At 56.5% G+C, this 55,719-nt stretch carries 53 protein-coding genes, 2 tRNA genes and 2 pseudogenes (2 of these 57 only partly in view); 27 read left to right on the plus strand and 30 right to left on the minus strand.

What is annotated here, in order from left to right:
• The 3 genes from QRN36_RS17835 to QRN36_RS17845 form a co-directional block, all read left to right on the plus strand.
• Positions 1-274: the 3' portion of a type II toxin-antitoxin system RelB/DinJ family antitoxin gene (locus QRN36_RS17835; protein WP_285425318.1), read on the plus strand. 20 nt of this gene lie to the left of the window's left edge; only the last 274 of its 294 coding nucleotides appear in the window; its start codon lies beyond the left edge, outside the window; the stop codon is at positions 272-274.
• Complete coding sequence (locus tag QRN36_RS17840) at positions 264-530, plus strand: type II toxin-antitoxin system RelE/ParE family toxin (protein WP_285425264.1); 267 nt, start codon at positions 264-266, stop codon at positions 528-530. Before QRN36_RS17835 ends, QRN36_RS17840 begins: the two co-directional genes overlap by 11 nt.
• 359 nt (positions 531-889) lie before the next feature.
• Positions 890-1,879, plus strand: a complete 990-nt coding sequence (locus QRN36_RS17845) for a hypothetical protein (protein ID WP_285425265.1) — start codon at positions 890-892, stop codon at positions 1,877-1,879.
• 302 nt (positions 1,880-2,181) lie between these two features.
• Here QRN36_RS17845 and QRN36_RS17850 read toward each other — a convergent pair whose 3' ends face one another.
• The 13 genes and pseudogenes from QRN36_RS17850 to QRN36_RS17910 form a co-directional block, all read right to left on the minus strand.
• Complete coding sequence (locus QRN36_RS17850; RefSeq protein ID WP_285425266.1) at positions 2,182-2,544, minus strand: hypothetical protein; 363 nt, start codon at positions 2,542-2,544, stop codon at positions 2,182-2,184.
• A 2-nt stretch (positions 2,545-2,546) separates the two neighbouring features.
• Positions 2,547-3,491 carry a thymidylate synthase gene (locus tag QRN36_RS17855; protein WP_285425267.1) on the minus strand — a complete coding sequence of 315 codons (945 nt, stop codon included), beginning with the start codon at positions 3,489-3,491 and terminating at the stop codon, positions 2,547-2,549.
• A 2-nt stretch (positions 3,492-3,493) separates the two neighbouring features.
• Complete coding sequence (locus QRN36_RS17860; protein ID WP_285425268.1) at positions 3,494-3,835, minus strand: MazG nucleotide pyrophosphohydrolase domain-containing protein; 342 nt, start codon at positions 3,833-3,835, stop codon at positions 3,494-3,496.
• Positions 3,828-4,721 (minus strand): hypothetical protein, encoded by an 894-nt coding sequence (locus QRN36_RS17865; protein ID WP_285425269.1) that lies wholly within the window; start codon positions 4,719-4,721, stop codon positions 3,828-3,830. The genes QRN36_RS17860 and QRN36_RS17865 overlap by 8 nt, the downstream gene beginning before the upstream one ends.
• Complete coding sequence (gene tmk, locus QRN36_RS17870) at positions 4,711-5,358, minus strand: dTMP kinase (protein ID WP_285425270.1); 648 nt, start codon at positions 5,356-5,358, stop codon at positions 4,711-4,713. The genes QRN36_RS17865 and tmk overlap by 11 nt, the downstream gene beginning before the upstream one ends.
• Positions 5,358-6,158 carry a metallophosphoesterase gene (locus QRN36_RS17875; protein ID WP_285425271.1) on the minus strand — a complete coding sequence of 267 codons (801 nt, stop codon included), beginning with the start codon at positions 6,156-6,158 and terminating at the stop codon, positions 5,358-5,360. The genes tmk and QRN36_RS17875 overlap by 1 nt, the downstream gene beginning before the upstream one ends.
• A 1,164-nt stretch (positions 6,159-7,322) precedes the next feature.
• A pseudogene (locus tag QRN36_RS17880) lies at positions 7,323-8,645 on the minus strand (tyrosine-type recombinase/integrase); the annotation flags it as partial.
• A gap of 164 nt (positions 8,646-8,809) precedes the next feature.
• Positions 8,810-8,885, minus strand: a tRNA-Thr gene (locus QRN36_RS17885).
• Positions 8,886-9,180: 295 nt separating this feature from the next.
• The gene (locus QRN36_RS17890) at positions 9,181-10,386 is read right to left on the minus strand and encodes a methyltransferase (RefSeq protein ID WP_285425272.1); all 1,206 of its coding nucleotides are present in this window, start codon (positions 10,384-10,386) and stop codon (positions 9,181-9,183) included.
• Between the two features lie 99 nt (positions 10,387-10,485).
• Positions 10,486-11,175 carry an ABC transporter permease gene (locus tag QRN36_RS17895; protein ID WP_285425273.1) on the minus strand — a complete coding sequence of 230 codons (690 nt, stop codon included), beginning with the start codon at positions 11,173-11,175 and terminating at the stop codon, positions 10,486-10,488.
• Positions 11,172-11,867, minus strand: a complete 696-nt coding sequence (locus QRN36_RS17900) for an ABC transporter permease (RefSeq protein WP_285425274.1) — start codon at positions 11,865-11,867, stop codon at positions 11,172-11,174. Before QRN36_RS17900 ends, QRN36_RS17895 begins: the two co-directional genes overlap by 4 nt.
• A gap of 67 nt (positions 11,868-11,934) precedes the next feature.
• Positions 11,935-12,699, minus strand: a complete 765-nt coding sequence (locus QRN36_RS17905) for an ABC transporter substrate-binding protein (RefSeq protein ID WP_285425275.1) — start codon at positions 12,697-12,699, stop codon at positions 11,935-11,937.
• Between the two features lie 13 nt (positions 12,700-12,712).
• A complete protein-coding gene (locus QRN36_RS17910) occupies positions 12,713-13,486 on the minus strand; it encodes an ABC transporter ATP-binding protein (protein ID WP_285425276.1) in 774 nt (257 codons plus the stop codon).
• Between the two features lie 421 nt (positions 13,487-13,907).
• Here QRN36_RS17910 and gabP point away from each other — a divergent pair, with 421 nt between their 5' ends.
• On the plus strand, positions 13,908-15,299 hold the full coding sequence (gene gabP / locus QRN36_RS17915; protein WP_285425277.1) for a GABA permease: 1,392 nt from the start codon (positions 13,908-13,910) through the stop codon (positions 15,297-15,299).
• 127 nt (positions 15,300-15,426) lie between these two features.
• On the opposite strand, the gene QRN36_RS17920 is transcribed toward gabP, so the two are convergent.
• Entirely contained in the window at positions 15,427-15,969 is a 543-nt protein-coding gene (locus QRN36_RS17920) for a cytochrome b (RefSeq protein WP_285425319.1), read from the minus strand.
• A gap of 96 nt (positions 15,970-16,065) precedes the next feature.
• Positions 16,066-16,557 carry a hypothetical protein gene (locus QRN36_RS17925; protein ID WP_285425278.1) on the minus strand — a complete coding sequence of 164 codons (492 nt, stop codon included), beginning with the start codon at positions 16,555-16,557 and terminating at the stop codon, positions 16,066-16,068.
• 491 nt (positions 16,558-17,048) lie between these two features.
• On the opposite strand from QRN36_RS17925, the gene QRN36_RS17930 reads away from it, so the two are divergent.
• The 5 genes from QRN36_RS17930 to QRN36_RS17950 all read left to right on the plus strand — a co-directional run bounded on the left by QRN36_RS17930 (position 17,049) and on the right by QRN36_RS17950 (position 22,731).
• A complete protein-coding gene (locus QRN36_RS17930; protein WP_285425279.1) occupies positions 17,049-17,951 on the plus strand; it encodes a hypothetical protein in 903 nt (300 codons plus the stop codon).
• Between the two features lie 328 nt (positions 17,952-18,279).
• A complete protein-coding gene (locus QRN36_RS17935) occupies positions 18,280-18,810 on the plus strand; it encodes a hypothetical protein (protein ID WP_285425280.1) in 531 nt (176 codons plus the stop codon).
• Between the two features lie 481 nt (positions 18,811-19,291).
• On the plus strand, positions 19,292-19,867 hold the full coding sequence (locus QRN36_RS17940; RefSeq protein WP_285425281.1) for a Rha family transcriptional regulator: 576 nt from the start codon (positions 19,292-19,294) through the stop codon (positions 19,865-19,867).
• A 394-nt stretch (positions 19,868-20,261) separates the two neighbouring features.
• On the plus strand, positions 20,262-20,891 hold the full coding sequence (locus QRN36_RS17945) for a recombinase family protein (protein WP_285425282.1): 630 nt from the start codon (positions 20,262-20,264) through the stop codon (positions 20,889-20,891).
• A gap of 208 nt (positions 20,892-21,099) precedes the next feature.
• On the plus strand, positions 21,100-22,731 hold the full coding sequence (locus tag QRN36_RS17950) for an AAA family ATPase (RefSeq protein WP_285425283.1): 1,632 nt from the start codon (positions 21,100-21,102) through the stop codon (positions 22,729-22,731).
• Positions 22,732-22,765: 34 nt separating this feature from the next.
• Here QRN36_RS17950 and QRN36_RS17955 read toward each other — a convergent pair whose 3' ends face one another.
• From QRN36_RS17955 to QRN36_RS17975, 5 genes are all read right to left on the minus strand, one after another.
• Positions 22,766-24,484 (minus strand): site-specific integrase, encoded by a 1,719-nt coding sequence (locus QRN36_RS17955; RefSeq protein ID WP_285425284.1) that lies wholly within the window; start codon positions 24,482-24,484, stop codon positions 22,766-22,768.
• A 105-nt stretch (positions 24,485-24,589) separates the two neighbouring features.
• A tRNA-Phe gene (locus QRN36_RS17960) sits at positions 24,590-24,665 on the minus strand.
• A gap of 101 nt (positions 24,666-24,766) precedes the next feature.
• Positions 24,767-25,039, minus strand: coding sequence for an oxidative damage protection protein (locus tag QRN36_RS17965; protein ID WP_093465758.1), 273 nt, complete (start codon positions 25,037-25,039; stop codon positions 24,767-24,769).
• Positions 25,036-26,103, minus strand: coding sequence for an A/G-specific adenine glycosylase (gene mutY / locus QRN36_RS17970; protein WP_285425285.1), 1,068 nt, complete (start codon positions 26,101-26,103; stop codon positions 25,036-25,038). The genes QRN36_RS17965 and mutY overlap by 4 nt, the downstream gene beginning before the upstream one ends.
• A gap of 103 nt (positions 26,104-26,206) precedes the next feature.
• Complete coding sequence (locus tag QRN36_RS17975; RefSeq protein ID WP_285425286.1) at positions 26,207-28,435, minus strand: AsmA family protein; 2,229 nt, start codon at positions 28,433-28,435, stop codon at positions 26,207-26,209.
• A 489-nt stretch (positions 28,436-28,924) separates the two neighbouring features.
• On the opposite strand from QRN36_RS17975, the gene QRN36_RS17980 reads away from it, so the two are divergent.
• From QRN36_RS17980 to QRN36_RS18010, 7 genes are all read left to right on the plus strand, one after another.
• Positions 28,925-30,586, plus strand: a complete 1,662-nt coding sequence (locus QRN36_RS17980; protein WP_093465750.1) for an OFA family MFS transporter — start codon at positions 28,925-28,927, stop codon at positions 30,584-30,586.
• 292 nt (positions 30,587-30,878) lie between these two features.
• The gene (gene hisB, locus QRN36_RS17985; RefSeq protein ID WP_285425287.1) at positions 30,879-31,472 is read left to right on the plus strand and encodes an imidazoleglycerol-phosphate dehydratase HisB; all 594 of its coding nucleotides are present in this window, start codon (positions 30,879-30,881) and stop codon (positions 31,470-31,472) included.
• Complete coding sequence (hisH, locus tag QRN36_RS17990) at positions 31,472-32,110, plus strand: imidazole glycerol phosphate synthase subunit HisH (RefSeq protein WP_285425288.1); 639 nt, start codon at positions 31,472-31,474, stop codon at positions 32,108-32,110. Before hisB ends, hisH begins: the two co-directional genes overlap by 1 nt.
• A complete protein-coding gene (locus QRN36_RS17995) occupies positions 32,110-32,367 on the plus strand; it encodes a DUF2164 domain-containing protein (protein WP_285425289.1) in 258 nt (85 codons plus the stop codon). The genes hisH and QRN36_RS17995 overlap by 1 nt, the downstream gene beginning before the upstream one ends.
• A 96-nt stretch (positions 32,368-32,463) precedes the next feature.
• Positions 32,464-33,201 carry a 1-(5-phosphoribosyl)-5-[(5-phosphoribosylamino)methylideneamino]imidazole-4-carboxamide isomerase gene (gene hisA, locus QRN36_RS18000; protein WP_285425290.1) on the plus strand — a complete coding sequence of 246 codons (738 nt, stop codon included), beginning with the start codon at positions 32,464-32,466 and terminating at the stop codon, positions 33,199-33,201.
• A gap of 118 nt (positions 33,202-33,319) precedes the next feature.
• Positions 33,320-34,090 (plus strand): imidazole glycerol phosphate synthase subunit HisF, encoded by a 771-nt coding sequence (gene hisF / locus QRN36_RS18005; protein ID WP_285425291.1) that lies wholly within the window; start codon positions 33,320-33,322, stop codon positions 34,088-34,090.
• Positions 34,091-34,373: 283 nt separating this feature from the next.
• Entirely contained in the window at positions 34,374-35,129 is a 756-nt protein-coding gene (locus QRN36_RS18010) for an ABC transporter substrate-binding protein (RefSeq protein ID WP_285425292.1), read from the plus strand.
• A 49-nt stretch (positions 35,130-35,178) separates the two neighbouring features.
• On the opposite strand, the gene QRN36_RS18015 is transcribed toward QRN36_RS18010, so the two are convergent.
• From QRN36_RS18015 to gpmI, 5 genes are all read right to left on the minus strand, one after another.
• Positions 35,179-37,140: an acyltransferase family protein gene (locus QRN36_RS18015; RefSeq protein WP_285425293.1), complete on the minus strand. Its 1,962-nt coding sequence runs from the start codon at positions 37,138-37,140 to the stop codon at positions 35,179-35,181.
• Positions 37,141-37,456: 316 nt separating this feature from the next.
• Positions 37,457-38,257, minus strand: a complete 801-nt coding sequence (locus QRN36_RS18020; protein ID WP_285425294.1) for a divergent polysaccharide deacetylase family protein — start codon at positions 38,255-38,257, stop codon at positions 37,457-37,459.
• A 1-nt stretch (position 38,258) separates the two neighbouring features.
• A complete protein-coding gene (locus tag QRN36_RS18025; protein WP_285425295.1) occupies positions 38,259-39,590 on the minus strand; it encodes a S41 family peptidase in 1,332 nt (443 codons plus the stop codon).
• A 30-nt stretch (positions 39,591-39,620) separates the two neighbouring features.
• Entirely contained in the window at positions 39,621-40,931 is a 1,311-nt protein-coding gene (locus QRN36_RS18030) for a murein hydrolase activator EnvC (RefSeq protein ID WP_285425296.1), read from the minus strand.
• A gap of 162 nt (positions 40,932-41,093) precedes the next feature.
• Positions 41,094-42,629: a 2,3-bisphosphoglycerate-independent phosphoglycerate mutase gene (gpmI, locus tag QRN36_RS18035; RefSeq protein WP_285425297.1), complete on the minus strand. Its 1,536-nt coding sequence runs from the start codon at positions 42,627-42,629 to the stop codon at positions 41,094-41,096.
• A 145-nt stretch (positions 42,630-42,774) separates the two neighbouring features.
• Here gpmI and QRN36_RS18040 point away from each other — a divergent pair, with 145 nt between their 5' ends.
• From QRN36_RS18040 to secB, 3 genes are read left to right on the plus strand one after another with little or no spacing between them, the layout of a single operon-like run.
• The gene (locus QRN36_RS18040) at positions 42,775-43,188 is read left to right on the plus strand and encodes a rhodanese-like domain-containing protein (protein WP_093465726.1); all 414 of its coding nucleotides are present in this window, start codon (positions 42,775-42,777) and stop codon (positions 43,186-43,188) included.
• Position 43,189: 1 nt separating this feature from the next.
• The gene (gene grxC / locus QRN36_RS18045; protein WP_093465724.1) at positions 43,190-43,444 is read left to right on the plus strand and encodes a glutaredoxin 3; all 255 of its coding nucleotides are present in this window, start codon (positions 43,190-43,192) and stop codon (positions 43,442-43,444) included.
• A gap of 38 nt (positions 43,445-43,482) precedes the next feature.
• Positions 43,483-43,968 carry a protein-export chaperone SecB gene (secB, locus tag QRN36_RS18050; protein ID WP_093465722.1) on the plus strand — a complete coding sequence of 162 codons (486 nt, stop codon included), beginning with the start codon at positions 43,483-43,485 and terminating at the stop codon, positions 43,966-43,968.
• A gap of 224 nt (positions 43,969-44,192) precedes the next feature.
• Here secB and trmL read toward each other — a convergent pair whose 3' ends face one another.
• Positions 44,193-44,648 carry a tRNA (uridine(34)/cytosine(34)/5-carboxymethylaminomethyluridine(34)-2'-O)-methyltransferase TrmL gene (trmL, locus tag QRN36_RS18055; protein WP_285425298.1) on the minus strand — a complete coding sequence of 152 codons (456 nt, stop codon included), beginning with the start codon at positions 44,646-44,648 and terminating at the stop codon, positions 44,193-44,195.
• Here trmL and QRN36_RS18060 point away from each other — a divergent pair.
• Complete coding sequence (locus QRN36_RS18060; protein WP_285425299.1) at positions 44,647-45,087, plus strand: hypothetical protein; 441 nt, start codon at positions 44,647-44,649, stop codon at positions 45,085-45,087. The two genes, trmL and QRN36_RS18060, sit on opposite strands and share 2 nt — an antisense overlap.
• A gap of 318 nt (positions 45,088-45,405) precedes the next feature.
• Here the strand turns inward: QRN36_RS18060 and tauD are convergent, their stop codons facing one another.
• The 4 genes and pseudogenes from tauD to tauA all read right to left on the minus strand — a co-directional run bounded on the left by tauD (position 45,406) and on the right by tauA (position 48,980).
• Positions 45,406-46,239, minus strand: a complete 834-nt coding sequence (tauD, locus tag QRN36_RS18065; protein ID WP_285425300.1) for a taurine dioxygenase — start codon at positions 46,237-46,239, stop codon at positions 45,406-45,408.
• Between the two features lie 69 nt (positions 46,240-46,308).
• Positions 46,309-47,073 (minus strand): annotated as a pseudogene (gene tauC / locus QRN36_RS18070) (taurine ABC transporter permease TauC); the annotation flags it as partial.
• Between the two features lie 80 nt (positions 47,074-47,153).
• Entirely contained in the window at positions 47,154-47,945 is a 792-nt protein-coding gene (gene tauB, locus QRN36_RS18075; RefSeq protein WP_285425302.1) for a taurine ABC transporter ATP-binding subunit, read from the minus strand.
• 57 nt (positions 47,946-48,002) lie between these two features.
• Positions 48,003-48,980, minus strand: a complete 978-nt coding sequence (tauA, locus tag QRN36_RS18080; protein WP_285425303.1) for a taurine ABC transporter substrate-binding protein — start codon at positions 48,978-48,980, stop codon at positions 48,003-48,005.
• An 813-nt stretch (positions 48,981-49,793) separates the two neighbouring features.
• Between tauA and QRN36_RS18085 the strand changes: the two genes are divergently transcribed.
• The 7 genes from QRN36_RS18085 to QRN36_RS18115 all read left to right on the plus strand — a co-directional run.
• Positions 49,794-51,131: an OprD family porin gene (locus QRN36_RS18085; protein ID WP_285425304.1), complete on the plus strand. Its 1,338-nt coding sequence runs from the start codon at positions 49,794-49,796 to the stop codon at positions 51,129-51,131.
• 181 nt (positions 51,132-51,312) lie between these two features.
• On the plus strand, positions 51,313-51,951 hold the full coding sequence (locus tag QRN36_RS18090; protein ID WP_285425305.1) for a peroxiredoxin: 639 nt from the start codon (positions 51,313-51,315) through the stop codon (positions 51,949-51,951).
• A gap of 415 nt (positions 51,952-52,366) precedes the next feature.
• Positions 52,367-53,332, plus strand: coding sequence for a sulfonate ABC transporter substrate-binding protein (locus tag QRN36_RS18095; protein WP_285425306.1), 966 nt, complete (start codon positions 52,367-52,369; stop codon positions 53,330-53,332).
• A gap of 27 nt (positions 53,333-53,359) precedes the next feature.
• Positions 53,360-54,148, plus strand: coding sequence for an aliphatic sulfonate ABC transporter permease SsuC (ssuC, locus tag QRN36_RS18100; protein ID WP_285425307.1), 789 nt, complete (start codon positions 53,360-53,362; stop codon positions 54,146-54,148).
• A complete protein-coding gene (gene ssuB, locus QRN36_RS18105) occupies positions 54,145-54,954 on the plus strand; it encodes an aliphatic sulfonates ABC transporter ATP-binding protein (protein ID WP_093465700.1) in 810 nt (269 codons plus the stop codon). The genes ssuC and ssuB overlap by 4 nt, the downstream gene beginning before the upstream one ends.
• A gap of 51 nt (positions 54,955-55,005) precedes the next feature.
• Positions 55,006-55,221 carry a molybdopterin-binding protein gene (locus QRN36_RS18110; RefSeq protein ID WP_062379390.1) on the plus strand — a complete coding sequence of 72 codons (216 nt, stop codon included), beginning with the start codon at positions 55,006-55,008 and terminating at the stop codon, positions 55,219-55,221.
• Between the two features lie 265 nt (positions 55,222-55,486).
• Positions 55,487-55,719, plus strand: the 5' portion of a protein-coding gene (locus QRN36_RS18115; protein WP_285425308.1) for a hypothetical protein. 1,111 nt of this gene lie beyond the right edge of the window; only the first 233 of its 1,344 coding nucleotides appear in the window; its start codon is at positions 55,487-55,489; its stop codon lies off the right edge, out of view.

Below are 55,719 nucleotides of genomic sequence, written 5' to 3' on the forward strand. Positions count from 1 at the left end.
ACGAACGGTTTCTTGCTGTGAGGGCAGAGGATTCGCAGCATCCATCAACGTTCGTATCGGCGAAGATCTCAAAATCCGAGCCTATCGTGAGCTTGAGCGGTTAGGTGTCACACCCTCCGAGCTCCTGCGCCAAGCATTGCAATACGTCGCCGAGCGCGGGCAGCTGCCTTTCAAACCTGTTCTCATGACCGATGAGGATGAAGCGCTGCTAGCGACCGTTCGCGAGCGCCTTGCCGACCCTCAGCGATTGAAGATTTCTATGGATGATCTATAGCCTTAGGTTCAATGCGCGAGCGCTAAAGGAATGGCAGAAGCTGGAGGATACGATCCGGCAGCAACTCAAGAAAAAACTCGTCTCGGTTTTGCTGAATCCGGAGGTCGAGGTGAACCGGCTGCATAGCTTGCCGGACTGCTACAAGATGAAGCTGCGTAGTAGCGGGTACCGATTGGTCCACCAGGTGATCGATCATGAGGTTGTTGTTTATGTGGTAGCTGTGGAGAAGCGTGAGCGGGAACAGGTTTATCACTAGACGGCAGAACGGCTGGTAGGTAAAACGTCATAACGAAAAAAAACGCCAAAGTGCGGTTCTAGGGGCTTCCAAGTCATTCGATGGAACGCGATGGAGCTGGATATGGTGCTGCACCAGACGGACGGTTTCTTGCCACCCAGTGTCGCGCCTTCACCGCAACTTGTAAGCTGTTAAGGATCATCTGGCTATAAGGTACGTTATAGGATCAAAATTAGACCCTGCGTTTCGTTTCTGGGATTTTTCCCGGCTGAGCGATTGGGCAATAGAAATGTCTGCATTCGTCATTTTACAAACGTACCGATTAGGACGCTCACAAGCTCACGTCTACCGCGCGGGCGTTAGAACTCAAGGGAACCCACATGTCGGAACAGGACGCAATCGACGAGATTTTTGATCTCGAGGCGGCAGTTAAATCACTCTGCGGGGATTTTCAGCAGATTGAAGCTGTATATATCTTTGGCTCTCGTAGATACCAAACTCGAAGTACTCGCTCCGATATCGACATACTTCTTGAGTGTAATGATTTAATTAAAAAATCTAGTCTCAGGGACTTTGTTTTCAGGCACAGAACAGCGTTGGATCTTTTCGTAATGGAGAATGGAAGAGCTGAGAGCGTGGCAAATGAGAGCTTCATTACAGAGTCAAGTGATAAAGATTTAATCTCGCGTCTTGATGCCGTTGAATTGTACAGGCGAGGAAGTGGTTCCACCGATTTTTTCACTAAGTATAAAAAGCAAAATATTGACCGGCGTGTACAATTCAAAATGACAGTTCTCCCGGGTAATGCGAATGAAACATGTGAAGTGCAAGCTCTACAGAAGTTTTTTGCAACAGCAAGTGAGCACGGACTTCCCGGTCGCCCTTATATAGGGGTATCAACATACGAGGCGTGCGAGTTTATAATTTCGGTGATTCGGGCGATTCCTTCAGCAAATAAAGATGTCAGCAATCATGGTTCAGCTAAATCAGGCTGGACGATTAAACCTGTAAGTGAGTATGACTTCCAAAACATTTTTTGGATTACAGCTAAGCCTTGGCTACCAGGCTTGGGCCGTGAGGAAGTGGCCATTACCTATGACGGAAAAGAAAAAAGAGCTGATTTCAATTTGTTTGGGAATCAGCTTCTCATAGAATTCAAACATATAAAGGATGCAGGTGATGTCAGAGAGACAACAAAAACACTCGCCGGCCTCACTGACTTCTATCAGCGTCACCCTAACGTTCGCGTCGTTCTCTTCGCAATCTTGGTGGACCCCGCCGTTAAAATGGATGACCGTAAGATCGAATCAGACTACTCATTCGATAAGAAGACTCCACAGGTCGTAACAGTGGTCGTACGAAACAATTAACAGATAGGCCTATTAACGCCAAAGGAGATATATGAAGTTAAGTTACTAATAGTGCATGCTGAGCGAAATTACATCTGCAGTAAAGTAGTTGTGCGCTAACTTTGGAAGTTTCAGTGGAGGGGAGGGTTAGCAAATAAATTACTAGGCGGGAATAACTGTTCGTGACCCTGATGCAAGATGCTTCATTGAATCCTTTGAAAAAGTTGTTAAATATCTAACAGTTGGAGAATATTGTGGGCCTTGTTTTGATGGTGCATGTTTCCCATTTTTCTCACAAAACCCAGGGGGGAAAGCTTTAGCTATTATATCTTCGGGTCGTTTAATAGAGCTATAATATCTTCTTCTATCGACGTTACGAAGATTACCCCTTTATTCTTTAGTCCAATATTGGAGATAATGCGGTTGACTTTATCAGAGACAATAACTTTAAAGCTTGGGTTTTGATATGTTCCTGGGTCTAGCTGTCCATATGCTAAGCAAAGAAGAATGTATTGAATGAAAGTTTTGTTCTCTTCGATTGAGAAGTTTTCTTTGTTAGATATATTTGAGCTTGCAATAAGTTGCTTTAGGGTCGTAGCGCGCTCAATGTTCTCATCTGCAGTCTCACCTGACCACTGAATGAAATCATCAATAGTGCTGACTAAGATGTTAGGTACTTTAAGCATATCTACTTTGCCTTTTGATTGAATGACTCAGCCCATAGCTTAGCGCTTAAGCCGAACTGATCATACGGCAATGACTTAATTAAATCAATAGCGTTGCCTGTAGTTCTGTAGCTAAAATAGCTGTCAAAAATTTGTCTTGTATAAGAGCATTGTATGTTATCTATTTTTTCTTCGGCGATAAAGTCATATTCAAGTAGGATGCTGTTATAAATGTGACTTGATGAGGGGGGGGCTTTACTGACCGCTGTTTCACGTGGGCTGTTCGTTTGAATTATCTTTTTGACCTTGCTCAGATCTGATTCATATAAGTGTAGCGAGTCGGTGAAGTGACGTTGTATGCCTAGCTCGATATTGAGATTTCTGGCTATGTATTTTTGAATGCAATTGAATACAAAAACATTGTAAGGTATACCTTTGAATAAATCATTTGATCTATTTAATACAGTTAAGTCAAGTTTGTTATTTCTGATTTTTACGTAGATAGTTGTGTTGCAAGGTATGTCCAAAGACTGTGTTTCAACAAGGTCTTCGGGGGAGTAAAGTGTTATTACTGCTCTGCGGCTTGATGGGGTTTTTTTAAGAAGTTCAATTGCTCTAGACAGCTGATTGTATCCAAATTTTTGCTTCAGTCTAAAGCCATATGCACCATTCAATGTTTTGCCGTCATCGGAGTACTGAGAATAGTTTGAGATTATGTTTTGAAGGGGAGAGAGTGTATTTTTACCGCTTAGAACCCACGCAGCCTCTACGACGGCAAAATATGGGTTAAAGCCTCTGTTGCGTAATGTTAATATCTGATCTTTCGGATTGTTGAATTGAAAATATGCCGGTCCGAAATCGTAAACGGTGCCAACTCTGGATGAGGTTGACTGAGTAGTGTGATCTTCGGATAGCAGCAGTGAGTCAAAATAGACGTCGTTTAGATCATTTCCGATAAAAATATGCATGGTCACACCTCAGGAAACCTTAGCTTATTCTTTTCAATTTTCTTCACCGTCTCTGCTTCTATGTCAATGTTTAGCTGATTTGATATTTTTAATAGGTATATAAAGGTGTCAGCCAGTTCCTCGCTTAACTCGGCTTTAGCGGTTTGGAGAGTGAGGTCTCCGCGGGAAATTTTTTTCACAATATTGCAAAACTCTCCGAATTCTCCCGATAGACAAACCGCTAAGTGTTCTAGCTCTTGAATATTCGAGTCTCCTATGTCGACGTAGAAGCTCTTGCTTCCAATTTTATGCGTTTGGTCAAAATTTTTTTGTGCTGCCTTCAGTTCGTCTAGAGTCTTACGCATTATAGATCACCTTGGATAATTCAAGAGTTTTCTCGCTGAGGGTTTTGTTCATTTCCCCAAAATCTTCATGGTGAGAGTTAATTGATCGTTTTTCTTTTAAGTCTATAGCGATTTCTAGGATTGTCCTTGTCGTAGAGAGAGCGAGTTTTCTGTTGAAGGCTACCGCGCCGTCATCTAGCTCCTCTAGGCAGGATATGATTCGCTCCAAGGAAGTTGTCACTACTACAGTTGAATCTTTGCGCTTTTCCTTTAATAGATCAGAGATTTCTTTAGGGTTTTTCGATAGGGTTGAAAATATTTTTGCTTCACTGAGTCGGTCTATTATCGGGATTTTTAACGTGTTTATGTTTTTGTTCGAGTAGGCTCTAAAGGCAAAAATAGTCAACTTAATGTTTTTGAAGTTTTGAAGAGAGTCATGAATTGCGACTATCTTTAAGCGAATTTCTTCAAGGTTTACACGGAGGAAAGTTGTGACCTCTAATGCTCGAAAATATGCAGTGCAGTAAAGAGTGTCTTCATGTATGTTACATTGAAGGAGCATAAATGAGGGGATTGGATTGTCGCCGGAATTGGCTATCACTTTTTGATCTATCAAGGATATAAGAGCACGGTTGCTCGTTTTGTTGTTGCTAAGTTGTGATATCATCTGGTCTAACCCATCGCCGATGAACTCTCCGTGGTTTATATGGAGTTCTTCAGGTCGGTTTTTCATAGCCCACAAGCGAGCTTCATCTGTTACGTCTTTGAGTGGTTTTTCTTTTATGACCCCAATAGTTATGGAAAATGGCATGACATAGTTGATGCTCGACGTGCCATCTGGGATCTCATTAGAAGCAATATCAACGATGTGCTCTAATGTATCGATTTCGGCGTATTCAATTTTCAAGTAGGGCCTCTACTTCCGACATAATTTTTCTGTGAATGGATTCGATTGATTCTGTAGCATCTAGCTTTAAAGTTTTTCCCTTATATTGGTCGAAGATTTTTTCGTAATTTCGTTTTGCCAATGTAAGTTTTTCAGTGTTTTCGTACTCGTCTGTAAAGGCTCTTAGGTTAATTCGGTCTATCGATTTTTTTTCAGGATTGTCCAAATAGATTACTAAGTCTGGATCCGGGAATCTCGCATTCAATGTCTTAACCAATTCGAAGTCTTCTTGGTTGGAGCAGTGATATGCAAAGGAAGAGAAATAGTATCTTGTGCTTATGACTACTGCGCCATCAGATTTAAGCTTGTAAATGCCGTCTATATTGTTATAAAGATGGTCGTGGCGGTCGGCCGCAAACAGGTAAGCCATTTGCTCATCAAACAAATCACCACTCGTTATATTGGGGTTTGAGCCTTTGGCCACGGCAACTCGTCTTTTGAATATTTGGCGTATTAAATTCCCAATGGGGCCATCTGACGGCTCACAGGTCAGATGGCACTTTACACTTTTCGCAATAAGTGCTGCTCTCAATAGCTCTGACTGCGTAGAGGTCCCTGAGCCATCAATGCCCTCAAATACAATAAATTTGCTGTCCATCATAGTTCCTCGAAAACTAGCTTTGTTGGGTCTTTGTCAGGTGTACTTATGAAACGTTTGATTGTACCAGTTTCAATTTCAATTGTGTTGATTCCGTTGTGAAATCCAATGTCGGGGAAGTTCATAGAGCGTCCAGAGACTATTTTACTGGGGTGATCACCAACGCATAGATCCAAGGTCGAATGCTGGTGGCCATGGAGGATGTAGTCGAAGTTTAGCTTGTTAAGTGAGTAAAGCACTTGAAGTGCGTTTCTGATATTGGATGTATCAAGTTCCTGCTGGCTTATAAAGTGATGGTGTGTTATAAACACCTTGTTCTTGGATTGCATGATTTTCTCTTTTTCTGCATTTAACTTATTAATTGTTGATTCAGAGATATATCCGTAAGTGTGATTGAGATGAAATGCTGAGTTTGAAGTGATAAATATTGTATCGTCAATTTCAAAAATTGACTCGTTTTTATCGGAAGCACAAAAAACATCATCTCTCCGTAGAGCATAGATAAATTTATCGAACTCCCCAAACCGTGTTCCAGGTACAATGTCATGGTTTCCTGGGCAGGCAATAACATTTGACCTAGGTATGCCGCAATATTCGATAACTTTCAAGAAGAATTCAGTGGCCTCGGTATAGCCATGAGCCTGTCCTCTGAAAGTTATATCGCCACTAATTACAAGTATTTTATCGCCAGGGGCGCTATTTATGATTTCAATTAGCGCGTTACCTATTTTTTCGCGATTGTATGTCGGTGTCTCGTTTCCGAAATGAGGGTCGGTTAGATGTATGATATTTTTGCTCATTTAGTGCTCATTCATAGTTATGTTACTGTCTACTGATAAAGTATAGTAGCTGGTTGTGCGAAATTTTATTCTAATTAAACATTAAGTTTACAGCTGGTTTCTGGCTGTCGGAGTGCTGAGTAAATTTACTTCTTTCATTTGGGCGTTGAGATATTCCGCTAGCTACGTCATATATCTCACATCTCGCGCAATCGTATTTTAAGCGTGTCGCGGACACCAAGCCCGCCCATTGCTATATCCCTTCGGTCTCAACCCAACCATGTCTATGATTAAACTCTTCTTGTAACTGAACATCAAATTTCCCCACGTCATCCCGCCAAGAATGTTGAGTGTTATCAGGGATCAAGGCCTCTGCGACCTGTGGGGAATGTCCACTACGCGGGACTGGCGGCTCCTTACGACCGGGAGCAAGGGCATCTCATGATCTGGCCTCCTGAGCACCGATACCGGTGGGCGGGTGGAGGCTGCACTGGCTGACGAGACCGGTGCCGCGAGATCCTGAGTCGGGTGGAAGCAGTAATGCGTTGACCGGGGCATGCCTGACTGTCAGTCAGGTGCAGTCCATTCCGTGGTCTGCGGCATCATCATCTACATCGCTGTTGCTGGTGACATCGGCGTTGTCACACCGATTGTCACGAGGGGAATTGCCGCAAAGCCTTGTACGAGTTGGGCTGCAGCAGCGGTAGGAGCGCCCGTCTCTTTCCGGGAGAAAGAGACGGGCGCAGGTTGGCGCAAGGAAATGGCCAAGCGGATACGTTGCTGCAAGGCAGCTATGAAAGGGGGAAGTTGCCGCAGTGGGCACACTGGTAAAAGTAGGCATCCATCACATCGCTGTGAGCGTGCGAGCCGCCGGACGCTAATCGCACTTTGGGAGAACCACCACGGTGTAGCGTAGCCTTAAAGGTTCTGGCTACCCGGGTTGCTGTCAACGACAGCACTTGCCCGATCTTTTCTACGCCTGTGGATAATTTGGGTCAAGGCGCGCATTTTCGGGAATTCTGCGGCTGTGGATGAAATTATCCACCGGTGAAAATCAGCGGTTTTCCACAGATAGTTGCGTGGGCTTTAGATTTTTTAAGTGAGGACCATCCAAGCAGGGCGGCTTTGCAGCCCTGCTTGGATGGATCCGCGTGGAAGGGCGGGCTGCGGTGATCTCATTGGCTCACCCCGTTTGAATGCGCCACGGCTTTTTTGCAGGGCGGTGATGTTGTCGCCGACTGGATGAGCGAACTCGTGAGGCGTTACATGCCCGCTGCGGTTGGCATCAATGTAGTTGCTCCACCACGCCATGATCAGCCGACGCTGCTCCAGAAACTCAGCTTTGTGGATATACGCGGCACGCACACGGTTGCGTTCCTTGTGGCTCATTTGTCTTTCGATGGCTGCGTCGGTCCATAACCCGGACTCCAGCAGGGCGCTACAGGCCATGGTCCTGAAGCCGTGGCCGCACACGTCCTTGCTGGTGTCATAGCCGACGTTGCGGAGCATGGTGTTCACCGTGTTCTCGGACATGGGCTTCCAATACTTATGGTCGCCCGGTAGCACCAACTCTGAAAAGCGACTGAGGCTGCGCAGGCGCTCCAGTATATCGATGACCTGCGGCGATAGCGGAACCATTTGAATGTCGCCGTTCATCTTGGTCCTGCGTGTGGAGTTGCGTACCCCTTCAATCGATGCACGCGTATCGGGGATTTCCCACATGGCGCGTTGGAGGTCGAACTCACTCCATCGCGCGAAGCGCAGTTCGCTGGAGCGGACGAATACATGCAGCGTGAGTAGGACGGCAAGGCGTGTCAGCTCGCGGCCGTTGTAGTTGTCGATACGGTGTAGCAGTTCGGGTAGGCGCTTGAGGGATAGGGCCGGGCGATGGACTGTGCGCGGAGCGTGAATCGAGCCTGCCAGATCCAGTGCAGGATTCATGGTGATCTGCCCAGCCCTTTTGGCCCCGCGCATGATGTTGGACAAGTAGTTCTGTACCTTAACGCCACATCCATAGTGCCGCGTTCCTTGATGCGCTGGGTGATCTCTAGCAGGTCGTGAGTATCGAGTTCAGCGATGGGGCGTTGGCCGATCAGCGGGAAGACGCGGGTACGCAGTCGACTCATGACGGTCTTGGCGTGCCCCTCTGTCCAGCGCCGGGACATTTCGGCGTGCCACTCCAGGGCGACGGTTTCGAAATGCAGGGAAGCTCGTTGAGCAGCTAGCTTCGCTTCTTCTTTCTTCCATCGGGTCGAGGTTGTCGATCAACAGGGCCTTGGCTTCATCGCGCTTGGTCCTCGCGACGGCGAGCGAGATGATGGGGTAGTTACCGATGATCAGCGTGCCTTCCTTGCCGCTGGGCTTGAAGTAGCGCAATCGCCACGTTTTCACGCCGTTGGGTTTCACGAAGAGGTACATGCCGCCACCGTCGAATAGCTTGTAGGCACGTTCGCGAGGTTTTGCCGGACGGCATTTGAAGTCGCTGAGAGGACCGGCTAGGCGTGGCATAAGGCTACGTTCTCCATGCAGGCAAGACGCTGTACCCTAAAAATACCCCCGGGGATGGGGGATTTTATTGGATCCCGACAGAGGGTCCTGGAACGAAAAAACCCGCCAAAGGGCGGGTTCTCGGGGCTTCCAGAGCATTCGATGGAATGCAATGGAGCCTAATGTGGTGCCGGCACCAGGAGTCGAACCCGGGACCTACTGATTACAAGTCAGTTGCTCTACCAACTGAGCTATACCGGCGTGTGGGCGCTGATTATAGGGATTTGATCGATCGAGTAAAGCCTTAATTTCAGTTTTTTTGCGTTGCTTATGCGATGTCGTGCTGACCGTTATTCACAATGGGCCCGTGAGGCGGGCGCTCAGAACCGATTTTGTAAAATTTTGCCGATTCATTCGCAAGCTACTGTTTTTACAAAAATTTAACAGCTGTATAAAAAGTGAACAAATTGTTAAATCGGCTGCAAAGCGCATTTTATGTACGTTCGCCGGAATTTCTTCAACAGAGTTATCCACAAGGCAGGGCGCCTGAAGTGTTTCATTTTCGCTCGGCGAGGATGAGCAGGTTGCGCGGGGTGATCTGGCTTTCGCAGAAGGTGCCGATGCGTACGTGGTAATTGCGCTGCTGAAGATAAAGCGCGCGGTCGAGGATCAGCCAAAGCTCCAACGGCCGGCGAAAGAGGTTGCGCAGCAGTTCGAGGTTGCGCACTTCGGCCAGTCGCTGCCATCCGGCGGCTTCAAGGGCATCCCAATTCTGGTGAGCAGGCGGCGGCAGTTGTTTGAGTGCGGCGAGGTCGCGGCAGTAGCCGGCGAATGGTTTATCCAGCCAGGCGATCGGTAGAGAAGGGGTGGGCAGGTACTCGTCGGTGCCGCGCAGTTGCCTTTGCAGCAGGTCGAACGCCAGGCGTCGCGCCATTGAGTGGTCGCGCTGGCGTCGGACGCGTGCCCCAGCGGTGACAGTTTCGCTGAGTGGCAGGCCCAGGTCATCGATGGAGAGTTGCAGCGCGGAGGTCTGGCCCTCTGCAGAAAGCGGCTGATAGTGATCGCAGGCGATGCGGTTATAGCAGCAGGGGGCGATGGCGATGTTCTGGCAGCTGGCGTCGCTGGCGAGTTGCATGAGGCGCACGTGCAGGTCACCGCAGGCATGAAGCGCGACGGGCGTGTGCGCGGCTTGCAGCCGAGTCGCCGCTTGCGCAGCCATGACGTCCTGATGCACATGCAGGGCAGGCACGCCGAGTTTCTGGCTGAGCCGCTCGCCGGCGTCTACCAGCTTCGCGTCGTACTCTAGGCAGGTCAGCGCTTGGCCATCCTGAGCAAGGCGTCTGCCGAGATGGCCTTTGCCGGCGCACCAGTCGAGCCAGTGCGTGGGTGTGTTCCTGAAGCTGAGGCTGCTGGCGAACGCTTCGATCTGCTGCCATTTACGGCCGGGAACGTCGACGCTCATGCGCGATGACACGTTCTCCAGATCGATGCGAGGCAAGGCCTCGACTTCGCTCAGCGCTTTCGATTGTCGGGCGATCTGCGTAAACGGCTCTGGCGCGTCGAGTTGTTCCGGGTGGTTGTGCGCCGCTTCTGCCTGTTCCAGCGAGCGCTGCCGTAACCAGCTCGACAATTGCGGATGGTGCGCTTCCCATGGCAGATCGCGATGGGTGAAGGGTTTCGGACGCCAAAGGTGTTGGTGCGCGAGCAGGAAGGCGTCGAGCGCGTGGAAATGGGATTTCAGGTCGGCGGCTTGAAGAGGCATGGTTGGGCGGCGGTCTGGGCTTTGGGGGCAAGCTTACGGGCTTTGCTGCCTGGGCGGCAGCCTTCGTGCACAAGCTCACACTCTCAGGCCGGGGTCAGATCATCGCCCTTGGCTGGCATCCACGCGCAAGTACCGCTCCAGCAGCTTGAAGCCCTGCACCAGCACGAAGGACATCACCAGATAGATCATCCCGGCGATGAAGAATGTCTGTTCGGGCATGTAGGTCCGGGCGTTGATAGTGCGGGCCATGCCGGTGATGTCCAGCAGCGTGACGGTGCTCGCCAGTGCGCTGGCCTTGAGCATCAGAATGACCTCGTTGCTGTAGGCCGGCAGGCCGATACGCGCCGCGCGAGGCAGGACGATATAAAGCAGCGCCTTGCCTCTGGACATGCCCAAGGCCCGCGCTGCTTCGATTTCGCCCGGCGGAACGGCCTGAATCGCGCCGCGCAGGATTTCGGCGATATAAGCGGTGGTGTGCAGGGTCATGGTCAGCGCGGCGCAGAAAAACGGATCGCGCAGATAGGGCCACAGCGGGCCATGCCTCACGGCCTCGAACTGCGCCAGCCCGTAATAGACGAGGAACAGCTGAACGAGTAACGGCGTGCCGCGAAAGAAGAAGATGTAGGCATAAGGCAGCGCCCGCACATAGGCGTTGCGCGAGGCGCGCGCGATGCCCATCGGGATCGCAAGGATCAGGCCGGCAACGACGGCGATGGCCACCAGTTCCAGCGTCAGTGTGGCGCCCTGAAGCAATTTGGGCAGCCACTTGAGGACGAATTCCCAGTTCATGAAGCGCTCCTCGCGTAGCCGACCGATGCGCGCTTTTCCAGCCACGCGAGGCTGATCATCGACAGCGCAGTCATGCCCAGATACATGAACGCAGCGACCATATAGAAAGTAAAAGGCTGTTTGGTGGTGGTCACGGCGATCTGCGCATGGCGCATGACTTCTTCCAGGCCGATGACGGACACCAGCGCGGTGTCTTTCATCAGAATCATGAACAGGTTGCCCAGCCCCGGCAGAGCGATGCGCCACATCTGCGGCAAGACCAGTTTGATGAAAATCCGTGCTCGCGACATGCCCAGCGCCAGCCCGGCTTCGCGGTGCCCTTTGGGAATCGACAGCATCGCACCGCGAAACACTTCGGTGGCGTACGCGCCGAAGCACAGACCCAGCGCGATGACGCCTGCAGCGAAGGCGCTCAGCGACAGGTTGGGGATGCCGAACAAATGGCCGATGGCGCGCATGCTGCTGACCGTGCCGAAGTAAATCAGCAATACCCACAGCAGTTCAGGGATGCCGCGCACCAGTGTCGAATAAGCACCGCCCAGCCATTGCAGCGCCCGGTTAGACGAGGTTTTGGCCAGCGCGCCGAGCAGCCCCAGCACGAGGCCAAGGCACAGAGCGCAAAGGGCGAGTTGGAGGGTCATCAGCACACCAGCCGCGAGGGCAGGGCCGAATCCTTGTAAATCGAGGTTCATGGCTTTGCTTGGTCAGAGGACAGAAACCGCCGCGCTGATGGAGCCGCGACGGTATCGATCGGGCAGATCAGAGGATGCTGAAAGGGAAGTACTTGTCGTTGATCTTCTTGTAGGTGCCGTCTTCGATGATGCCCTTGAGGGCTTCGTTCAGCTTCTCGCGCAGAGGGTCACCCTTGCGCAGGGCGATGCCGATCTTGTCATCTTCAGACAACGGTTCACCTTTGAACTCGAAGTTCTGGCCTTCTTTGCTTTTCAGCCATTCGTAGCTGGCGTATTTGTCGCCAAGCAGCGCGTCGACACGACCGGAGGCCAGGTCCAGGAAGGCGTTCTCTTGAGAGTCATACGTCTGGACGGTCACGACGTCACCCCAGTTATCAGCCAGCCAGGTGCCCGACAGGGTTGCGCGCTGGGCGCCGATGGTCTTGCCAGCCAGTGCTTGCTTGATGGCGTTGACGTCACCGCTCAGATTCGTCGCCTTCGGTGCAATGAATTGCAGCTTGTTCGAGTAGTACGGGTTGGTGAAGTCGACCGCTTGCTTGCGCTCATCGGTGATGGACATCGAAGAGATCAGGAAGTCGAACTTCTGCGCGTTCAGGGCTGGAATGATGCCGTCCCAATCGGAGGTGACCACTTCGCAGGTGACCTTCATCTTGGCGCACAGCGCGTTGCCGATCTCGACGTCGAAGCCTACGACCTGTCCGCTGGCGTCCTTGTTGTTGAACGGCGGGTAGGCACCCTCGACACCCATTTTCAGGGTCTCGGCAGCAAAGGCGCTGGAGCCGACTGCCAAGGTGGCGGCAGCGGCCAACAGAAGATTTTTCAGGGTCTGCATCGGTGTTGCTCCGTTAGCGATTGCTGGACATGAATTGTTTGCAGCGCGCCGACTGCGGGTCATCGAAGACCTGCTGCGGCGATCCTTGTTCTTCTACCCGCCCTTGATGCAGGAACACCACTTCGCTGGAAACCTGCCGGGCGAAATTCATTTCATGAGTCACCATCAACATGGTCCGGCCTTCCTGCGCCAGACCACGAATCACATTAAGCACTTCCTGCACCATCTCCGGGTCGAGCGCCGAAGTCGGCTCATCGAACAGGATGACTTTAGGCTGCATCGCCAGCGTGCGGGCGATGGCGGCGCGCTGTTGCTGACCACCCGACAGTTGCGCCGGATACGCATGGCGTTTGTCGGCGATCCCGACCTTGGCCAGCAATGCTTCTGCCATTTCGATCGCTTCGGCCTTGCTTTGCCCCCGCACACGGCGCGGCGCCTCGATGATGTTATCGAGCACTGTCATGTGAGGCCATAGATTGAAGTTCTGGAAAACGAAACCGATCTCGCTGCGCAGGCGATTGATCTGACGGTTGTCGGTCGAGATCAGTTCACCCTTGCGCGAAGCTTTGAGTTTGAGCGCTTCCCCTGCCACCAGAATCTCGCCCTGATGCGGATTCTCCAGCAGGTTGATGCAGCGCAACAGCGTTGATTTCCCGGAGCCGGAGGAGCCCAGAATCGAAATCACGTCACCCTCGCGCGCGGTAAGCGATATGCCCTTGAGCACCTCGAGCTGACCGTAGCGTTTATGCAGATCGCGGATTTCCAGGGCGGGCGTGGCCTCAGCCATGTGCAGTCCTCTGATTTCAATAACGGGCTGGCGCACGGAACCGAGCTGCCCTTGCGCAAAAAGGGCGCGATGGTGCCAGCTTTAAACGCCGTGGGGAAGGGTATTTCGGCCAGCGGCGATATTGATGGACGGATAAATGCGCTTATTTGGTGCTAATCAGTCGCATGTGTGTATTTTCGGTGCGACAAAACGTCTCTATCCTGTTGCGCTTGGTAACAATTCCTACAGGAGTGGCTAAATGCTATTCCATTCAGGGACTTACCCGACGCCTCTGCAACAGGCATATCCACGCACGACGTCGCTTTTGAAATATTTTGGCGTAGTTTTTGCGTAAAAAATAAATAACAGGACTGTTGTCTTCTCTTTACGAACGGTCGCTTCACGTCCTGATCCGTATGAAAACTCCTCAAAGGTCGCTTCCATGAGCAGTACCCCAAATTCTTCAAACCTCGATCAGGGGCTCAAATCGCGGCATATCACAATGCTCTCGATTGCTGGCGTGATTGGCGCTGGGCTATTTGTCGGCTCCGGCCATGCCATCGCCGAAGCGGGCCCTGCCGTGCTGCTGGCATACGCCGCAGCGGGCACTCTGGTGGTTCTGGTAATGCGCATGCTCGCGGAGATGGCGGTCGCTTCGCCTGACACCGGTTCCTTTTCCACCTACGCCGACCGTGCGATCGGTCATTGGGCGGGTTTTACCATCGGCTGGCTGTACTGGTGGTTCTGGGTGTTGGTGATTCCGCTGGAAGCCAACGCCGCCGCCACGATCCTGCACGCATGGTTCCCTGACGTCGCAATCTGGGTCTTCACCCTCGTGATCACCCTGTTGCTGACGGCAACCAACCTGTTCAGCGTGAAGAACTACGGCGAGTTCGAGTTCTGGTTCGCGCTGATCAAGGTGCTGGCGATCATCGGCTTCGTCATCCTGGGCGTGGCTGCGGTCTTCGGCCTGCTGCCTGCCAGCCAGGTCAGCGGCGTCAGCCATCTCTACGACACTCAGGGCTTTTTGCCGAACGGCATGGGCGCTGTGCTGGCTGCCATGTTGACCACGATGTTCTCGTTCATGGGCACTGAGATCGTCACCATCGCGGCCGCCGAATCGAAGAACCCGGGCCAGCAAATCACCAAAGCCACCAACTCCGTGATCTGGCGGATCTGCCTGTTCTACCTGGTCTCGATCTTCCTGGTCGTGGCGTTGGTGCCTTGGAACGACAGCCGACTGGCCGAGGTGGGTTCTTACCAGACAGTCCTCGATCTGATGGGCATTCCGAACGCCAAGCTGATCGTCGACCTGGTGGTTCTGGTGGCGGTGACCAGTTGCCTGAACTCGGCGCTCTACACCGCTTCGCGCATGCTGTTCTCGCTCGGCAAGCGCGGCGACGCACCTGCCGTTTCCCAACGCACCAGCAAGGCCGGTACACCGTACTGGGCGGTGCTGCTGTCGACGGCGGCAGCCTTCGCGGCGGTGTTCGCCAACTACGTTGCGCCAGCTGCCGTGTTCGACTTCCTGCTGGCAAGCTCCGGCGCCATTGCGCTGCTGGTGTATCTGGTGATCGCCGTTTCTCAGCTGCGCATGCGCCGCAAGCGCGAAGCCGAAGGCCAGGCCATCGACTTCCGCATGTGGCTCTTTCCGGGGCTGACCTGGGCTGTGATCGTGTTCATCGTCGCCGTGCTAACGATCATGCTGTTCCAGGAAGGCCATCGCATGGAGATCATCGCGACCGGCTTGCTGAGCATCGTCGTCGTTGCGGCCGGCCTGATCGTGTCGAACCGCCGCAAGGCGGTGAAGGCGGGGAAAGTCGTGCTCAATTGAGACGTGAATGAGCCGGGTTCGCCGGCAAGATGAAAACGGCTGCCCTCAGAAATGAGGGTGGCCGTTTTTTTGTACGCACATTGGGTGATGATGCGGCTGCGATGAGGTGGGAGCCACTCGGCCGTGATTACCTTTGTGGGCGCATTCTTCCCAGCACCGATTTCCCCCGCACCTGATGCATCACCACTGCCGACAGATGCAGCGCCACCAATCCCGCCAAAACCGCGCACAGCACGTGATGCAGGTCATGCAGCCGCAACAGGGCTATCTTCGAGTGAATCAGCTGTGGCAGCGGTATGAGCGCCATCAGCGTGACTGGATGGCTCATCATCAGCACGCCGGTGATCAATACCCCAGACACCGCTGCGTAGATCAGCGTGTGCGCCGCACTGGCGAGCCATTCCTGCGGTTGGCGAGGGCGGTGAGGTCTGGCCCGGAGCGCCAGCCAGGTTCGCCAGGCAAAGAAGGGAATGAAGAGGCTCGTCAGCTGAGGATTGAAAGACTCCACCCACTGCCGAAACGGATGATCCGCATCGAGAAGCGCGACACCGAAGCCACTCAAGGTCGCCCAGAGGATTACAACAGCAGACAGCCAATGCAGAAGAATTCGGGACCTTGTGTAGCGGTGAACGTCAGGCGCAGTGGACGCTGAAAGGGAAGGATGGGGCATGGTCAAAACGGGAGCCTTGTTGAGAAGGAGTTGCATTCTCGTGGTGGCGCAAAGCTACCGTCTTGACCGGTGTCATGCAAATTAAAAAACGCAGTATCAGCGGCGGCCTGCGTCTCGCGCATTCTTGCGCTGCAGGATGTCAGACGCTTCGTTGTAGGCGTCCTGAAATTCGTCGCTGCCTAGCCACTCGACCGTTACGTCCTCTTCTTCATCGTGGAAGATGCCGCGATAGGTGATCAAAAGGGCCATCAGGAAATCTGTCGCCGGGTCTTCTTCTTCCTCGGCAATCACAAGCTCCAGCACCGGGTATTGCAGGAAAACGACGCACATCGCCAGCAGGCTGATGGCCTCGGCCTTCTGCATCGCCTGGAACAGGTCGTCGTAGTCGGCCGGCTCGAAGCCGTTTTCCATGATGTCCTCGAAATCGAATTTCGCCAGATCCAGGAAAACATCGTCGAAGGGCTCATTCACGAACGCGTGGTTGAGCACCGGGTGAACCGGGCTCGGCTTGCCCTTGCCGGAACGGTTCTGCTTGGCCTTGGCTTTGGCCCGCTGGGCGCGTTTCTGCTGTTTGTCTGGGGAGGCCATGCGTGTTCGGTCCTTATGCAGGCGAGGGTGGTGTCGCGAGGGGCTATTGAATCGCAGCTCTGGGTTTTTACCAAGCGCGACGGGACGAAACAGAGCTGAATAAATCGCGCCCAATAAAAAACCCCTGAATCTTTCGATGCAGGGGTTTTCCGGTATTTGGTGCCCAGAGACGGAATCGAACCGCCGACACGGGCATCAGTGCCGTAAACCCAGTAAAATCAAGGGCTTCAGGGCCCTGAGTTGATGCGAAGTGTACTCACCCTGTGTACCTTAAGCAAGGCAGATTGCCGCGCACTGGTGAGTTGATCTTCTGCATCGGTCAGGCTTTTTCAGCAGGTATTGCGCAACCTAATCTTCAAGACTCATCACATGGCTCCGAGCTCTATTTGCCCGGCATCGGAAGGATAATTTCAGACGGCCTCTGGATGTGATATCTACACCGTTGAGCGCCAGAGTGGATTTCCGTTGGACCATTTGTAAGGAGACAAAAAATGGCTATTGATTTCAAGGCTGCTGCGGCAAGAGCAAGTGCCCACTTTGAACGGTTTACAGATGCAGAGCGAGAAGAGTGGCAGGCGGAAGATGATCGGGGGCACCACGAGCAGCATGAACGCTTCAAGGCCGCATATGCACTCGACCAGTGTTACCTGTGCCAAAAAGACTTCAAAACGCTGAGTCGGGATGAGCCGTGCCTGCATTGGCTTCTAAGGCGGGGGAAATTCAAGAACAAGGACATCCTGTTGATAGCTTCAAAATACGGCTATCGGCAGATTTCCGCCTACCTTAGGTGGTGTGCGAATAGTGAAAGGGTGTTGGCCAATATCAACGATCTCGTAGAAGAGGCTCCCGAAGGCAAGGTGCTGAGTTCTACAATTCGTTGGAAAAATATTGAGTGGTCCTTTGATTGTTCAAAAAATGACTTTATAGGACACAATGGCGCACACACAAATTTCCCACACTATCACTTTCAGATGCGAATCGATGGGCGGCAGTTTATTAATTTCAATGATTACCATCTGCCGTTTAGTGACAGCGACCTGTTCTTTTTTGAGCTCGACAAGCAGCAGGGAATCAATATGGATTATGGGACTCATGGTGCTGGCATGCAGGCAGCGATGCAGTTCGATCCTAACGATTTGATAGACAGCCTTTCGCCCGCTGATGATGAGGAAGATGCTGCATTCGGGCTTTCAACAATGGTCATGGCTCATGATAAACCGATGAAAGGCGAGGACATCTACGCGGCCATACAGGAGGCCAAGGCCACTGGAAGGAGCATCGCCTCGATCCTGCACGAGAAATATGCAGGCACCGATGTAGCGGTCCAGACGATTATTTCTCCTTCGGACACGGTTCCACCGATAACGCCAAGGACCGAGCATACTCGAAGATGACCTCCCCACGGTCGTAGGAGATCGCCATAGAAGCTCTTGGTTATTCGATGAGCCTCGGGTTCATGGCCGAGCCTCTGTCAAAAACAGAGACCACTGAGGAGGTCTTACCCACGCATCCGTGAAAGCGGTCGTTACGACACCGAATAGTCCACCAATCCAATCGCACAAAGCGTCATGGATGAGCTGGAGGCGCTGCGCCAGGACGTTGCGGTCTGAAGTAAATCATCCAGAGCTGTGCCCTACAGCCCTTGTAAACCGTGGTCTCCAAAACCCCTCACTTTACCCGGAACGACACCCCGTCGGACCGAGAACAGATGAGGGCAATGAAATGATGAATCCCGATGGGTACTTGGACTACGAACGATGGGCCAACAAACGCCGTAATGACCCGACACTATTCTTTGATGCCTGCAAGGCCGCTCAGTGGACTCCACCGGAGCGTGAAGCAGAACCTGAAGCCGTACCGAGGGAGGCAGCAACGAAGAAACATGCCACAGCGAGCCCCCAGCGAGGCAGGCCAAAGAAGAACACAACAAACCCAGTCGCTCACCATATGAGCCTCTTGAGCTTTGAGAGACCTCATTGGCTGGACGGCATTATCTATGGGGCAACCGCGACAGCCGCTGGGGTGAGTGCCGGAAAGCTCAATGTGCGGCTTGGTTCAGTCATCGCAGCAATGCACCTCAAGAACATTTCAACGGCAGCTGTAAAGAACCCGATGATTTCTGAGCGTACAGCGCAAACGATCGCAAAAGCATCACGACACGCAATCCATGGAGTCGTCTGCTACTTGGATCGTCACCCAGCGACCAAATCAAAACTGGACCTTGAGCTGAGTTACGAGTTGGCTGCTGATTAAACGCAGGGAATAGAAAGGTAGAGCTCCAAGGACCGCTTGGCATCTGAAAGGTCAAGACCTCGATTCGTGAAGGTGATCGCTGGTGGACTTATGGGGCAGCTCACTGAGGGGGACGATAGTTCAGATTACAAAACCCCTTCACCAAGCCCCCCCTTTGAGAACCTTAGAGGGATCGTCAACCGGAATCCAAAAACACCCACTATAAGGACAGGGGGACTTAAAGTTCCCACTTGAAGACCCCCCTTGCTCTTAAGGTCTGCTCGCCGGTTTCTCTCTGGCGAGTATCGGCAATGACCACCAACCATTCTCTTCCCTCGGTTTGGCGCTGAGCCTTGCCGAAGCATACCCCCGTCGCTGGACCATCAAACTAATCACAGAGTCTTTCTGATTGCTCCTCGTGCCATGTGCCAAACCCTTGTCGTGGGTCTCTGTGCTGGCCTGTGGGAGCGAACTCGGGGGGCAATCAAAAGGAGATACGACAATGAACATAACAAACAGCACTGCCACCATGGACGCAACCACATCCGTCTTTGGAAGGATCGTCACCACTGGGTTAGTTGCTGCAACGACCCTTAATGGCCTCCCCGGCATGTCTTCTTTGGAGATCGCAGAGGTCACTGGCAAGCGTCATTCCCACGTACTTCGGGACATCCGGAAGATGCTCGATGAGCTGGGTCATGCTGGCGCTAACGGGTCCAGATTTGGGCCGGTTGATTTTGTTGAGTCTACTTACCGGGACTCCAAAGGTCAGGCGCGTCCCCTAACCGTCCTCGCGAAAGAACTGACGTTTACTCTGCTGTCTCGATATTCCTTCAAGCTCGCCAATCTGATTGTGAAGCGCTGGCTGGAGTTGGAAGGGGCAGGCTTTGAGCGGATGTCAGTGCAAGCAACTGTTATTCATCTGGTCGAGCGAGAAAAGGACAATCGACGGTTTGCCCTTAAGCAGATCAATAAAGGTAGGACTCCTCGCCAGGTCACAGAGCAAGAAAGGGTAATGCAGGGCCACTTGAGGGCTGCGCGGAAATTCGAGAGTAAGAATCCCATGAGCTTTCGTTAGGACCTGCTCGCACCTTATTCAGGTGAGCAGCAGAAATCAGCAGACCCCAGGTAGAACAAGTAACGAAAATCTGGAGCAAAATTCTGAGAGACCATCCTCATTCAAGTTCTGACCCGTGAGTCCCCCATGCTGGCCGTGGGTAGGGGGGGCTTGTCGTGCGCCCACGCGCCTCTGGATGAAAACTTGGTGGATGGATAAAGGGCTTCGTGGTCGCCGGTGGTCGGCCTCCTCCTCTGAGTGGGCAGGTTCGAAGGCCTCGTCGTGCGTGGTTATTGGGGTATGCCTCAGCGACTACGGCAGAGACCTGTATGACTGTGGTTGTTTAGCCGGTGTTGACTACTATAACGACCACGCATATAGTGACCACACCTAAACGACTACAGGGCGCTTCGCGATGTTCATCCGTGCTTACCTTCGGGCCTCCACCACTGATCAAGACGCCCACCGAGCTAAGGACCAGCTCTCAGCCTTCGCACAGAATCATGGGCAGCGGGTCGCGGCCTACTACATCGAGAATGAAAGTGGGGCGACTCTCAAGCGCCCTGAGCTGTTCCGCTTGCTGTCCGATGCGCATCCCGGTGATGTCCTCTTGGTCGAACAGGTAGACCGGCTTTCCCGCCTCACAGAAGCCGATTGGCAGAAGCTTCGAAGGATCATTAAGGACAAGGAGGTCCGGGTGGTATCGCTCGATTTGCCTACCTCGCACCAGTTCATGGCGCAGGGAAGTGGATCTTTGGACACATTCACCTCTCGGATGCTTGGGGCTATCAACGATATGCTCTTGGATATGCTCGCAGCGGTCGCCCGTAAGGACTACGAGGACCGTCGCCGTCGTCAGATGGATGGCATCAAGAAAGCGAAGGAACAGGGTGCTTACAAGGGTCGTGGGGTTGATCAAACTAAGCACCAGCGTATTCTGGAGTGCCTCGATAAGGGGATGGGGGTTCGGGAGACGTCAAGAGCCACAGGGGCCAGCACTGCCACAGTTCAGCGGGCCAAGAAATTGCAGTCTGTCAGTGGCTAACTGCCGTGCGGTCTTGGTAACACGCATTGCTGGGCGCGGTGCTAACCTGCAGTATGCGGCTTCTGATGCTCTTATCTGTAAGGGCTATTCATTCGATACTTAAGTCCTGCTGATACTCAGGGTTGAAAGATTTTTGGAGTTGTACTGTAGATTGAAGTGCTATGGGTGCCAGAGACTTCGTATTAATAGGATTTAAAGGGGCTTCAGAATGGCTTTGAGTCGAGTTTTCAATATCCCCACAAGTGAGGGGAGTCTGGAGCTAAAACTGGAGGCAGGGCGTCCAGTATTTATTCTTGGAAGGAATGGTACAGGGAAATCTGCGCTTATTTATAAATTGGCTCAAGGTAATGTTGAAAAGCTAATCTACATGCCTGGCTCTCGTCCGAATGTCTTCGGAGGGGAAGGTCTCTCTATGACTCCAGTGTCAAGAAGGGAGCTGACAACCAATCTCCGTTATTGGGATGTCGTACCTGAAGTTCGATGGAAAAATTTGTCCGGTACTGCGCGGAATGAAAGAGCCATCTACGATCTTCAAGCCTCTGAAGTTAGCTACAACGCCGAGGCGGTGAGGCAGATCAGAAACGAGGATGTCGGAGCAGCCGTGGCCTTGCTGCGTTCAGGTGCTTCGCCGCTCGAAAGGGTTAACGCAATACTGGCCCAAGCAAGTTTGCCGGTCCGGATCCTTGTGTTGAATGGAGAGCTTCAAGCGGAACGGGGAGATGCGGTATACAGCTTTGCTAAGATGTCCGATGGCGAGCGCTCGGCTCTTGTGTTCACAGCAGAGGTAGTCGCTGCGCCTGAAGATTCAATTTTCATCATAGATGAGCCAGAAGTTCATTTGCATCCTGCAATCGCAGTGCCTTTGCTTAGGGCTCTTATGACTGGACGGCCTGACTGCGGATTTATAGTTGCTACGCATGAGCTTTCTTTGCCGCAGGTTATAGACCCAGCAACTTTTATAATCGTGCGCGATTGTACTTGGGGCGGCGCCGACGTTCTCCATTGGGATATGGACCTCATTGAGGATACTGCCTGTATACCAGACTGGCTTCGAGCGGATATTTTAGGGTCTCGTAATAAAATTCTATTTGTAGAGGGGGACAGTACAAGTCTCGATCAGCCTCTTTACGCTCTGTTGTATCCAGATGTATCAGTTTGGCCGCGAGAAAACTGTCGAGAGGTCATGAGGGCTGTCGAGGGCCTAAAAGCAGTGGATGCCCTTCATCGCATAGCGGCTTATGGCTTGGTGGATCTTGACGGGATGGAAGAGGGCAAGGTGCTTGCTCTTGAGAGTAATGGCATATTTTCTCTGCCGTACTATTCCGTCGAAAGTTTGTATTATTGTCTTCCGGTGCGGACTGCCGTTGCTCGACGACATGCTGAATTGTTGGGTGGGGATTCGGACGCAATGCTTTTGGATGCGAAAGTTCGTGCGCTATCAGCTTTAGAAAGTAGAGGGACCATTGAGCATTTGGCGAGTCGGTTGGCGGAGCGGAGGATGCGAGATCTTGTAATGAATGCGATACCCAGCCGCGAGCAGATGCTTCAAGCCGTAGATGGTACGGTTAGGATTGATATCGAGTCCCCTTATCGCAGCGAGTTGGGGCTTCTCTCGTCCTTGCTGGAAGAGCGTGACATAGATGGTGTAATCGCTCGTTATCCAATCAGAGAATCTGGCGTTCTCAACTGTATCGCAAAAGCGCTTCGGTTTAACGGGCCTGCTGATTATGAAGGGGCAGCGCTCCGCGTCATTGGGGCAGATGAAAATCTCCGACTCGAGGTGAAGGCTATGCTCGGCGGGTTGTCTCGAGCCATTGAAAGTGACGTGGAGGCTCGCTGATAGATTGTTTTTTTTTTTGCGCAGCGGACATCTATTACATTAGACCTGCTGCGCGTGCGATAGAAGGTAATGTCTTTAAGAAGCGTAACTGGGAGCCCAAAAGATGGCGCTCTCCATACTGGCGACTTACTGATCCATTATCGTGTCCGGTTATTGCATCATGAATCTCCTCGGGGACGCCTGCTTCTCGACACATGGTCTTAAAGCTATGGCGGAAACCATGAGAAGGGCTGACAGGCGTCTCCAGCTCTGCGACCTCGCGAAGGTACACGCCCCAGCGCTTGCCGAAGTTGTGTCCATACCAGCCCGTAGGGTTGGGTTTGAGGGCCGGAAAGAGCTGTCCAGATGCAGGCAGGCCCTCGACGTACTCAATGAAGCCAAGGTCGATCAGGTCTTGATGGATGACAACCAAGCGATGGCTACCTTTGGTCTTCAATGTCCTATCGTCGTCTGCTCCTTCCCCAGACACGCCAAGGAGGTCCAGATGCCATATGCCGTCCTCGGACTTACGGACCTCGCTGGCTTTCATTTGAGCAATCTCCTCCCTTCGTGCGCCCGTGTAGCAGAGCAAGAGAGGTAACCACTTCCAAGCTTCTCCAAACGAGGCCCGAGGAGCGACCCATTCCCCCTTGAAGAACGGGCTTGAGAAGACCTGAATGAGCTCCGCTTGGGTGTAGCCTTTGCGGGTGGCTGTGCGAGATTGCTTAGCGCTCGCTTTGCGCAGGGACTTCGTGATACCCGAGGCGACCACTGGGTTCTCTGTGATGTATTCCATCTGCACTGCGTAGGCCAGGACCGAAGAAAGGCCCATCAGCTTGTTCTTGATCGTTGCGCTACTCAGCAGGGGCAAATCATGCTGCTTCGCTCGGGCAATCTGCTCGTGAGCGTTGAGCGCTTTGAGGCCCTCGCCCTTGGATGGCATCTGACGAAGCAGGTTGTAGAACTCTTCAATCGTCCTGCGCTTGATTTGTTTAACTGGAAGGTCGCCCAGCAGCTCTACGAATCGGACGATGGTGGTCTGATATTCCCCAGCGGTCTTCTCCACGTCGCGCTTCCCATCACCCATGTGACGATGATTCCGAGCCCAGTGCTCAAAGACCACGGAAAGGGTCTCGCTTGGGCCCTCTGTCTTCGCCTTGTCGATGCTCAAGGGAGCTTCGTGGGGTAGCTCAAAGACCGCAGAGTAGTCGCCATAGTGACGCTTGTAGGCAATCTCGGACAGCTCCAGATGCTGCGCCAAGAATGCTTCGTACAGGTACTTGTAGAAAGGCGTGCCGGGCAAGGGCATTGGCAGTGAAACCTTCGCCAGCTCATCGGCTACCGTTTGATCGAGGTGCTTTCGAGCCCGTGACTCCAGACCATCGGGGCCCAATAGTGCTCTCGGGCTTCTGACGCTGAAGTGATCTCGCAGGGTCTCGTGGCCTACATCTTCCGAGCCGATGAGATATCCCTCAAATCGTCCGGTGGATTCCATATGCTCAAGCTCAGCCTTCGCCCATCTCGCGGCGAGCTGAATAGCGTCTTGAAGGGTAGGGGTGTGAGTGCCGGAAAGCTGGAGACGCGTGTTCAGGAAGAACTGTTCTGATTGACCCCATGCAGCGGCGAAACGGGTCTTGGCCTCGCGAACATCTTTTGTGCCCAGCGTGCGCTTGTAGGTCTCACCTGCGTCAGGAAGGAGTGGCCTGATGTCCTTCGGGATACGACGGCGGATGTAGTAGGTCCCAGTGCGGGGATCTTTCCAAGGTTGAGCCATAAATGCCATCGTGTACCCGCCGTGTGTACTCATATGAGACGGGTTACAGCTACTCCAGATAGTAAAAACCCCCGAGACCTTTCGGAATCAGGGGTTTTCGGTATTTGGTGCCCAGAGACGGAATCGAACCGCCGACACGGGGATTTTCAATCCCCTGCTCTACCGACTGAGCTATCTGGGCAACGGGGCGCATTAGACGTGTTTTTCAGGAGGTCGTCAAGCGTGTTGTTGAAAAAATTTGAATTATTTCCTCCGCTTACGATGAACACTGTCTGCAAAGGGTTATTCGGACGGCGGAACGTAGCCTTCGGCCTTGGCGTATTCCTCGCCCGAGAGGTACTTGTCCATCTCGGTCTGCAGAAACTTGCGGTCTTCAGCGTTCATCATGTTCAGACGACGCTCATTGATCAGCAGCGTCTGGTGCTTCTGCCAGTCAGCCCAGGCTTTCTGCGAGACGTTGTTGTAGATGTCCTCGCCCTTGGCGCCCGGGTAGGGTGGGCGCTCCAGGCCTGGCAGTTCTTCTTTGTACTTGCGGCACATTACGGTACGGGTCATGACGACTCTCCTGCATTCAATACGTCGGCTGCATGTTTGAGCAGCTTCTTGACCGGGGCGGCGAGGCCCAGGCGCGGCGGGGTGGCGAGGTTATACCAGAGCCAGTCGTCCTCGGCCACGTGATGGGCGGACTCCTCGACCCGTACCAGCCAGGGTTCGATGGTCAGCTGGAAATGGCTGAAAGTGTGCACCAGCCCCGGTAACGCCTGGTGCTCGCCCATCGCCAGCACGTGCTGATCGGCCAGATGCTGCATGTCGTCGAAGTCTTCCAGTTCCGGCAAACTCCACAACCCGCCCCACAGGCCTGTCGAAGGGCGACGGTACAGCAGGATTTCGCCCTGATCGTTAGCGAATATCGGCATCAGGGTGCGCTTTTGCGGCACGGTCTTGCGCGGCTTGGGGATCGGGTAGCGTGTTTCCTGACCCAGCATGTGCGCCTCGCAGCCTCGCTCCAGTGGACACAGCAGGCAACTGGGCTTGCTGCGTGTGCAGAGCGTCGCGCCCAGGTCCATCATCGCTTGAGTGTAGTGATTGACGCGGCTGTGCGGTGTGAAGCGCTCCGCGGTGATCCACATCTGTTTTGCGACCTTGGGTTCGCCCGGGTAGCCCTCCTGAGCGGTGAAGCGCGCCAGCACGCGTTTGACGTTGCCGTCCAGGATCGGCGCCCGCAGGCCCATGCTGATGCTGGCGATCGCGCCGGCAGTCGACAGACCGATTCCGGGCAGTTCGGTGAGCTTTTCAACGTCGCGCGGGAATTCTCCGCCATGCTCGGCAACGACGATCTTCGCGGCCTTCTGCAGGTTGCGGGCGCGGGTGTAGTAGCCCAGCCCAGTCCACAGGTGCAGCACTTCGTCTTCGGGCGCGTCGGCCAGCGCCTGCACGGTCGGCAACGCCTCCATGAATCGGTCGAAGTAGTTGAGAACAGTGCTGACCTGGGTCTGTTGCAGCATGATTTCCGATACCCAGACGCGATAGGGCGTGATGTCGTGTTGCCAGGGAAGATCGTGGCGACCGTGCCTGTCGTACCAGTCGAGGACGGCGGTGGAGAACTGCTCGGGTTGCATCGTGGTTCCGGACTGAGAGAAATGGCGCATCCATGTGTAGGAACCCGGACTACTGCGGGAGCGAACTCATCCGCTCCTGCAGTATTTACGCGGGCTGACTATCTTACCGCTTGAACAGTCCCTTGATGGCGTCCTTGAGCTCGGGACTGACCTTGTCGCCGAGTTTTTCATCGATTTTGTCACCGATCCGGTCCGTCGCCAGCTTTGCAGCGACGCGGCCCAGGCCTTCGTTATCCAGTCGGCAGGCCTTGGCGCCCAACTCCAGCGGGCCTCGGCAGAGGATCGGCCATTCAATGCCGACAAAGCGTGGATTCACTTCGCACGCCGGGTCCGGCATGTCGCTCTTGTCGCCTTCGATGATCACGCCGACGCGGTAATTCATGCCCATCACGCGCAGGTCGATGTCACCGTCGCCGTTGACGGTCAACCCGGGTGTGCGGACTTTCAGGTCCGGATTGCTGGCCACGCCGTTGCGAAACACCAGACTGCCGTTGAGCTGCTGGAATGGCGTGTCCTTGCCACGAGGTTCGCCGCTCAGGGTTTTGCGATTGAGGGTCGAAATGCCTCGACACAGCTGCTGTTCCAGATTGGCATTAACCAGCACGCCATCGTTCAGGGCAAAGCTGGCCGTGCCGTTGAGGCTCTCCACCAGCGCCTTCTCGCTGTTGCCCTTGGCGGTGACGTCGCTGGTCAGGTTCATCAGGCCGCGCAACGGTGGTGCAGTGCCCTGGCTCTGAATGAAGTGCTCGACCGGCACTTTGACGATGCGGGTCTGCACGCTTGCAAGCGGAACCTCGGGGCGAACATCCAGATTGCCCTTCACCTCGAAATTGCCGTTGTAGAGATCGCCACGCAAGCTGTCGAGCCGGACGACACCGTCCAGCGCCGACGTTTTCAGGGCGGCATTCTGGATGGGCAGCTTCTCGACGGTCAGCTTGCCGAAGGTCAGATCTGCATCGACGTCGAGTTTGCGCATGCGCTCCAGTGGAAGCAGTCGTGCGTCGCTCCAGGCGACCTGCGTCGGCTGGTTTGGCAGCGGCGAAGTGCCCGACGCGGCCAAGGCCTCGGCTTCGCCGCTCTGGACCTCGGATTTGCGCGCCGCACCGGCATTCTTCGCCTGTTCGCTTTGGGGCGGACGATAGCGGTCGGCGTCGAGGGTGTCGGCGCGCAGCTGCAGTCGCAGCGACTGTCTGGCGAAATCGTCGACTGCCACGCGGCCGGTGACTGTGCTGTCATCCAGCCGCAGCGTCAGATCATCCAGCGACACACTGCTCGGCGTGGCGGCAATGCGGCTGACCATTTCGAACTTGCTCAGGCTGCCTTCACCTAGCGTCGGCACTGGCTGCCCGATGTTTTCGAGGAAGTCGCGCAGGTTGAACTGAGCGATAGAGATGCCGCCGCTTAACTGAGGCGTCTTGTCCAGATCCCGCACATGCAGCTCGCCGAGAGCGCGCAGCTGATTCGCGGACAGTTTCAGATTCGTCCATTCGGCGACGTTAGCGGTCATGTCCGCGAGCAGCTGACCCTGGGCCGAGAACGTAAGCGTCTTGCCCTGCAGCGGATCACCCGCCGCCTCGCCGCTGAAGCGCATGTCGTCGAGCTGGTAGCGCTTGAGCGCCCGGTCGAATCGCAGTTTGCCGGTCAGCTCGGTTTTGGTCCGCACCACCGGCTGGTTGGTGCTGAGAAAGGCCGTCAGCTTGACCGGGATGTCGGTGGCGTTATGAATCGGGCCGGTGCTCAGCTGAATGCTTTCGGCGGAGAATTGCCGGGCTTTGGGAATGTCGTTGAAATCGATGCGGGCGTTGTTCACGGTCAGGCTGTCGATGTCCAGCTTGAGCGGCTGCCAGGGCTTGTCGGGCTTGGCCGCTGCCGAATCGACGGTGGCCTCGGGCTTGCTTTGCGGCGCCGATGGAGCGTTGGTGCTGGCGGGGACCTTGCCGATGTCTTCCCAGTTGCCGTGGCCATTTTCATCGCGGGTCAGCGTCAGGTTCAGGCCTTCGACACGCACGTCGCTCATTTGCACTTCTTTGCGCAGCAGCGGCAGGACCCGAACGGAAAGCCCGAGCATCTGCAGGTCGGCGAACGGTTTGGTCGGCTCGCTCAAGGTGGCGACGCTGGCGTCATGCAACTCCAGACCCAGCCAGGGGAACAGGCTCCAGCCGATGTCGCCGTTGAGCGTGAGCTCGACGTGGGCGCGATCGCGGACCAGTTTGCGAATCTCGTCTTTGTAGTCGTTGGGATCAAACAGATGGGTCAAGGCAAAGCCGAGAGCCACGATGATCAGCAACAGCCCGAGAATGAAGAGTCCCAGGATTTTGCCGAACGCTTTCATGGGCGAGTCCTTGTATTCGAGTCGTTCAAAATTTAGCCCGCGAGTATAGCGTTCTCATGGGGACGTCGGTTTCTGCGGCGGCATTCGCGCGCAAGCGTAGCCAATGTGAACACAAAAAAGGCGTCAGCTGCGCAGCGCGTTCCGCGACTGACGAGAACGTCGTCGCAAGGCTTCGCACGCTGGGGCGCCTGATACTGCCGATGTGCTGGTTTCACGACTGCTTTACAACCGATGACGGGCAAGCGTTGCTCCCGACGTTCGATTGGACTGCTTGAGGATGACAGATGGCATAAAAAAGGTAGTAGCAGAATGCTTTCTGTCACGTCTCAAATGGTAATCTTTCGCCGTTCGCCAGTCTTGCTGCGTCGAATTGTCACGTAATGAGACTTTCTGCCGATAAAACCGCCAGTGCCTGCGTGCATAAGAGGGGTGGCAGAAAGATGTCGCTGTTCTTGCGGGACACCACTACAAAATTAGGGGCATTAATCAATGACTACAAGCACTGCTCTGGGCGGCACTGTCGCTCAGCCTGCGTTCTTGTCCAAAGAGCGCATCATCGCCAAGCGCGGTTTCAACCGCTGGCTGGTTCCGCCGGCGGCACTGGCCATTCACCTTTGCATCGGCATGGCCTACGGCTTCTCGGTGTTCTGGCTGCCGCTGTCCAAGGCCATCGGCATCAAGACCGCCGTCGCTTGCGCACCGGACATGGGCTTCTTCGAACAAGTGTTCTCGTCCAGCTGTGACTGGCCGATCTCGATGCTTGGCTGGATCTACACGCTGTTCTTCATCTTCCTGGGCTGCTCGGCGGCGATCTGGGGTGGATGGCTGGAACACGCCGGCCCACGCAAGGCGGGTGTGGTTTCCGCACTGTGCTGGTGTGGCGGTCTGCTGATTTCGGCGCTGGGTGTCTACACCCACCAGATCTGGCTGATGTGGATCGGTTCGGGCGTCATCGGCGGTATCGGCCTGGGCCTGGGTTACATCTCGCCGGTCTCGACGCTGATCAAGTGGTTCCCGGACAAACGCGGCATGGCGACCGGCATGGCCATCATGGGCTTCGGCGGTGGTGCAATGGTCGGCGCTCCACTGGCCACCGCGCTCATGAGCCATTTCGCCACGCCGGACAGCGTCGGTGTATGGCAGAGCTTCGTGGCCATGGCCGCGATCTACTTCGTCTTCATGATCGGTGGTGCGCTGGCGTACCGCGTTCCGCCAACCGGCTGGAAACCTGAGGGCTGGACCGCTCCGGCGAAGAAAACCAACAGCGCGATGATCACCAACCGTCACGTGCACGTGAGCGTTGCCTGGAAAACCCCGCAATTCCGTCTGGTCTGGCTGGTGCTGTGCCTGAACGTTTCGGCCGGTATCGGCATCCTCGGCATGGCCTCGCCGCTGCTGCAGGAAGTGTTCGGCGGCAAACTGCTGGGCAGCGATCAGGGCTTCGCGCAACTGGACGCCTCGCAACTGGCGGCCATCGCCGCTATCGCCGCAGGCTTCACCGGTCTGTTGAGCCTGTTCAACATCGGCGGTCGTTTCTTCTGGGCGTCGTTCTCCGACTACATCGGCCGTAAAGCCACCTACTTCGTGTTCTTCGCGCTGGGCTTCCTGCTCTATGCGGCCGTTCCGACGTTGGGTCATCTGGGCAGCGTTGCGCTGTTCGTGGCTGCGTTCTGTGTCGTGCTGTCGATGTACGGCGGCGGCTTCGCGACCGTTCCGGCTTACCTGGCCGACCTGTTCGGTACTCAGATGGTAGGCGCGATCCACGGTCGTCTGCTGACTGCATGGGCAGCGGCTGGCGTGCTGGGTCCGGTACTGGTGAACTACCTGCGTGAGTATCAGCTGAGCCACGGCGTTGCGCGCGCCGATGCTTACGACATCACGCTGTACATCCTTGCCGGCCTGCTGGTACTGGGCTTCATCTGCAACATGCTGGTGCGCCCGGTGGCCGACAAATACTTCATGACCGACGCTCAGCTGAAAGCCGAGCAGGCAATCGGTCACGATGCAGGCGCCGACCACACCACTTCCCTTGAGTGGAAAGCCGACGCAAGCACCAAGCCTCTGGCGATCCTGGCCTGGCTGGCAGTGGGCATTCCACTGGCATGGGGCGTGTGGATCACCCTGCAGAAGACTGCGGTGCTGTTTCACTAAGTTGCTGTTGGAATCGGCCTGAGCATCTTCAGGCCGACGCAAAATCTGTGGGAGCGAGCTTGCTCGCGAAAGCGGTCCGACAATCGACAGAGATGTTGAATGAGCGGGCCCATTCGCGAGCAAGCGCGCTCCCACATTTGTTTTGAGGTCGCTTGCATGTGCCTGTATGCACATGTCTAACGCTCGCGGCGCTGGATTCAGCCCGTCAGTGATCTCACCCTTCGTGTTTCTGTTTCCCCGCCACACGCCTATAATGTCCGCCTTTTCGCCCAATGATTTTGCGGAGCTGGTGATGGCCGAACGTAAGGCGTTCGTCGAGCGCGACACCCTGGAAACTCAGATCAAAGCCTCGATCAACCTGGATGGCACCGGAAAGGCCCGATTCGATATCGGCGTTCCTTTTCTTGAACACATGCTCGACCAGATCGCCCGTCACGGGCTGATCGATCTGGATATCGAGAGCAAGGGCGACCTGCACATCGACGACCACCACACCGTGGAAGACGTCGGTATCACCCTGGGTCAGGCCTTCAGCAAAGCCATCGGCGACAAAAAGGGCATCCGTCGTTACGGTCACGCCTACGTCCCGCTGGATGAAGCGCTGTCGCGCGTGGTCATCGACTTCTCCGGTCGTCCTGGCCTGCACATGCACGTGCCTTATACCCGTGCCACGGTCGGCGGCTTCGACGTGGACCTGTTCCAGGAATTCTTCCAGGGCTTCGTCAACCACGCCAACGTCACCCTGCACATCGACAACCTGCGCGGCCACAACACTCATCACCAGATCGAAACCGTCTTCAAGGCGTTCGGCCGCGCGTTGCGCATGGCGGTTGAACTGGACGACCGCATGGCTGGCCAGATGCCTTCGACCAAGGGCGTTTTGTAATGCAGACCGTTGCAGTAATCGACTACGGCATGGGCAATCTGCACTCCGTGGCCAAGGCGCTGGAGCACGTTGGCGCCGGAAGGGTGCTGATCACCAGCGATGCCGACGTCATCCGTGAGGCCGACCGCGTGGTGTTTCCCGGCGTTGGCGCGATCCGCGACTGCATGGCTGAGATCCGCCGTCTGGGGTTCGACGCGCTGGTGCGTGAAGTCAGCCAGGATCGTCCGTTTCTGGGCATCTGCGTCGGCATGCAGGCGCTGATGGATCGCAGTGAAGAAAACGACGGCGTGGACTGCATCGGCGTGTTTCCAGGTCAGGTGCGCTTCTTCGGCAAGGACCTTCACGAAGACGGCCAGCACCTGAAAGTCCCGCACATGGGCTGGAACGAAGTGACGCAGGCAGTGGATCACCCGCTGTGGCACAGCATTCCGGATCAGGCGCGATTCTATTTCGTGCACAGCTACTACATCGACTCGCCGAACCCGCGGCAGATCGTCGGGCGCGGTCATTACGGTCGTGATTTCGCTGCGGCGCTGGCCGATGGCTCGCGCTTCGCGGTGCAGTTCCACCCGGAGAAGAGCCACACCCATGGCCTGCAATTGCTGCAGAACTTCGCCGCGTGGGATGGCCGCTGGTAATGAGCAAGAAGAACAAGGCGCCGATCCTGACCCTCACTTCCGAGCAGGAGAGTGAGGCGTGCCACAAGATCAAGCGCTTCATGGAGGACCGCTTCGAACTGGACCTGGGTTCATTCGAAGCGGCTGAAATCCTGGAATTGTTCACTCGCGAAATTGCGCCGCATTACTACAACCGGGCGATTTTCGATGTGCAGGTGCATTTGAAAGAGCGCTTCGAAAGCATTGAAAGCGACGTCTGGGCGTTGGAAAAGAACTGAGAGCAGCTTCGACACGCAAGCTGCAACAATGATTGACGCGCGCCTGCTGGCAGCTTTCAGCTCGCAGCTCGCAGCTCTTTTGACGAAGGAAAAAGCATGCTGATTATCCCCGCTATCGACCTCAAAGACGGTGCCTGTGTGCGCCTTCGCCAAGGCCGCATGGAAGATTCCACGGTGTTTTCCGACGATCCGGTGAGCATGGCTGCCAAGTGGGTCGAAGGCGGTTGCCGCCGTCTGCATCTGGTCGACCTGAACGGCGCGTTCGAAGGTCAGCCGGTCAACGGTGATGTGGTTACCGCCATCGCCAAGCGCTACCCGACCCTGCCGATCCAGATCGGCGGCGGCATTCGCTCGCTGGAGACCATCGAGCACTACGTCAAGGCGGGCGTGAGCTACGTGATCATCGGCACCAAGGCGGTCAAAGAGCCTGAGTTCGTCGCCGAGGCGTGCCGCGCCTTCCCCGGCAAAGTGATCGTCGGTCTGGACGCTAAAGACGGCTTCGTCGCCACCGATGGCTGGGCGGAAGTCAGCTCGGTTCAGGTGATCGACCTGGCCAAACGTTTCGAAGCGGACGGCGTCTCGGCCATCGTTTATACCGACATCGCCAAAGACGGCATGATGCAGGGCTGCAACGTTCCGTTTACGGCCGCGCTGGCGGCGGCCACGAAGATCCCGGTCATTGCGTCCGGCGGGATTCACAACCTGGGCGACATCAAGGCGCTGCTCGACGCAAAGGCACCGGGCATCGTCGGCGCCATTACCGGTCGCGCGATCTACGAAGGCACGCTGGATGTGGCTGAAGCCCAGGCGTTCTGTGATCAGTACTCGATCTGATTTGTAGGACCGCGTTTGCCCGCGATGGCGTTGTATCAGTCGCACATCCGGGACTGACACGCCGCCATCGCGGGCAAGCGCGCTCCTGCAGGTGTCCAAACTTTCGGAGATTAGGCCCATGGCCCTCGCCAAGCGCATCATCCCTTGCCTCGACGTCGATAACGGCCGCGTGGTCAAGGGCGTGAAGTTCGAGAACATCCGCGACGCCGGTGATCCGGTGGAGATCGCCCGTCGTTATGACGAGCAGGGTGCCGATGAAATTACCTTTCTCGACATTACCGCCAGTGTCGATGGTCGTGACACCACGCTGCACACCGTCGAACGCATGGCCAGCCAGGTGTTCATCCCGCTGACCGTCGGTGGCGGCGTGCGTAGCGTTCAGGACATTCGCAACTTGCTCAACGCCGGTGCCGACAAGGTGTCGATCAACACCGCGGCGGTGTTCAATCCCGAGTTCGTCGGCGAGGCGGCTGCGCGCTTCGGTTCGCAGTGCATCGTCGTTGCCATCGATGCCAAGAAGGTGTCCGCGCCAGGCGAGGAGCCGCGCTGGGAAATCTTCACCCACGGCGGTCGCAAGCCGACCGGGCTGGATGCGGTCATGTGGGCGAAAAAGATGGAAGGCCTGGGTGCCGGTGAAATCCTGCTGACCAGCATGGATCAGGACGGCATGAAAAACGGCTTCGATCTGGGCGTCACGCGCGCCATCAGCGACGCGCTGGGCATTCCGGTGATCGCTTCGGGTGGTGTGGGCAGCCTGCAGCATCTGGCTGATGGCGTGATCGAGGGGCACGCGAGCGCCGTGCTGGCCGCGAGTATTTTCCACTTTGGCGAATACACCGTGCCGGAAGCGAAAGCGTTCATGGCCAGGCAAGGCATCGTGGTTCGCTGATAGCCGCGGGTTTGTGCCTGTCAGTGAATGATCGCTCCCACGCTCTGCGTGGGAGTGACTTACGTGACGTTCTGCGCCACAGGGACGCGGAGCGTGCTGCCCTGCATTCCCACGCGGAGCGCGAGCACGATCAACGAACGTGCGAACCATCAAAGCGCTGAAACCCCGCCCCAGACGCTTCGAGACACCTCTGTCCTGAAAGCGACCACACCCATTCCCGAACTGGACAACGCCCGAGGTTAACGGCACTCTCTTGCCGTCGTCAGGATCGGGTGCCAGGGATATGTTCAAAGGTGTTTTTCTTGCGCTGATCAGCGTGGCTGCATTGCTGTCAGGAACTGCCCGTGCAGACGATGCGCCGGGTTATTCAATGGTGCTTCTCACCGAAAACTTCCCGCCTTACAACATGGCGACCGACGGCAAGAATTTCGCCCAGGAAAGCAATATCAAGGGCATCGCCGTCGAGATCGTGCGCGAAACCTTCAAGCGGGCCGGCATCGGCTACAACATGACCCTGCGATTCCCGTGGGATCGAATCTACAAGCTCGCCCTGGAAAAGCCCGGTTACGGCGTGTTCGTGACGGCGCGTCTGCCTGAGCGCGAGAAACTCTTCAAATGGGTCGGCCCGATCGGCCCCGATGACTGGATCATGCTCGCGCGCGCGGACAGCCCGATCCAGCTGTCCTCGCTGGACGAGGCGCGGCAATACAAAATCGGCGCTTACAAAGGCGATGCCATCGCCGAAGAGCTGGACCGTCAGGGCATGAACCCGATTACGGTGCTCAGTGACAAGGACAACGCCAAAAAGCTGGTCGAGGGTCAGATCGATCTCTGGGCCACGGGTGATCCCGCAGGACGTTATCTGGCCCGTCAGGAAGGGGTGACCGGCCTGAAAACCGTGCTGCGTTTCAACAGCGCGGAATTGTTTCTTGCGCTCAACAAAGACACCCCCGATGACGTCGTCGCCAGGCTGCAGGCGGCACTCGATCAGCTGCGCAAAGAAGGCATGGTCGACAGCATTCTCGGCAAGTACCTCTGACGAGCGCTCCGTCAGCGGCGTCGATGCCAGCTGACGGCGCCTTGAGGCATCACTCGGCAATCGCCATCTTCAACGGCTCGCTCAACAGCTTCGCGCCCGAAGCGCTCAGGTGGTTGTCGTCCAGGTAATAGAAGCTCTTGTCCTTGCCGATCTCACAGCTGGTTGCGTTGCAGAAATACTGCTTGGTGCGGATGACCTGGAGCTGACCGTCGTTGGTTTCTTGATCGAGCATCGCCATTTCCCCCGCATCCCAAGCGTCGATAGCCGTTCTGGGCACGTTGTCGCCCAGCGCGCTGACCACCGCTTTGACGTGACCGAACATCTGGATATCGGGCACTTGCTCCAGAATGAACAGCTTGCTTTCGGGGGTAGTACGGGTGAAGAACTTCACCGTCGAATCGACGCCTCGGGCAACGACCTGTTGTGGTGTCAGGCCCTGCTCGCCTGTTTCAAGCTGCAGAAGGTGATGCTTCTTCTGCAGAACGTTTTTCTTCTGCCAGCCATGCATGTACAGCGTCCAGCGGCCGACCAGGATGATCTTCTCCGGCTGCAGATTGGCGACCTGTTCGGCATACCGCGCAAGCTGTCCCGGCTTGTCGCAGTTGGAGCTGTTGCCGATGCCGTCGTAGCGCTCAAGCCCAACCAGCGGCGGGCAGCCGGGAATCGAGACGAACATGTACGTCATGCCCGCGTCTTCGCTGAATGCATCCACCAGCGGCAGGACGTGCGAGTCGCCGAACAACACCACCAGCCGGCTGCCCGTGCCGATCTTCTTGCAGACCAGTTCCGACCCGCCCGAATCGTAGCCATCGCAGTCCTGCACATTTACGGCCGTGGGGTCGACCTGCGGTTTGAACACCGTGTTCAGCGTCCCGCCGATCGCCAGCAGCAGCACGATGCTGGCCACGGCCCACTTGAACACGCCAGCCTGGGAAATCCTGTTCTTGTAGCGAAACGGCGCTTCGATGTATTTCCAGCTGATCCACGCCAGCACGAACACAGCGATGATCAGCAGCGGGAAGATCGCCTCGTCGTAGTTCGAGAACTGCAGCGGCGACAGGCGATACAGCGCGAAAATCGGCTGGTGCCACAGATAGGCGCTGTACGAGAGCAGGCCGATCCAGACCATCGGCTTGAGCGACAGCACCTTGCCGGTGACGCATTGCGGCGAGGCGAACAGAATGATCAGGCAGGTGCCCAGCACGGGAATGACGGTGTAGAGACTGGGGAAGGGCGTAGTCTCTTCGAAGCCGAAGATCGAATACAGCACCATGGCAACACCGATGATTGCCAGCGCTGCCTTGTAAGGTTTGAACCCCGCTGCGGGTGCTGCGACGCCGGAGGTGCGGAACAGCACCATCGCCGTCAGCGAGCCTGCCAGCAACTCCCACGCACGGGTTGGCAGCAGGTAGAAATTGATCGCCGGATGGTATGTCGCGCCCCATTCGGCCAGCGCCAGCGACACGCAGGTGATGCACAGAATGAACAGCGTCAGGCCCGGCTTCTTGAGTTTCCAGGCCAGCAGCAGGAACAGCGGAAAGAAGATGTAGTACTGCTCCTCGACGGCCAGGCTCCACGTATGCAATAGCGGTTGTTCGCCCGCTGCGGGATCGAAGTAGTCGGTGTTGCGCCAGAAGAACAGATTGGACGCAAACACTGCCACCGACATGATGCTGCGTCCCAGGTTCTGAAGGTCGCTGTCGAGCATCCAGGCCAGTGCGAACGGCAGCGTGGCGATGATCACGAAGAACAGCGCAGGTAAAATCCGCCGTGCCCGTCGCTCGTAGAATTTGAGAATGGAAAAATGCCCCTGCGCGATCTCCGCCGCCAGGATGGACGTAATCAGATAGCCCGAGATCACGAAGAAAATATCGACACCGACAAAGCCGCCGGAGAAGAACGTGAAGCCTGCGTGAAACAGGATCACCGGGAGCACGGCTACCGTACGCAGCCCATCGATTTCAGGCCGGTATTTCAATACGCGATCGGGTTGGGCGAGAGTCGGATTCATGAGCGCCTTGATCGAAGTAAGGGTGGATCGGGGGTGGCACTCCAATACGGGGCGCTGCATCCATTCGAGATCCAACATAAAGCAGCGCCGGTTTCTGTCAAATTAATGACCTGAATCGGAGGCTGTTTCGATAGCGTGTTTGATGGTGCCAGAAATACGACGATTACCCGGATGCTTCCGCATACAAGGACTTACGACATAACTGAGCCTGGACTGAGGAAGGTATCGGGTCACTCGCAGACGAGAGAACCGACGAACGTAGCGGGTCGGCTGGCGCCAGCGAGCGCTGCCATTTCAAGGAAGGTAAAGCGGCGGGTCAGCGGTACACGCCGTTCTTGCCGTGCCCGGTCATCGCCTGATTGCCCCGGATGCTGATCATGTGGCGCAGTTCGATCCAGTCGATGCCCTGAGCCTTGAGCTTGGGCAGTTCGCGTTCGAGCACGTCCATCGTCACAGGATACGGATGGCCGATCATCACGGCAGAGCCCTGCTTGTGTGCCAGCTTGATCGCAGTCTGCAGCTGAGTGCTGATGGCTTCGGCCGTGCGTTCATCGTCCAGGAAGACATCGCGCGAGACGCTTGCCAGACCGATTTTCTGTGCCTCGGCGGCGGCGACTGTCTTTGCGCTGGTGCGGCTGTCGACCAGAAACAGATGCCGGCGCTGCAGTTCGCCGACCAGCCAGCTCATCGCCACCGGCTCGGCGGTCATGCGGCTGCCCTCGTGGTTGTTGATGCCTGCGGCATACGGCACTTTCAGCAGGGCCGCGTTCAGCCGCGACTCGAGTTCAGGCAGCGCAAGATCGGGACGCCACGCATACGGCCCGGTGGCCGGATCCATCGGCATATGCAGCATGACCGTCTTGCCGGCTTTGTGCGCCTGACGCGCGAAGTCGGTGGCGTGCGGCGTGTCCGGCATGATCGCCAGCGTCACCGGGCCGGGGAGGGCCAGCGCTCGGCTGTCTTTCTCCGGGCTTTGTCCGAGATCGTCAATGATCAGGCTGAGGTACGCGACCTTCGGCTTTTTGCCGTCGGTTGCGGAGGATTCGGCGGACGTCGCCTGCGCGACGCCCGTCATGACAGCAAGGGCGCAGAAGAGCCCGGTCAGCCAGAGGCGCATATCAATTGCCGCGTGTGACACTCAATCCCTTGAGCAGACTGAGGGCCTGATTCAGCTGGTAATCGTCGTCCTGCGGACGCGCCTTGCCAGCCTTGGCTTTGGTGGTCGGTTTGTCCGCGCCGCCGTTGCCGTTGCCCAGATGGCCAAGCAGGTCGGCCTCTTTATAGTTGTCGCCGTCGGCTTCGGCCGTGACCTTGGCGCGTTTGACTTCGATGTCCGGGTTGATGCCCTGCGCCTGAATCGAACGGCCATTTGGCGTGTAGTACAGCGCAGTGGTGATCTTCAGCGCGCGATCGTTGGCCAGCGGCAGCACGGTCTGCACCGAGCCTTTGCCGAACGAATCGGTGCCCATCAGGATGCCGCGTTTCTGATCCTGCAATGCGCCGGCGACGATTTCGGACGCCGAGGCACTGCCACCGTTGATCAGCACCACCAGAGGCGCGCCTTCGCTGGCGTCGGCCGGATCGGCCGAGAAGCGCAGTTCGGAATTGGCGATGCGGCCCTTGGTGTAGACGATCAGGCCCTTGGTCAGGAAATGGTCGGCCACTTCGACGGCTGCCTGCAACACACCACCCGGGTTGTTGCGCAGGTCCAGAATCAGGCCGTTCATTTTCTTGCCGTTGTCTTTGCGCAGCTTGGCCAGCGCCTTGCCGACTTCTTCGCCGGTCTTGACCTGGAACTGCGTGATGCGGATGTAGCCGTAGCCCGGCTCAAGCATCTGCGACTTCACGCTCTTGACCTGAATGGTGGCGCGCGCCAGCGTCACATCGAACGGGTTGCCGCCATCGCGTACCAGCGTCAGGGTGATTTTCTCGCCGATCTTGCCGCGCATCTTGTCGACCGCTTCCTGCATGGTCTGGCCTTGGGTCGGCGTGCCGTTGATCTTGACGATCAGGTCGCCCGCCTCGATGCCCGCCTTGGAAGCCGGCGTGTCATCGATGGGCGAGACGACTTTTATGAAGCCGTCCTCGACACCCACTTCGATGCCCAGGCCGCCAAATTCGCCGCTGGTGCTTTCCTGCAGTTCCTGGAAGTCTTCCGGGCCCAGGTAAGCGGAGTGCGGATCGAGGTTGCTGAGCATGCCTTTGATGGCGTTTTCCAGCAGGGTCTTGTCATCCACCGGCTCGACGTACGCGGCTTTGATCCGGTCCATCACCTCGGCGAAGGTGCGCAGCTCGTCGAGCGGCAGCGGGGCCTTGACGGTCGCGGCATTGGCCGGCACTGACGCGGCAGGCGTTGTCGCCGGAGCGGCACCGGCGGCGTGCGCCAGAGGAGCGCCCATAACCACGGCGATAGTCAGGGCCAGCGAGGTGAGGCGGGACGAAAACAGCATGTCTTACGAACTCCTGAGTGAGGTGTCGACTTATCCTTGAGTGCGACACCATTGGGCCGGATCACTAGGGCGACCCTGCTGACGAATAGCGAAATACAGAGCCGGAGTGTCCTGACCGCCACCACTGTTGCCGACGGTGGAGATCGCCTCTCCGGCTTTTACAACGTCACCAGCCTCTTTCAACAGACTCTGGTTGTGACCGTACAAACTCAAATAACCGTTGCCGTGATCGAGAATGACCAGAAGGCCGGCGCCACGCAACCAGTCGGCAAAGACCACACGACCACCATGCACAGCGTGTACCTGACTGCCTGCGGCAGCGCTGATCATCACGCCGTCCCACTTGGTCCGCTCGTCATCGCCACGGGTTTCACCGAAGCGCGCCAACAATCGACCATCGACAGGCCAAGGAAGTTTTCCTTTTGCTTGTTCAAAAGGTCCGCCATAGGACTGCCCTGCGCTGGAAACCATGGCGCCGGGCGCTTTTACCGGCCGACGCGGCGCTTCGTCGCTGTCGTCTTTGCCGCGACTTTTGGCCAGTGCTTCCTGTTCGCGCTGGCGTTTCTCCGCTTCCTGCTGAGCGAGCAGCGCTTTCTGACGCGCTTCTTCTGCTTCGCGGGCTTGTCGGGCAAGGGTTTCTTCGATGGTCTTGAGGACTTTAGTCAGGTCTGCCTGATCCTGCTGGCGTGCCTGTAGCTTCTGGTCACGTGCCTTGTAGTCCTGATTCAGCTTGGCGAGGGCGACCTGACGCTCCTGGCGGACCGTGTCGAGCTGGGATTTCTGGTCGTCCAGCGAGCTTTTCTGCACCAACAGCTGAGCCTGCTGCAGGTCGATGTCTTTCTCGACCTCGGCCAACTGGCGCAGGGTTTCATTGAAATTGCGCAACTGCTCCAGGCGCGCCTGGCTCAGGTAGTCGTAATAGGTGAGGGTGCGGGCAAATTTCTCGGGATTCTGCTGGTTCAGCAGCAGCTTGAGGTATTCCTGCCGGCCGCTCTGATAGGCCGCGCGGGCTTGAATCGCGATCAGGCGCTGCTGTTCAACGCGGGCGCTCTGGAGTTTTTTTTTCTCGCCGTCGAGCCGTTGAAGCTCGGTTTCACTCTTTTTTAGTTCTTTTTGCAGGGCCTCCACCTGCTTTTCCAGCTTGCCCATTTCGGTTTCGGTAGAGCGCAGATCTTTCTGGACGCCGGACTTTTCTTCCTGCAGCTGGCTCAAGGCCTTCTTCAGCTCGGTGATGTCCTGACGTGTGGCATCCAGCTGTTTCTGGGTTTGTGCGCGCTCGTCATCGGCAAAGGCCGGACTGAGCAGACAAATCAAAGCAAAGGCGATCAGGGCGCGAAGCATGAGGTTGGGCGATACCGGGAGTGAAGACGGGACTAGTATGCCCGCCAGTGGCTGCAAAAAAAACGCTCTGTGGACGAGCCTTTCAGACATTTCATACAAATATAGGGGCTTGCACCTATAAGAGCCGGCCTGTCAGTCGCTGACAGGCCGGTTCCGGGCGCCTTACTTGGCGATCAGGATCGAGGTGCCGGTCATTTCTTTCGGAATGTCCATGCCCAGCAACGTCAGCATGGTCGGCGCGACGTCCGCCAGCACACCGCCTTCACGGACTTTCAGGTCACGCTTGCCGACATAGACGAATGGCACCGGCTCTGTGGTATGCGCGGTGTGAGCCTGACCGGTCGTGTCATCGGTCATTTGCTCGACGTTGCCGTGGTCGGCTGTGATCAGCGCTTCGCCACCCACTTTTTCCAGCGCCTCGGTGATGCGACCCACGCACACGTCCAGGCATTCGACCGCTTTGATTGCGGCCTCCATGATGCCGCTGTGGCCAACCATGTCGCCGTTCGCGTAATTGACGACGATCACGTCATAACGCTGGTTTTCGATGGCGTCGACGATCTTGTCGGTCACTTCCGGCGCGCTCATTTCCGGCTGCAGGTCGTAAGTGGCAACCTTCGGAGAAGGGATCAGGATGCGCTCTTCACCCGGGAACGGCTCTTCGCGGCCGCCGGAGAAGAAGAACGTCACATGGGCGTATTTCTCGGTCTCGGCGATGCGCAGCTGGGTCTTGCCGTTGTTCGACAGGTACTCGCCGAGCACGTTGTGCAGACCTTCTTTAGTGAATGCAGCAGGTGCCGGAATGCTCGCGGCGTATTGCGTCAGCATCACGAAGCCGGCCAATTTTGGCTGGCGAGCCCGGGCGAAATCTTTGAAGTCATCCTCGACGAACACGCGGGTCAGTTCGCGAGCGCGGTCGGCGCGGAAGTTCATGAACACGACGGCGTCGCCGTCCTCGACTTTGACCTGCTCGCCGATGCGTGTGGCTTTGACGAATTCGTCGTTCTCGTCACGCCCGTACGCTGCATCCAGCCCGGCCTTGGCGGTCTCGGCCTGGAATTCAGACGTGCCGTCGACGATCAGGTTGTAGGCGGATTCGACGCGGTCCCAACGGTTGTCACGGTCCATGGCGAAATAACGGCCAATGATTGTGGCCGTACGACCTTTGCCCAGACGCTTGTAGGCCGTCTCCATGGTGTCGAGGTACTTGTGAGCGCTGCGCGGCGGCGTATCGCGACCGTCCAGGAAGGCGTGCAGATAAATCTTGTCGGCGCCACGCTTGGCAGCCAGTTCGACCATCGCCACCAGGTGGTCTTCGTGGCTGTGCACGCCACCGTCAGACAGCAGACCCAGAATGTGAACCGCCTTGCCTGCGCCAACGGCCTTGTCCACAGCGGTGCAGATGGCCGGGTTCTCGAAGAACTCGCCGTCGCGAATCGCTTTGGTGACGCGAGTGAAATCCTGATAAACCACGCGGCCGGCACCCAGGTTCATGTGGCCGACTTCGGAGTTGCCCATCTGCCCGTCGGGCAGACCGACGTCCATGCCGGAACCGGAGATCAGGCCGTTAGGCATGGTCTTGTAGAGGCGATCGAAGACCGGCATCTTCGCTTCGTAGACCGCGTTGCCGTGATGGCTGTCGCTGTGACCGAAGCCGTCCAGGATGATCAGAACCAAAGGTTTAGGCGTGGTAGTCATGAATCCCACTCTTGGCAAATAGGTGAAGTAGAAAAAAGATCGACAGTTTAGGTTGAAGTTCAAACGGCGTCACTGCCGTACGGGCTTTGGCCGACCTTGGGGGCTGTGTATACTGGCCGACATTTTAACGCCCTGGAACCTGATGATGGTTGCTCACCTGATTGAATTTGCCACTAACCACTATTTACTGGCTGGCGCTTTTGTCATCCTGCTGGCGCTGTTGATTGCAACGGAGCTTAGCAAAGGCGGCCGTAGCCTGAGCACCGGTGAGCTGACCGCACTGGTCAATCGCGATGAAGCGGTTGTCATCGACGTACGGGCCAAGAAGGATTACGCCACCGGGCACATCGTCGGCGCGCTGAACTTCCCTCAGGACAAGGTGCTGACTCGCACCTCCGAGCTTGAAAAATACAAGTCCAAGACCCTCATCATCGTCGATGCCGCAGGCCAGCACGCGGGCCACACCGCTCGCGAGCTGCTCAAGGCCGGCTTCACCGCCGCCAAGCTGTCGGGCGGCATTTCGTCGTGGCGTGCTGACAACCTGCCGCTGGTGAAGTGAAATGGCTGAAGTCGTCGTCTACTCCAGCGATTATTGCCCTTATTGCTCCCGCGCCAAGTACCTGCTGGCGAGCAAGAATGTCGACTTCGAAGAGATCAAGGTCGACGGCAAGCCCCAGCTTCGCGCTGAAATGACCAAAAAAGCCGGGCGTACCTCGGTTCCGCAGATCTGGATCGGTTCGGTCCACGTCGGCGGTTGCGATGACCTCTTTGCACTGGAGCGCGCCGGCAAGCTCGACGCGCTGCTGAGCGCCTGAATTCGAACCCTACAAGACCTCAAAAGTAAGGATCTGAGATGACCGATCAACCGAATAACGGCGCCACTTCCAACGAAGAAGCTCCACAGTTTTCCCTGCAGCGCATCTACGTTCGCGACCTGTCGTTCGAAGCGCCGAAAAGCCCGGCGATCTTCCGTCAGGAGTGGACCCCAAGCGTGAGCCTGGACCTGAACACTCGCCAGAAGCAGCTGGAAAACGATTTCTACGAAGTCGTTCTGACCCTGTCGGTCGAAGTGAAGAACGGCGACGAAATCGCGTTCATCGCGGAAGTCCAGCAGGCGGGTATCTTCCTGATCAAGGGCCTGGACGACGCGTCCATGAGCCACACCCTTGGCGCCTTCTGCCCGAACATTCTGTTCCCGTACGCGCGCGAAACCATCGACAGCCTGGTTGTCCGTGGCTCGTTCCCAGCGCTGATGCTGGCGCCGGTGAACTTCGACGCACTGTACGCTCAAGAGCTGCAACGCATGCAGGAAGCGGGCGAGACCCCGACCGTTCAGTAAGCATTTGCTGCAAAGAAAAAGCGCCCCTTATGGGCGCTTTTTTTATAAAGGCGAATGCTGAAGTGGTAGGAGCGCGGCTTGTCCCGCGATCGGCGGGGAACCCGTCGTGAAATCGTGTGATGCGGTGAACTGGATGCACCGTGAACCCTGCATTTGCTGCCAGTGCCCGGCAGATCGCGGGACAAGCCACGCTCCTACAGCCGTGGATTGCACGCCCTTCAAGGTCATTTGAACCCCAATTGCCGCCAGCCCTCGTAGACCGCAACGGCCACGGTGTTCGAGAGGTTCAAACTGCGGCATCCTTCACGCATTGGCAAACGCAGGCGCTGTTCGCTGCTCAACGGGTCCAGCACCTCCGGTGGCAGGCCGCGGCTCTCCGGGCCGAAAAGGAACGCATCGCCTTCCTGAAACGCCACATCGTGAAAGGGTCGCGAACCCTTTGTGGTAAAAGCGAACAGACGCGGTTGACCGATGCTCTCCAGGCAACTCGCCAGGTCGGCGTGGCGATGCAGTGTGGCGTACTCGTGGTAATCGAGACCGGCACGACGCAGTCGCTTGTCATCGAGTTCGAAACCCAACGGTTCGATCAAATGCAGGCTGCAGCCGCTGTTGGCGCAAAGCCTGATGATGTTGCCGGTATTCGGCGGAATTTCTGGTTGAAAAAGGATCACGTGAAACATGCACGGCTCCGAACATAAGGATGGGGTGCATTCTACCCCCGAAGAGGACCCGAGGCCGAAGCTATGGCCTCGTGTTTTAGGCTCCATCGCGATTATCGGATTCATGGTCGGCTTGATGATCGGCCGGCTGACCACGCCCGATCCCGTGGCATTGCAGCAGATAGAGGTGCTGCAAGATGGCGTTGCGGTGTGGTTCAACCGAGAGCCGCAGCTGCATGGCGAACACATCGACGGCGCCGTGGCCTTGTTGTTCAACGCCCAGGGGCAAGCGCAGCACGGCGAGCTCAAGCTCAACGGCAAAGACGTGCGCTGGAGAGTGCAAAGAAGCGATAAGGGATTGTTGCTGAACCTGCTGGCGGCCCGTCCGTTGCACGGCCAATGGCGCGGTGCAACTCAGGACGGGCGCTGGAGACTCGAGGTGAGTCTGCGGGAGGAATAAAAGAGGGGAATCCCCGGCCTGCCTGTACCAAGGTCCCCAAAACTGGTGATACTTAACCTATTGCAGGCAGCGTGCCAGTTTTGGAAATCCTGCGCGGGAAAGGTAAAAGTGCCCCGCGATACCCCGTTTTATAGCCTCAATCTCGTTGTGCCGTGCTCACGGAGGGCGTTTCCTCTTTCGTTCTCGCGTTCAGATTTGGGTGTTTATTGATCACTTTTGCACGCTATTCGCGCATTTTCCGGTGACGGGTGACCAAAGTGATGCACGGCTCAGCTTGGGAAGGCGAACGTGACACGTAGAGCGGCATCGAGCCCCCTGTCAGAACGGCGCATCTCCCAGAATCGTGGCGCGATGCATCACCCGGCGTTGCGGGCGGTAATCGTCCACCGCGTAATGCTGCGTCACGCGGTTGTCCCACATTGCCACGTCGTTTTCCTGCCAACGCCAGCGAATGGTGAACTCCGGCCGCGTGGCATGGGCGAAGAGCATTTTCAAAATGGCTTCGCTTTCTGCGGGTTCCAGTTCGTTGATCCGTGTCGTGAAACCGTCATTCACGAATAGCGCCTTCCGCCCGCTGACCGGATGCGTACGTATCACCGGGTGCGACAGCGGCGGATTCTTGCGCCGGGTTTCCTCCCAGCGCGCGAGGTCTTCGGCCGTGCTGCCAAAGCGTTCCAGAGGAAATGAGCGAGTGAAGTCGTGGGTGGCGGTCAGACCGTCGAGCAGCGATCGCATCGGCGCCGACAACGCCTCGAACGCCGCGATCCCGCTCGCCCACAGCGTGTCCCCGCCATAAGCCGGCAGCTGCTTGGCGCTGAGTACCGCCCCCAAAGCGGGCGTCGGCAGAAACGTAACGTCGGTGTGCCAGATGGCGTTATCGCGCACGTCCGTCACTGCCGTGTCGAGGATCAGCACTTCTGGCTGCTCAGGGACGTTCGGGTAGATCGGATGAATATGCAGGTCGCCGAAATGGGCCGCGAAGCGCGCCTGTTGTTGCGGCGTCACTGGTTGGTCCCGGAAGAACAGCACCTGATGTTCGAGCAAGGCGCGTTCGATGGCATCGCGTTCTGCGCTCGTCAGGTCCCGGCTCAGGTCCACGCCGCTGATTTGCGCGCCCAATGACGGGCTGAGCGTGGTGATATGAATGCTCATGAGGGTTCTCGTGTGTTGGGCGCCGAAGTGTCGGCGTGGTCAGTCATCGGGTTCGGTCGTCGGGTTCAGTCAGTGAGTCTGGCCGTGCCACGGCACCAGCTTGCGCTGCAGTGCGCGCAGGCCCATTTCCAACGCGAAGGCGATCAGGGCGATCACGAGGATTCCCAGCACCACAACGTCGGTGACCAGAAACTGCGCGGCCGACTGAACCATGAAGCCCAGCCCGCTGGTGGCTGCGATCAATTCGGCTGCGACCAGTGTCGACCAGCCGACGCCCAGCCCGATGCGTACGCCGGTGAGGATGTCGGGCAGCGCGCTGGGCAAGATGACGTGGCGAATCAGCTGCCAGCGGCTGGCGCCGAGTGATTGCGCGGCGCGTATTTTTGCGCTGTCGACAGTGCGCACGCCGGTCGCGGTGGCGATCGCAATCGGCGCAAAGATCGCCAGATAAATCAGCAGCACCTTGGAGAACTCGTCGATCCCGCACCAGATCACGATCAGCGGCAGGTAGGCCAGCGGAGGGATCGGACGATAGAACTCGATCAGCGGATCGAAAATCCCGCGAGCGATCCGGTTATGACCGATGGAGATTCCCACGGGAATGGCCGTGAGCACCGCGAACAGCAGCGCCAGGCCAATGCGCTGCAAACTCGCCCCCAGATGCTGCCAGAGCGTGGACTCCATGTAGCCTTTGGTCATCAGCAGCCAGGCTTTTTGGAGCACGGCCGATGGCGGCGGAAGAAACAAGGGTTCGACCCACTCCAGTGCGGTTACCAGCCACCAGCTGCCTAGCAGAACGGCGAGCGTCAGCACGCTGATGCTGCGAGTGCTGAGGTGAAAGCCTGATGCTCGATGGGGCTTGGTCGGCAGACGGGTGGTGATCGTGTCGGCCGGGCTGGGCGTCTGGAAGCCACTCATGCCAATTGGTCCCGAATTGTCTGGCGCTGGGAAAACACTTTGGCGAGCACGTGCTCGCGGGTTTCGATGAAGCGTGGGTCCGACTTGATCGCGCGTGCCGACTCGCCCGCACTGTAGCGTTGGCCGAAGTCCAGCTGCAGGTGCTCGACGATTTGCCCAGGATCAGGTGCCAGCAGAATCAGGTCGGTCGCCAGGAAGACCGCTTCTTCGATGTCGTGGGTAATCAGGAAAACGGGTTTGGCGCTGCGTTGCCAGATTTGCAGGAGCAGTTCCTGCATCTGTTCGCGAGTGAATGCGTCCAGCGCGCCGAAGGGTTCGTCCATCAACAGGACGCGTGGGTCGGCAGCCAGCGCGCGCGCCAGGCCGACGCGCTGCTTTTGCCCGCCGGACAACTGCCAGATGCGGCGCTTGTCGAAGCCGGCGAGGTCAACCAGCGCCAGCATCTCCCGCGCTTTGGTTTCACGCTGTTCGCGGGGTACGCCGGCCAGTTCAAGACCAAAGGCAACGTTGGCCAGCACGTCTTGCCAAGGCAGCAGCGCGTCATCCTGAAAAACCACGCCACGCTCCGCGCTTGGGCCTTCCACCGGGACATTGTCCAGGGTGATGCGCCCTGCGCTGGGCGTGACGAAACCGGCAATCAGATTGAGCAGTGAAGTCTTGCCGCTGCCGGATGGCCCGAGCGCTACCAGCAATTGCTTGGGGCCAAGACTCAGGGAAATGTCCGACAGCACCGGTTTGGCCGCACCGGGGTACTGTGCGCTGATGCGCTCCAGCTGCAATAAGGCCATGGCAATGACTCCGCTTCTATATATAGGTACGTGCTGCGTGGGGGGCCGGGACGCCGCTTATTGCGTCACGAACTTCGCGCTCACGTACGGGGTGTAATCAGCCAGCACTGCGTCGACCTTGCCTTGCTCTTTCAGGAACGCAGCGGTTTTGGTGATCGCCTCGGTGGTGGGGGCGCCCAGCTCTGTGGCCTGATCGGCTGCCAGCGGATAGACGTTGCCTTGCAGCAGGCCAGGGATATCGGTCGGTTTGGCGCCGGACAATTTCACCAACTTGTCGACATTGCTGCTGTTGGCCAGCCACGCTGCAGGGTCCTTGCGGTATTCGGCGTAAGCATCAAGCGTGGTTTTGGCGAAGGCTTTGACGATGTCGGGGTGTTTGTCGGCGAAATCCTTGCGCACGATCCAGGCATCGAAGGTCGGTGCGCCGACTTTTGCGAGCTCACCGGAGGTGATCAGTACCTTCCCGGTTTCCTTGGCGACGCCCAGCGCCGGATCCCACACGTAGGTTGCGTCGATGTCGCCGCGCTTCCAGGCAGCTGCAATCGCGGGTGGCGCAAGGTTAACGATCGTCACTTTCGCCGGGTCGATGTTCCAGTGTTTCAGCGCTGCCAGCAGGCTGTAGTGGCCAGTGGAAACGAATGGCACGGCCACTTTTTTACCGACCAGATCCTGCGGGCTGTTGATGCCGGAGCCGTTACGCGCCACCAGCGCTTCGGCCGCGCCAATTTGCGTGGCGATCAGGAAGGTCTCCACCGGCACCTTGCGCGTCGCTGCCGCCGTCAGCGGGCTTGAACCGAGGTAGCCGATCTGCACGTCGCCACTGGCGATCGCAGTGATCACGTCAGCACCGTTATCGAACTTGCGCCAGGAGATATCTGAACCGGTTGCTTTTTCGTAGGCGCCATCGGCCTGGGCAACCTTGGCCGGATCCACGGTCGTCTGGTATGCAACCGTGAAGTCCGCGGCGTGGGCGAGCAAAGCTGAACCTGCCAGTGAAAGCGCAGCAAACAGGCGAAGGGGTTTAAGCAGTTTCATGATGACGCTCCGGATCAGGGCAGGCCGAGGACTGAATATCGCGGAGCGTAAATGATCTAAGAATCCGGAAATAAATAACTTTTTCGCATGTGCTTAGAGAGAATTTCCCGAGCGCCGCAGCGCGGGACCTCAAAAAATCAAAAAGATGCAATCGCTTGACGAGATTTCATCGAAATGTCACAAACTGTAAATAGGATCGCGAGGTCCGTTCCAGGGATGCTTTTGCCCTACATCCGCATGCTTCGCATCGCAAGGCTGCGCAGGGGCCATCATGGATTTTTCAAGCGAGAGAACCAGACGGTTGGCGTTCACAGTCATCCGACGAATGCGCTCTCGATCTCTCGGAAAAAAGAGACGAATAGCAGGGTGACAACTGTAACAATTGCGTCTACGCGGCTATAAAAGTCTTATTTTTCAGAGAGTTGATTTGGTGTTTCTCATGTTATTTCGCAAGCCGCCCGTGACTGGGCGGTCGAGAACCGGTCGTACGATGTGGCAAAACTTATCGATCTGACGAACGGGTTAGAAATATTTTTTGGGAATTAGCTTTCGAGGCCGATACACTCCGCATCGGACGGCTGAAACGACTTGTGACATATAACTGCTTGGCATAAAAGCAGGTCAAACAAGTCTTTTTAGGTTTAAAGGATTTCCCTTACCTTGCAGCCAGCTGAAAAGGCGGTCTAGTCAATTAGTCTTGGGGCCATTGACTCGCCGAGTCAGGTCCAGCGCTAATCGCGCATCCGCGGTCTTGAGCCTTCGGTCTCAGAACCAAGGAAATACAAAAATTAGATTCAAGAGGAGCGATACACAATGAAGAAGTCCACCCTGGCCTTGGCCGTATCTGTCAGTGTTTTGGCCACGCAGGCTGGTGCAGCTGGTTTCATCGACGACAGCAAAGCATCGATCAGTTCCCGTACCATGTGGTTTGAAGGCGACAACCGTGATGGTGGTGCCGACCAGCGTGAAGCGGGCGAAGGCCTTATTTTCAACTTCATCTCTGGCTATACGCCAGGTACTGTGGGCTTCGGTCTTGATGTTCAAGGCATCTACGGCCTTCATCTGGATGGTGGTAAAGGTCACCACCCGGATAACAGCAACTTCTTCCCAAGCGACAGCGATGGCTCTGCTGTAAGTTCGTGGAGCCGTGGCGGTGCTAACGCCAAGGTCAAGATTTCCAAAACCGAGCTGAAAGTAGGTAATGCTCTTCAGCCAAACCTGCCGATCCTGGTTGCGAACGATGGCCGTCTGCTGCCACAAACCTTTGAAGGCGGCATCCTGACTTCCAAGGATATCGACACCCTGACACTGACTGCAGGTAAGTTGACCAAAGCAGCGGGTCGTGCTTCCAGCAACTATGACAACCTGTCAGTAGGCGGCGGTACTAAAGGCTCCAACAATTTCCAGTTCGCCGGTGCTGACTGGAAAGCTACCAAAGACCTGACGCTGCAGTACTACTACGCCAACCTGGAAGACTACTACAAGCAGCAGTTCTTCGGTCTGGTGCACGTCCTGCCGATCGCTGAAGATCAGTCTTTCAAGACTGACCTGCGCTATTTCCACAGCACGTCCGACGGCAAGAACAGCCAAACCACCAACACGGGTTACAAGTTCGCCAACGGTTATAACGATAACGGCGAAGTCGATAACAACACCTGGACCGCAATGTTCACCTATACCCTGGGTGGCAACGCATTCCTGCTGGGTTATCAGAGCGTCAGCGACGACGGCGGTATGCCGTTTATCAGCAACGGCAGTGTAGTTGACAACCGTGGTCGTAACGAAGGTGAGGGCGGTTCCAGCGTCTACCTGTTCACCGACAGTATGATCACCAACTTCACCCGTGCCGGTGAGAAGACCCGTTTTGGTCAGTACTCGTATGACTTCGCTCGCTTGGGCGTTCCAGGCCTGAAAGCTGCCATCGCTTACTTGCACGGTGATCAGGTGCGTCTGAACAGCGCAACTGCCGGCCGTGGCTCGGAGTGGGAACGTGACATGCGTGTGGACTACGTCTTCCAAGATGGCTTCATGAAGGGCTTCGGCGTGACTGTACGTCGTGCAAACCTGCGCTCGGATGATGATCTTGTTGGCAGCCAAGCTAACACTGACCAGACCCGCGTTATCTTCAACTACACCTACGCCTTCAAATAAGCGTAGCGAGTCGTTAAGTTGAAAAGAGCCCCGCTTCGGCGGGGCTTTTTTATGCCCGTCCATTAGCATCGCTACTTTTTTTATACCGGAAAGGCTGCTCGCCATTGCCATTCGGTCTTTTATTTTTTCCACGCAGGCATGCACAGTAGGGCGATAAAACATCACCAAAGGAGCTGACGACATGGGCCTCAAACTTGGCGATATCGCCCCCGACTTCGAACAGGATTCCAGCGAGGGACGCATCAGGTTTCACGAGTGGCTGGGCGGCAAGTGGGCCGTGCTGTTTTCTCACCCGGCCGATTTCACGCCCGTTTGCACCACCGAGTTGGGCTTCACCGCAAAGCTCAAGGACGAATTTGACAAGCGCGACGTCAAAGCCATCGCGCTCTCCGTGGACCCGGTCGATTCACACCTGAAATGGATCGATGACATCAACTCCACGCAAAACACATTGGTCAACTTCCCGATTCTGGCGGACGCCGATCGCAAGGTGTCCGAGCTCTACGACCTGATTCATCCCAACGCCAGCGAGACGCTGACGGTTCGCTCGTTGTTCGTGATCGATCCGAACAAAAAAGTGCGCCTGACCATTACCTATCCCGCCAGCACCGGCCGTAACTTCCATGAAATCCTGCGGGTGATCGACTCGTTGCAGTTGACCGACAACTACAAAGTCGCGACGCCTGCGAACTGGAAGGATGGCGAGGACGTGGTCATCGTTCCCTCGATCAAGGACGAGGACGAGATCAAGCAGCGTTTTCCAAAAGGCTATAAAGCCGTTACCCCTTACCTGCGTCTGACGCCTCAGCCCAACCGCTGATCCACCGTTTCAACCACGACATTCGGGCCGATTTATCGGCCCTTTTTTTTCGAAAGCCGAAATCGCCGCTTGAGCCAAGCGCCGCCAGCGTGGGGATTGAGCGTGGTCACGTAGGTTCTGTGTTCAACATGGGTGCTCCGGGCTGTTCGTGAGCGGGCTCACTTCCACCAGCGGCAACCGGCCTTGGTTGCTGTGATCGAGTGGACTGCCTGGCTTGGGGCTCATCCAAGACTCGAACGCATATTCATTTTGGTGCTAACCAAATGAATAAATATGATTTTAGTGAATAACAAAGCCCTGTTAAGGTCTGTCCGTCTCGCTGAAATCGCGAGCAATGAATCCCACTCAACACCTCACTGGTCCGCCATCGGACGAGCAGGTGCAACCTGTTAGCTACACAGCAAAGGAGCGTGCCATGGGCACCGTCATTTTGCGTCGAGGCCTGGTCGCTCTGTTTGCTGCGGCGGTCACTTTCGGCGTCCTTACCCAAGCTCAAGCCGACACCTTGCGGATCGGCTATCAGAAATACGGCACGCTGGTTCTGCTCAAAGCCAAAGGCTCACTGGAAAAGAAACTCGCGGATCAGGGCGTCCAGGTGCAATGGACCGAGTTTCCGGGCGGACCGCAATTGCTCGAAGGCCTGAATGTCGGCTCGATCGACTTTGGCGTCACCGGCGAAACGCCACCGGTCTTCGCGCAGGCCGCTGGAGCCGATCTGCTGTACGTCGCCTCCGAGCCGCCCGCGCCAACCAGCGAGGCGATTCTGGTCCCCAAGGATTCGACGATCACGTCGGTCAAAGACCTCAAGGGCAAAAAAGTCGTCCTCAATAAAGGCTCAAACGTGCATTACCTGCTGGTGCGGGCGCTGGAAGAGGCAGGCCTCAAGTACACCGACATCCAGACCGTGTTCCTGCCGCCGGCCGATGCGCGGGCAGCGTTCGAGCGTGGCAGTGTCGATGCGTGGGTGATCTGGGACCCGTATCAGGCTGCCGCCGAGCAACAACTTCAGGCGCGCACCTTGCGTGATGGCAAAGGCATCGTCGACAACAACCAGTTCTACCTGGCAACCAGGCCATACGCGCAACAGCATCCGAAAGTCATCCAGACCCTGGTTGAAGAAGTGCGGGCAGTGGGCGAATGGTCCAAGGCCAACCCGGACGAAGTGACCAAACAAGTTGCGCCTCTGCTGGGCTTGCCCGAAGACATCACGAATGTGTCAGTCAAGCGCCAGGGCTATGGCGCATTGTTCATCACCCCTGAAACCATCGCCGCCCAACAGAAGATCGCCGATACGTTCTATCAGCTCAAGTTGATCCCCAAACCGCTCAGCATCGCCGATGTGATCTGGACGCCACCCGCCGCTGTCGCGAAAGCGCAGTAAGCCAAGGCAATGAGAGGAGACAACTCCATGAGCGTGGAAAAAGTGACACACAAACTGGCGCCCTGGCTGCTGCCCGTCTTGTTGCTGGCTATCTGGCAACTGGCGGTGAGCGCGGGCTGGCTGTCTACCCGGATCCTCCCGGCGCCGAGCGCTGTGATCGAGGCAGGCGTGACGCTGGTCAAGAGCGGCGAAATCTGGAACCACCTGGCCATCAGCGGCTGGCGCGCAGGCATCGGCTTTGCCATTGGCGGCGGTATCGGTCTGGCACTGGGCTTCATCACCGGCCTGTCGAAATGGGGCGAACGCCTGCTCGACAGCTCCGTGCAGATGATTCGAAACGTACCGCACCTGGCGCTGATTCCGCTGGTGATCCTGTGGTTCGGCATCGATGAAAGCGCGAAGATTTTTCTGGTCGCGCTAGGAACTTTGTTCCCGATTTATCTGAACACCTATCACGGCATTCGCAACATCGACCCGGCGCTGGTGGAAATGTCGCGCAGCTATGGCCTGTCCGGATTTGCCTTGTTCTGGCATGTGATCCTGCCCGGCGCAATGCCTTCGATTCTGGTCGGCGTGCGCTTCGCGCTGGGATTCATGTGGCTGACACTGATCGTCGCGGAAACCATTTCCGCAAGCTCCGGCATCGGCTATCTGGCGATGAACGCCAGGGAATTTCTGCAGACCGACGTCGTGGTGCTGGCGATCGTTCTGTACGCCGTACTCGGCAAATTGGCAGACCTCGCGGCGCGTGGTCTGGAACGGGTCTGCCTGCGTTGGCACCCGGCGTATCAAGTGGCTAAAGGTGGCGCCCGATGAGCAATCTCCAACAACCGGCAAACCTGTTGCGCGGGATTCCCTTGCAAGTGCGCAAGCTGAAAAAGACATTCGGCTCGCGAGAAGTGTTGAAAGACATCGACCTGCACATTCCGGCCGGGCAGTTCGTGGCAGTGGTCGGCCGCAGCGGCTGCGGCAAGAGTACTTTGCTGCGCCTGCTGGCAGGTCTTGACCTGCCCACCAGCGGTCAACTGCTGGCGGGTAACGCGGCGCTGGCCGATGCGCGCGAAGACACCCGGCTGATGTTTCAGGAGGCACGGCTGCTGCCCTGGAAAAAGATCATCGACAACGTCGGTCTGGGCCTCAGCGGTGACTGGCGGGGCAAGGCTCTGGAAGCCCTGGATGCCGTCGGCCTGGCCGAGCGCGCCAACGAATGGCCGGCTGCCTTGTCGGGCGGCCAGAAGCAACGTGTCGCACTGGCCCGTGCGCTGATTCACCAGCCGCGGCTGTTGCTGCTGGATGAACCGCTCGGCGCGCTGGACGCACTCACCCGTATCGAAATGCAGCAGTTGATCGAACGACTCTGGCAGCAGCATGGCTTCACGGTGTTGCTGGTCACTCACGATGTCAGCGAAGCGGTCGCCATCGCCGACCGTGTTCTGTTGATCGAAGAAGGCCGCATCGGTCTCGATCTGCAAGTCGACCTGGCCCGGCCGCGTGCTCGCGGTTCCTATCGTCTGGCGGCTCTGGAAACCGAAGTGCTTAACCGCGTGCTGTCGATTCCCGGCAGCCCGCCAGAACCCGAACCCACCTCACCACTGCCCACGCAGCTGCGTTGGGCGAACTGAATCCAGGCGCAATGTTGCGCCCGGCACTGATCTCAAAAAGGAAGCCATACCATGACAATCAAAGCCATCAACGTCCGTAACCAGTTCAAAGGCACCATCAAGGAAATCGTCACCGGCGACGTGCTGTCCGAAATCGACGTTCAGACCGCGTCGGGCATCGTCACCTCCGTGATCACCACCCGCTCGGTCAAAGAGCTGGAGCTGGTCGTGGGCAGCGAAGTGATCGCGTTCGTGAAATCGACCGAGGTGTCGATCGCCAAGTTGTGATCCATGCGTTGTGAACAACCCTGAAGGGCGCGAGCCCTTCGGGGTTTTTTGCTGTCTAGGTGAGGCATTTCTCATGCTACATCAAGCTTTCTTCAGATGATGGCCCCGCGCCTCCTGTCATTTCTGCCAACTAGGCAGCGCATCGAATACCGCATAGCCTGAGTGTCTCCGACAGATGTATCGCCGTGCTGAACGAAGCCAGGCAGATCTTTTGCGAATTGATCGGACTCAAACGACTTGGCTTCATTTCAGGAAGAAAAAGATCATGGATAAAAGCGAAAAAGTGGCCGTTTCGAAGATTTTCGAGGTTCCATTCTCTGTGTCCTCGTACAAGCAGCATGAAACGAACACAGCGTTGAACGCGATCAAGGACAAGTTGTACGTGACAGATTGGAGGTACGATCCGCCGTCGGTATATGTGGCGCGGCTCGGTCTGGACGGGGTTGTAGACAACGGGTTTGGCGGTCCTGATGGGTGGCGGGTCGAGACGCTGCCCGG

It is taken from the genome of Pseudomonas sp. efr-133-TYG-103a (assembly GCF_030209235.1).
In the GTDB taxonomy this organism is placed as follows: domain Bacteria; phylum Pseudomonadota; class Gammaproteobacteria; order Pseudomonadales; family Pseudomonadaceae; genus Aquipseudomonas.

Excerpts from the sequence above, each read along its gene's own strand:
- QRN36_RS17905 (WP_285425275.1), bottom strand. The coding sequence starts at position 12,699 with ATGCAGACCCTGAAAAATCTTCTGTTGGCCGCTGCCGCCACCTTGGCA.
- QRN36_RS18015 (WP_285425293.1), bottom strand. The coding sequence starts at position 37,140 with ATGAATCCGACTCTCGCCCAACCCGATCGCGTATTGAAATACCGGCCT.
- gpmI (WP_285425297.1), bottom strand. The coding sequence starts at position 42,629 with ATGACTACCACGCCTAAACCTTTGGTTCTGATCATCCTGGACGGCTTC.
- ssuC (WP_285425307.1), top strand. The coding sequence starts at position 53,360 with ATGAGCGTGGAAAAAGTGACACACAAACTGGCGCCCTGGCTGCTGCCC.
- hisB (WP_285425287.1), top strand. The coding sequence starts at position 30,879 with ATGGCCGAACGTAAGGCGTTCGTCGAGCGCGACACCCTGGAAACTCAG.
- grxC (WP_093465724.1), top strand. The coding sequence starts at position 43,190 with ATGGCTGAAGTCGTCGTCTACTCCAGCGATTATTGCCCTTATTGCTCC.
- QRN36_RS18110 (WP_062379390.1), top strand. The coding sequence starts at position 55,006 with ATGACAATCAAAGCCATCAACGTCCGTAACCAGTTCAAAGGCACCATC.
- hisA (WP_285425290.1), top strand. The coding sequence starts at position 32,464 with ATGCTGATTATCCCCGCTATCGACCTCAAAGACGGTGCCTGTGTGCGC.
- QRN36_RS17955 (WP_285425284.1), bottom strand. The coding sequence starts at position 24,484 with ATGGCTCAACCTTGGAAAGATCCCCGCACTGGGACCTACTACATCCGC.
- mutY (WP_285425285.1), bottom strand. The coding sequence starts at position 26,103 with ATGCAACCCGAGCAGTTCTCCACCGCCGTCCTCGACTGGTACGACAGG.
- tauD (WP_285425300.1), bottom strand. The coding sequence starts at position 46,239 with ATGAGCATTCATATCACCACGCTCAGCCCGTCATTGGGCGCGCAAATC.
- QRN36_RS18085 (WP_285425304.1), top strand. The coding sequence starts at position 49,794 with ATGAAGAAGTCCACCCTGGCCTTGGCCGTATCTGTCAGTGTTTTGGCC.
- QRN36_RS17980 (WP_093465750.1), top strand. The coding sequence starts at position 28,925 with ATGACTACAAGCACTGCTCTGGGCGGCACTGTCGCTCAGCCTGCGTTC.
- QRN36_RS17940 (WP_285425281.1), top strand. The coding sequence starts at position 19,292 with ATGAACATAACAAACAGCACTGCCACCATGGACGCAACCACATCCGTC.
- QRN36_RS18010 (WP_285425292.1), top strand. The coding sequence starts at position 34,374 with ATGTTCAAAGGTGTTTTTCTTGCGCTGATCAGCGTGGCTGCATTGCTG.
- QRN36_RS18095 (WP_285425306.1), top strand. The coding sequence starts at position 52,367 with ATGGGCACCGTCATTTTGCGTCGAGGCCTGGTCGCTCTGTTTGCTGCG.
- QRN36_RS17895 (WP_285425273.1), bottom strand. The coding sequence starts at position 11,175 with ATGAACTGGGAATTCGTCCTCAAGTGGCTGCCCAAATTGCTTCAGGGC.
- QRN36_RS18020 (WP_285425294.1), bottom strand. The coding sequence starts at position 38,257 with ATGCGCCTCTGGCTGACCGGGCTCTTCTGCGCCCTTGCTGTCATGACG.
- QRN36_RS17855 (WP_285425267.1), bottom strand. The coding sequence starts at position 3,491 with ATGCATATTTTTATCGGAAATGATCTAAACGACGTCTATTTTGACTCA.
- QRN36_RS17950 (WP_285425283.1), top strand. The coding sequence starts at position 21,100 with ATGGCTTTGAGTCGAGTTTTCAATATCCCCACAAGTGAGGGGAGTCTG.
- QRN36_RS17900 (WP_285425274.1), bottom strand. The coding sequence starts at position 11,867 with ATGAACCTCGATTTACAAGGATTCGGCCCTGCCCTCGCGGCTGGTGTG.
- QRN36_RS17975 (WP_285425286.1), bottom strand. The coding sequence starts at position 28,435 with ATGAAAGCGTTCGGCAAAATCCTGGGACTCTTCATTCTCGGGCTGTTG.
- QRN36_RS17860 (WP_285425268.1), bottom strand. The coding sequence starts at position 3,835 with ATGCGTAAGACTCTAGACGAACTGAAGGCAGCACAAAAAAATTTTGAC.
- QRN36_RS17875 (WP_285425271.1), bottom strand. The coding sequence starts at position 6,158 with ATGAGCAAAAATATCATACATCTAACCGACCCTCATTTCGGAAACGAG.
- trmL (WP_285425298.1), bottom strand. The coding sequence starts at position 44,648 with ATGTTTCACGTGATCCTTTTTCAACCAGAAATTCCGCCGAATACCGGC.
- QRN36_RS17850 (WP_285425266.1), bottom strand. The coding sequence starts at position 2,544 with ATGCTTAAAGTACCTAACATCTTAGTCAGCACTATTGATGATTTCATT.
- QRN36_RS17910 (WP_285425276.1), bottom strand. The coding sequence starts at position 13,486 with ATGGCTGAGGCCACGCCCGCCCTGGAAATCCGCGATCTGCATAAACGC.
- QRN36_RS17890 (WP_285425272.1), bottom strand. The coding sequence starts at position 10,386 with ATGCCTCTTCAAGCCGCCGACCTGAAATCCCATTTCCACGCGCTCGAC.
- QRN36_RS18025 (WP_285425295.1), bottom strand. The coding sequence starts at position 39,590 with ATGCTGTTTTCGTCCCGCCTCACCTCGCTGGCCCTGACTATCGCCGTG.
- tauA (WP_285425303.1), bottom strand. The coding sequence starts at position 48,980 with ATGAAACTGCTTAAACCCCTTCGCCTGTTTGCTGCGCTTTCACTGGCA.
- hisF (WP_285425291.1), top strand. The coding sequence starts at position 33,320 with ATGGCCCTCGCCAAGCGCATCATCCCTTGCCTCGACGTCGATAACGGC.
- QRN36_RS17920 (WP_285425319.1), bottom strand. The coding sequence starts at position 15,969 with ATGCCCCATCCTTCCCTTTCAGCGTCCACTGCGCCTGACGTTCACCGC.
- QRN36_RS18060 (WP_285425299.1), top strand. The coding sequence starts at position 44,647 with ATGCACGGCTCCGAACATAAGGATGGGGTGCATTCTACCCCCGAAGAG.
- QRN36_RS17945 (WP_285425282.1), top strand. The coding sequence starts at position 20,262 with ATGTTCATCCGTGCTTACCTTCGGGCCTCCACCACTGATCAAGACGCC.
- secB (WP_093465722.1), top strand. The coding sequence starts at position 43,483 with ATGACCGATCAACCGAATAACGGCGCCACTTCCAACGAAGAAGCTCCA.
- QRN36_RS17995 (WP_285425289.1), top strand. The coding sequence starts at position 32,110 with ATGAGCAAGAAGAACAAGGCGCCGATCCTGACCCTCACTTCCGAGCAG.
- tauB (WP_285425302.1), bottom strand. The coding sequence starts at position 47,945 with ATGGCCTTATTGCAGCTGGAGCGCATCAGCGCACAGTACCCCGGTGCG.
- tmk (WP_285425270.1), bottom strand. The coding sequence starts at position 5,358 with ATGGACAGCAAATTTATTGTATTTGAGGGCATTGATGGCTCAGGGACC.
- QRN36_RS17965 (WP_093465758.1), bottom strand. The coding sequence starts at position 25,039 with ATGACCCGTACCGTAATGTGCCGCAAGTACAAAGAAGAACTGCCAGGC.
- QRN36_RS18040 (WP_093465726.1), top strand. The coding sequence starts at position 42,775 with ATGGTTGCTCACCTGATTGAATTTGCCACTAACCACTATTTACTGGCT.
- QRN36_RS17930 (WP_285425279.1), top strand. The coding sequence starts at position 17,049 with ATGGCTATTGATTTCAAGGCTGCTGCGGCAAGAGCAAGTGCCCACTTT.
- gabP (WP_285425277.1), top strand. The coding sequence starts at position 13,908 with ATGAGCAGTACCCCAAATTCTTCAAACCTCGATCAGGGGCTCAAATCG.
- QRN36_RS18090 (WP_285425305.1), top strand. The coding sequence starts at position 51,313 with ATGGGCCTCAAACTTGGCGATATCGCCCCCGACTTCGAACAGGATTCC.
- QRN36_RS18030 (WP_285425296.1), bottom strand. The coding sequence starts at position 40,931 with ATGCTTCGCGCCCTGATCGCCTTTGCTTTGATTTGTCTGCTCAGTCCG.
- QRN36_RS17840 (WP_285425264.1), top strand. The coding sequence starts at position 264 with ATGATCTATAGCCTTAGGTTCAATGCGCGAGCGCTAAAGGAATGGCAG.
- QRN36_RS17845 (WP_285425265.1), top strand. The coding sequence starts at position 890 with ATGTCGGAACAGGACGCAATCGACGAGATTTTTGATCTCGAGGCGGCA.
- QRN36_RS17935 (WP_285425280.1), top strand. The coding sequence starts at position 18,280 with ATGATGAATCCCGATGGGTACTTGGACTACGAACGATGGGCCAACAAA.
- hisH (WP_285425288.1), top strand. The coding sequence starts at position 31,472 with ATGCAGACCGTTGCAGTAATCGACTACGGCATGGGCAATCTGCACTCC.
- QRN36_RS17925 (WP_285425278.1), bottom strand. The coding sequence starts at position 16,557 with ATGGCCTCCCCAGACAAACAGCAGAAACGCGCCCAGCGGGCCAAAGCC.
- ssuB (WP_093465700.1), top strand. The coding sequence starts at position 54,145 with ATGAGCAATCTCCAACAACCGGCAAACCTGTTGCGCGGGATTCCCTTG.